Source organism: Acinetobacter brisouisimilis (assembly GCF_000368265.1).
Taxonomy (GTDB): Bacteria; Pseudomonadota; Gammaproteobacteria; order Pseudomonadales; family Moraxellaceae; genus Acinetobacter.
On record NZ_KB851219.1, the window covers coordinates 1,655,403 to 1,713,073 of the forward strand.

Sequence of the window (57,671 nt, forward strand, 5' to 3'; positions counted from 1 at the left end):
CAGGAATCAGGAATCAGGAATCAGGAATCAGGAATCACTTTTACATTCCATGACTTACGCAAGGCAATGAATTCGATTGAAAATGTATTACTGAAGATAAAACAAATTATCTTAAGTCGAGAGTATAGAAAACAATCTACAGCTCTCTCATTATTAACTTAATCTGTACTTCTGTTTTGGACTTTTTGGCTTATCAGGAATTGTTCGTTGAATTAATCCAGTTTCAATTGCAGGGTTAAGGTAATTCTGCTGAAATGTTGCACGATGAGATAAGCCCAAAAATTGCATCAACTCTGCCAAAGTATATTCACCGTCTTCCATTATTAAAATCAAACTCTTAACTTGATCGGTAACTTGTACGTTAGCTTGAGCGGTAGCATGATCGCTAGCTTGAGCGGTTTCATTTGAACTAAGAATTGCATCTAAAATCATTTGCAATATGAATTCAATAAAAGGAGTTGAGTCAACTTGATCCGTACTTGCCTGTAAAGCTTCATAGTAAGCTTTTTGATTCTGATAAATCAGACTTTCTACTGGAATATTAGCAAAGATAGGATTCCATCGACTGAGAATTAAAGTTTGCCATAATCGCCCCATACGCCCATTACCATCTGCAAATGGATGGATGAACTCAAACTCATAATGAAATACAGAGCTTTTAATTAAGGGATGTTCTTCACTGTCATTCAGCCAGTTAAGTAAATCGACCATCAACCGATTAATCTGATTCGCAGGTGGCGCCATGTGTACAACCAGATCACCCGACATCACCCCATATATGGTGAAGGAAGAAAACCTAATACCGAACTAATATTTATGATTCTTCCATAATGCTGTGTTCGCATATAAGATAATATCGCTTGTGTTGTATGAAGAATGCTAAATACATTTGTATTAAATAAAAATTCTGCTTCTCTTATCTAGATCTCTTCTTAAGAACCTTTTTTATAAATTTAATTAATATCAGACCTTTTATCAAAACGTTCATGAGCTTCTGCAATGGCTAATTGCTTATTATCCGCCCAAGACACTAATGCCATTACAGGCACCAGTAATGTTTGGCCCAATTCAGTCAACTCATAATCAACTCGTGGTGGAATTGTTGGATACATTGTTCGGCTAACTAATCCATCACGCTCAAGCCCTCGTAAAGTTAACGTTAACATTCGTTGGGAAATACCATCGATACCACGTCTTAACTCATTGAAACGCATCGTGCCTTTAGCAAGCGATGCAATAATGTAAAGACTCCATTTATCTCCAATTCGATCCAGAATTTCGCGGGTAGCGCGACACCCATTTATATTAGGGTCTGGCATCTCATCAGGAAAATTGGTGTGACTAGGTAACATGAGTGTGCCTTCTTGTGAAGATTGAATAGTGAATATACCATGAATAGTACCAATTAGTAATTCAGTAATTATTAGTTACCTAGTAATTATTTTAACATTAGGAGCTATCATGAGTCATATTCTATTAATCACATCTAGTCCACGCGGCGCCGACAGCCTATCCACCCGCTTCGCAACCAAGATTGCCGAAGGGATTAAAGCTCGTTCTGGCAGCACACTAACGGTATGTGACCTCGCCGCGAATCCACCGCCACACATTACGTCGGCCTACATTCAAGGCCGCGTTATGGCGTCAGATGACCGGACACCCGAGCAAGCTGAAGCAGTAGGAATCGCCCAAGAGTTGGTTGATGAATTAAAGGCTGCTGACGTAGTTGTGCTTGGTTCTGGAATGATTAACTTCGGACCTTCCTCGCAACTCAAAGCTTGGTTTGATCACGTCACTTGGCCTCGCGTTACCTTCGGCTATGGCGATACAGGACCCAAAGGATTGCTGACTGGCAAGAAGGTCTATCTCGTAACCGCCGCGGGTGGTGTGTTCTCAGAAGGTGTTTGGGCACAGTTCGATTTCCAAACCAACTATCTGCTGCACATGCTCAGCTTCATTGGCCTGACCGACGTTGAAGTAGTGCGTGTTGAGGGCACGGTTTCTGGCCCCGACGCAGCAAAAACTGCCATTAAAAACACCGAGAAAGCCGTACAGGCAGTTTTGGCTGGAGCAGTATGAGCATGACGACTATCGCACTGTTCGGTGCGACTGGGCCGACTGGAAGGTACATTATCGAAGAAGCCTTAAAGCAAGGCTACTCACTATCAGTCTATACACGTGACGCCAAGAAACTCGAATCGTTCGCGGGGCGAGTAGAAATTGTTGTCGGCGGCTTGAGTGACCAAGATGCCATTGCAAAGTGCATCAATGGTGCTGATGTGGTGATTAGTGCCCTTGGTCCCAACGGCCTCAAGGTGCAAGGTGATAAACCAGTCATGCACGGTTTAGCCAATATCATCGCCGCGATGCATTATGCAGGCGTGCGCCGTCTTATCCAGATTTCTACCGCTGCCTATCGTGATCCGAAGGATAGCTTTACCTTCAAAGCCCATGCGTTCGCGCTGCTTTTTAAGATTATCGCGCGCAAGGGCTATGAGGACATCAAGGCGACTGGCGAATTGATTGCCAATTCGGACTTGGACTGGACACTGGTACGCATCCCGAACCTTAAAGATGGCCCTACCGATGGCAGTGTGAATGTGGGTTGGTATGGAAAGACCAAACTCAGCACAAAGCTTTCCAGAGGTAACCTTGCGAAGTTCTTGGTTGACCAAGTGACTGACAAGAGGTTTATACGTGCCGCGCCCGGCATCGCCAACATAAGCGTAGGAACATCTCAATAAGGTTCTGAAGGAACACTTCAAGTCAATCTCAGATATAAGGTAATACCGCTTGTGTGGTACGAAGAATGCTAAATACATTTGTGTTAAATAAAAATTCTGCTTCTTTTATTGAGGTCTCCTCTACTGCACCAATTAAGCTTGTGCCAGCATTATTAACTAAAATATCAATATGCCCAGCTTGCTCAATAATAAAGTGAATCCCGAGCTGGACAGAATCTTCATCTGACACATCCATCTCAACAAGCTCAACACCTTCTATAGGTTGAGCTTTTACTTTATTTCTAACTGTTCCAAAAACTTTATGGCCAAGTTTAGCAAATTTTTCTGCCGTAATTTGTCCAATACCGGACGAGACACCTGTAATTACAACCACTTTTGAGTTTGACATATGAACTCCAATAACTTTTTAAATTTGAAAATCTGATCATTAAACTGCTGGTTTAGCCCCAATCTTGAACCAGATCGAATACATTGCCGGTAGGAAAACTAGGGTTAAGATAGTTCCTGCAAGCGTTCCGCCAATGAGTGTGTAAGCTAAGGTTCCCCAAAACACTGAGTGAGTCAGAGGAATGAAAGCCAAAATAGCTGCTAAAGCTGTCAAAATTACAGGTCTGGCGCGTTGTACTGTAGCCTCAACCACTGCATTCAACGGATCTAGCCCCGCTTCTTTGTTTTGCTGAATTTGTCCAATTAAGATGAGCGTGTTACGCATCAAGATTCCAGACAATGCTATCAACCCGACCAATGCATTAATGCCAAAGGGCTGCTGAAATAACAGAAGCGTTGGCACCACGCCGATTAATCCCAACGGGCTGGTTAAAAACACCATAATCATTGCAGCGATAGACCTCACTTGAAGAATGATAATGAGTAGTGTCATTGCCAACATGATCGGAAAAATAGGAAGCATGGCTTTAGTGGCTTTACCTGACTCTTCAATAGAACCTGCCTCTACAATCTGATAACCCTTTGGTAAATCTTTAATGACTGGTTGAAGCTGTTTGGTAATTGCAGTAGATACATCTGGTGGTTGTAATCCTTCAGCAATATCTCCACGAATAGTCATCGTTGGCACCCGATCTCGTCGGCGTATGACAGGTTCTTCCATCCGTACTTCAATCTTGCCAATTTGTGATAAAGGAATACGCTGTCCATTTGCTCCAGTCAGTGTGAAATCACCAATTTTTGCAGGGTCTAGTCTTATATTGCCTGCTGAACGAGCAATCACCTGCACTGTACGAATATCTTCACGTACAGATGTAATCGGAATACCAGTTAATAAAAACTGTAATTGCTGTGCGACTGAACTTGATGTTAAACCCACTGCTTGTAGACGGTCTTGTTGCAATGTGAAATGCAAGGCTGGTACACGAGTTCCCCAATCCATATTTACAGTTCGCATCATTGGGCTAGCATTCATAACTTGCTGAACCTGAGCTGCAATTACACGTAATTTTTCTGGATCTGGGCCTGAAACTCGGTAAGCCACTGGATATGGCGAATAGGGTCCAAACACAAGTTGTGTTACGCGTAGCTGCGCCTCCGAAGCAAGCCCATTGGAAATAGCTTGTCTTAAGCGATGTTTTAATGCTTCACGTTCTTCTTGATTGTCAGTTCGTATCACAATCTTGGCAAAGGATGGATCTGGTAACTCAGGCCCCATCGAAAAATAAAAACGAGGTGCACCTTGACCAATATACGAGGTCACAATCTTTGCTTCATGTTGCTTAGATAACCAAGCCTCAACTTTTGCTGTCGCAGCACTTGTTTGAGTAATCGATGTACCATAAGGCATCTGTACTTCGACTAGTACTTCAGGTCGGTCAGAGATTGGGAAAAATTGTTTTTTCACCAAAGCCATTCCGCCTACGGCTAAAACAAATAACCCGATAACACTGCTAGCAACAATCCATTTACGTGCAATCACACGTTCAAGAATTTGACGAAAATGGTTATATCGTGGTGTGTTATAAATTGCAGTATGGCCACCTTCAACTTTCTTAAAATCAGGCAACATTTTCACACCTAAATAAGGCGTAAAAACTACAGCAACAATCCATGAGGCAATAAGTACAATACCCACAATCCAAAACATATTACTGGTATATTCACCCGCTGTAGATCGAGCAAAGCCATTTGGCATAAATCCTACAGCGGTAACTAATGTTCCTGAAAGCATGGGGGCTGCTGTATGGCTCCATGCATAGGCCGAGGCTGCAACACGACTAAAGCCTTCCTCCATTTTCACAACCATCATTTCAATGGCAATAATGGCATCATCAACCAAAAGCCCTAAAGCAAGAATAAGAGAGCCAAGTGTAATTCGGTCAAAGTTTTTACCCGTTGCTAACATCACTACAAAAACAATGGCTAATGTAAGCGGCACAGCCATAGCAACCACAACGCCAACGCGCCACCCCATGCTAATAAAGCTTACAAACATCACCACAAGTAATGCTGCAAAGAACTTAATCATGAACTCATCTACCGATGAGCTAATATTGACCGCTTGATCAGTTACTTTGTTTAAACTGATGCCCAAAGGTAAATCTTCGTTAATCGATCCGACTTCTTTCTCTAATGATTTGCCAAGATCTAAGCCATTCCATCCTTCGCGCATCACCACGCCCAACAGTAAGGTCGGTTCCCCACCATTACGAATCATGAATGTTGCAGGATCTTCCGTACCACGTTTAACAGTCGCAATATCTGACAATTTCAAGGTACGACCTTGAGCCGTTATAGGGGTATCACGAATTTTTTGTAATTTGTCAAAAGCACCATCTAATCTGACAAAAACTTGAGGACCTTTGGTTTCAATGGAACCCGCTGGAGTAAGTACATTCTGATTATTCAGTGCAGCAAATACATCTTGCGGATTTACGCCTAGTGTTGCCAAACGCTCATGTGAAAATTCAATATAGATACGTTCAGATTGCTCACCAATAATATTGACTTTCTTTACGCCCGGCACATGAAGTAACTGCTGCCGAATTGTTTCTGCATCACGCACTAATAATCTTTGCGCTTCATTTTTGGCTTTTAAAGCATATAAAGCAAAGGTTACATCCGCATATTCATCATTAACGAGTGGGCCAATAACCCCAGCAGGCAAGTTACCCATCTCATCATTTACTTTCTTTCTTGCTTGATAAAATTCCTCCTGAACCTGTGATGGTGGCGTACTATCAAGTAAAGTCAGTGTCGTAAAAGCTAAGCCTGGTCTGGTATAGGTTTCTGTTCGATCGTACCAACGCAGCTCCTGCATCCGTTTTTCGATTTTTTCAGCAACTTGATCTTGCATCTCTTGAGCAGTTGCTCCAGGCCAAGCTGTCACAATGGTCATCACCTTCACTGTAAAAGCTGGATCTTCAGCTCGACCTAATTTAAAAAAAGCAACGATGCCTGCAATTGAAATCAAAAAAATCAGAAATAGCGTGATACCACGTTCACGTACAGCAAGGGCCGATAAGTTAAAACCTTTCTCACTCATGAGTGGTCCCCTTCATTTCCTATTGAAGGATGACTCGCTTGTGATGCAATACGTACCAATTCACCTTCTCGAAGCAAATGCGCACCTAAAGCAACAATTCGATCTCCACTTTGAATATTGCCAGTGACATAGGCATATTCATCATCAAGCTGTTTAACAACAACGGGACGCCATGTTACTTTCTGAGTTTTTACATTAATTACCCATACCCCAGCTCCCTTGCCCTTATCAATTAAGGAACCTACTGGAACTTGTAAAAAATGTTGTGAACTCTGAGTTTGATTGGCAATACGAACAGTAACCGTTGAACCTAAAGGAGCGTTTGCCAAATCGCCTTCTAATACGAAACGCGCTTCAAAAGTACGAGTGAGTTGATCTGCTGTATTCGATAACTGTCTAAGTTTAGCTGGGACACTTATATTTTCTTTACCAAAGAGTGTAGCTTGACCAATAGCCCCTATTGCAGGACGTAATGTCTCTGGAAGCTGAATGATTGCTTCTCTTTGACCAGAATGAGCTAAGCGAATGACTGTTTGACCCGCACTGACAACCTGACCGGGTTCGACCAATGTTTCCATAATCGTACCATCACCATCCGCAATTAAATCGGCATAATGACTTGCGTTTATTGCAACCCTAGCTTGAGCTTGAGTCGAACTGAGCTGCGCTCTTGCTGTATCCGCTGCTGCTTTAATCTGATCATAGGCAGAAGCAGATATAGCCCCGCTTCCACGTAAATCACGATATCTGGCTTCATCTTTCTCTGCTTGTTCTGCACGCGCTCTAGCTGCACCCACAGCTTCTTGCTGGGCTTTGGCAGCAAGTTCTAAATCAACTGGATCAATACGCATCAGTAACTGACCGCGCTTTACTGTCTGCCCTGCTTCAACAAATCGTTTGATGACTTTACCAGAGACACGAAAACCAAGATTACTTTCTACCCGTGCCCCTATCGTGCCTGTGAATGCTCTTGAATCAGAAGTGATTTCGTCTTGTACAGTTGCAACTCGTACTAACGGCGCCGAAGTACGGGGGTCAGATTGCGTATTTTCAGCACAACCGAGCAAGAAAAAAGGAAATATACATATTGCTGTAAACGGAATAAGGCGACGATAAAGCATATTTGAGCCCCCCTTAAGAAATTAATCAGGAGACTCATTTTTAATCAAGTGACCAATTTAGTCAATAGTCACAAGTTTATTATGGCGATAAACTTCTCAGTACAAGGCTAGAAAGCAAGACTGGAGCATCGGTGTTATATGAAATACTATGTTGTAAAAGTAGTGGGTGTAGATAAGGTCTCATGACTAAATAAATAGCCTTAACTGCTTCATCAATTGGCGTTTTTCTTTCAAAATCACCTGTTTGACGACCTTCTTGAATAATGTTTTGTAGTACTTTAAGGATTCGATTTTCATAAGCGACTGTAGCATCCCATTTCTCAGACGCGGCTGAAGCGGCAATTTCATAAAGCTTACGCTCTTGAGAAAATAAACGAAGGCTTGCTTCAACAATCACTTTAAATAACACCCTTAATTTTTCTGCTGGATATTCAGCTTCTTTAATGGCTGTATTAACTTCATTTTCAATTTCACGTAAACAATTGGCACATATCATTTCACCAATCACTTGTTTAGATTCAAAAAATTTATAAATATAAGCTTTAGAAAAACCTATAGATTTTGCGAGATCAGAAACTGTAGTTTTCTCATAACCATAGCGGCTGAAATGCTCTGTAGCAGCACTCAGGATTTGATCTCTTACATCATGATCTTCTGGTCCTCGCTTCGAAACAGGATAACTACTTTTTTCTTTACTCATATTTTCAATTTAAACCTTTATCTGAAAGTGGCAGTTTAACTCTTGTGAACTGATATTGACAATGAGTGACTAAATTGTATTATAGTCACAATTAAACTATTGTTCAAAATCTAGTCTCGGGGGAAATATGTTATCTAGATCTATCGCCCTCCTACCCATCATCGTAAGTACTCTTACTGCGTGTACCGTAGGTCCTAATTATAAACGCCCTAATACCTCTACCCGAGCAATACCTTGACACACCCTTAAACTCATCAAATGACAATAACAAAGCTGATATTGCCGTATGGTGGCAAAGTTTTAACGATCCTCAACTTACTCGATATGTCACATTAGCATTAAAACAAAATCTTGATCTGGCCCAAGCATATACTCGAGTGACTCAAGCTCAAGCAGGATTATCAGCAGCTAATGCCTCTTTACAACCAATAGGTACTGTTGGCGCACAAGCAACTAAAGTTTACCAATCTGTTGAAACACCTTTGGGGCAAGTTTTAAATTCAATGCCAGATTTTGACCGACATGGTAGTTCTTATGATGCAAATTTAAGTGCAACTTGGGAGTTAGATATTTTTGGAGGCCTTCGCAGAGATCGTGAAGCTGCTCTTGCAAATTATCAGGCTTCGAATGCAGGAGCCTCAGCAGTCCGTTTAATGGTCGCAGCTCAAACTGCCAATATCTATATTAATATTCGCGGCTTACAATCTCGATTAGACATTGCCCATCAACAATTACAAACCCAACAACAACTTCTTTCAACCATTAATCTTTTATACAGCAAAGGATTAGCTTCCGAATTTCAGGTCAAGCAAGCTAAAGCGAATGTTGCTCAAGTTCAAGCTGTTATTCCAGTTCTTGGAATAAATTTAGACATTGCCATGAATGCTCTCGATGTCATGCTTGGAACCGTATCTGGAACTCACCGAGCAGAACTAGCAGAAGTAAAACCAATTCCGGTTATTCCTCAGATTGTCCAAACGACAAGAGCAGTTAATGGCTCTCCAAGATGGAGAAAATGCATTAAAGCATGCACAGAAAATCGCTCTAATTGCCTATCAAAAAGGGATTAACAGTCAAATAGAAGTATTACAAGCAGATTCAAGTGCTTTGCAATTTTCAGATAGAAAACTTCAAGCACAAACTGATTCAGCCCTTGCTACTGTAGCAGTTTACAAATCATTAGGTGGCGGCTGGCAACCTCAAAAATTTTAAGACAACTCGATTGCGATCATGAGCAAGTAATTCATAAAGCGAGAATCTGTTATGCGAGAACAATCAGTACATCAGTCGTTAAGTACACACGATTTAAATCATGCGATCTTAAATGGCCCAATAACCCAAGTAATGCTAAAACTGGCATTACCGACCATAGCTGTTCTACTCGTACAAACATTAATTGGATTACTAGAGACATATTCTGTAAGTTCTCTCTGATGTGTCTGGCTGCTGGCATTGCTGAATACGTTGATGCTTAAATTCAGTCTTAAAGGTTCAGCGGGGCTTTTTTAGCATTGGTGTACTGCCTATAACTATCTTTAAATCCATAAACAGGCATCCACTTAAATTTTAGTAGACACTATCGAGGTATTAATGAGTCAGAAAAAGTAGGGTTCAGCAGACGCTTACCGTTTAGGCAAAAAGCATCTTGGATGATAAATTTAGCCGATCTTGCAATATATATTGACTAGCAAACTGCACTTGCCCAACATGGGATTAAAAATAGAATCCCCTCAAGAATTTCTATCGCTAAAATTGGCGAGTTAACTGTCCGTTTTTATGGGGGCTAATACAGGTTATCTGCCCCTATATTTTTTCGACATTCATATCTTTTAAGTATTTTAAAGCAACCTATAAGGTTATTTTATCTGGCAATTTACCTGACATAATAGAATTTCGCATCAAGGAAGGTCAGAAGTACCAAAGGGAAAAAAATGCTTTTAAAATCAAAATTAATTTGTTTCATGACACCACTGCTTTTACTCAGTTCAAATACATTTGCTGACTGGGTGAAAGATGCATCTTTAAAGAATGAAGCCAAAACCATTCAATTAAGACACCAAATTCATGCGCATCCAGAATTGGGAAATATGGAATTTCAAACCTCTGCGCTTGTACAAAAAGAACTCAAATCTTATGGAATTGAAGTTAAAACAGGCTTTGCCAAAACGGGAGTCATTGGAATTTTAAAAGGTGCTCAAGCAGGGCCTGTGATGGCATTGAGAGCAGATATGGATGCGTTACCAATTGAAGAAAAAACAGGGTTGCCATTTGCCAGCAAACAAAAGGGAATCTATCAAGGAAAAGAAGTATCCGTCATGCATGCATGTGGCCATGATGCACACACTGCAATGCTCCTCGGCGCAGCCAAAATATTAGCGAAGAATAAAGATAAAATTAAAGGAACCGTTGTTTTTGTTTTTCAACCTGCTGAGGAAGGCGGTGCAGATATTGATAATTTTAGCCAAGGAGATCAAATTGGTTCCAGAAAAATGATCTCAGATGGAGCACTGTCCAATCCGAAACCAGAGGTTATTTTTGGAATGCATGTGATATCAGGTCTGCAAAGTGGACATATTTATTACAAAGATGGCGCTATCTTGAATAGTGCAGATAATTTAAGTATTCAAGTTACAGGAAAACAGGCGCATGGTTCTATGCCTTGGCTCAGTAATGACCCGATTGTAAGCTCCGCTCAAATTATCAATAACTTACAGACGATGATCAGTCGCCGTACAAATTTAACCGAAGGAATGGGTGTCATTAGTATCGGTAGTATCCAGTCTGGAAATGCTGGAAATATTATTCCTGAAAAAGTTGATATGTTGGGAACAATTCGCTCTAACAATGAAAATATTAGACAAAATATTATTCAACAACTCCCTGAGATGATCAAATACACTGCTCTAGCCAATCATGTCAACGCAGATGTCAAAATATCAGCTTATGCGCCTGTGACTACCAATAATAAGGCTCTGACAGAGTTAATGATCCCGACATTTAAAGAAGTTGTTGGAGCTGAAAAAACACATTATTTAAAAAATAATGCAAGTGCCAGTGAAGACTTTGCTTATTATGGTCAATTGATGCCCTCTTTATTTGTATTTATTGGGGCAACTCCAACAAACCAAGATATGAGTAAAGCTGCACCTAATCATAGCCCGAATTTTATTGTTGATGACGCCACACTAAAAACAGGCGTTGAATTACATGTGCGATTTATACTCGATTATCCTGATAGACGTGCAAATCAGTTAAAAACTAATACCCAAAACAATTCGCTTTTATGAAAACTATCTCTCTAGCGGTGAATAATCTTCATTAAATCAAGGTCAGTCACCATTTTCTGTTCTATATCAACAACTAGAGTTTGAGAATGGTGGCAGTCCCAAAAGATGGCTATGTGTATCTAAAATTTTAGGGTTATTCGCATTATGAAGTTTTTTCAAACTTCACAATGTAAATGTTTGGGCTTCTAGTGGCATTTTGATAGATTCATCTACATTCAGCTTTTGATTTGCACCACCAATTCACTTATACCCATTCTTGCCAGTTTTGCATCGCTTGCCAAACCTTAATCGCATCAGCTGTTGCCTTGACATCATGTACACGCACCATGCAAGCACCTTGCTGAATCGAAAGCAGATGCCCTGCTACACTTCCTACAGCTCGAGCTTTTGCATCAGTTTTCTCAACTACAGCACCAATAAACCGTTTTCGGGATAATGCAGATAAAATTGGATAACCCAGTTCATGCAATTGCCATAACTCATTTAACAAATGTAAATTATGTGCTGTATTTTTAGCAAAACCAAAACCAGGATCAATCATAATATTTTCAGGTGCAACACCGACCTGAATTGCTAAATCAATCTTTTGTTTTAGCTCAGCAATCACTTCTGCTGTCACATCTCGATAATCTGCCAACTGATTCATGGTGGTTGGCTCACCCCGCATATGCATTAAAATTACAGGGATATTCAGCTCTGCTGCCATTTCTAGTGCATTCGGGCGAGTAAGTGCACGTACATCATTCCAGATATGTGCACCAGCTTCTACAGCTTGTCGCATGACCTCTGGTTGACTGGTATCAATCGATAAAATCACATCTTCTTTTGCCAAAACTTCAACAACAGGAATCACGCGTGCCAACTCTTCCTCTACACTAACAACTGCTGCCCCTGGGCGCGTAGACTCACCACCAATATCAATCACTGTTGCACCATCAGCGATCATTTGTAGCGCATGTTCAATTGCCTGTTGCTTTGAATTATGTAACCCACCATCGCTAAATGAATCGGGCGTAACATTTAAAATGCCCATAACATGTGGCTGAGATAAATCTAAAAGTTTTATGCCACATCTCAACTGGCGCTGAGACAAAGGTACATAGTGCATAGTTCAAACTCAAAATTAATTCGTGCTAAGTTTAAAATAAAAAAGAGCCACCGAAGTGACTCTTTTTAATCATTAACTCAACACAGGTAATGGAGGTGGAGTTGATGGACCATCTTTTGGTGGTTCAAGATCTGATACAGGATTCTCTGCAACATATACTTTTGGTGGTCGTGGTTCACGACCTTCCATAATATCAAGCACCTGATCACGATCAATGGTTTCCCATTCCATCAATGCTTTCACCATGGTATGGGCTTTATCTTTATTATTCTCAAGAATATCCCAAGCCACTTTATATTGTTCATCTAAAATACGACGAACTTCTGCATCGACCTGTTGCTGTGTTGCTTCCGAAATTGTACGGCTACCAATATTACCAAAGAAAGACTGCTGGCTATCATCTTCATAGACCATAACACCCATCTTGTCAGACATACCATACTTGGTCACCATTGAACGGGCAATTTTTGTTGCACGTTCAAAGTCATTTGATGCACCAGTAGACTGTTGATGAATAAAGATTTCCTCAGCAATACGACCGCCAAACAAGATTGAAATCTCATTGAGCATTTTGTCTTTATAATTGCTAATTTGGTCTTGTTCAGGTAACTGCCAAGTAACACCTAATGCCCAACCACGCGGCATAATGGTTACTTTATGCACAGGATCTGTACCAGGTAGAACTTCCGCCACAATCGCATGTCCAGATTCATGATAAGCCGTTGCACGACGTTCTTCATCACGAATAATCATCGATTTACGCTCAGGCCCCATATAAATCTTGTCTTTAGCATCTTCAAAATCATGCATGTCGACCGTATTTTTATTGCGGCGCGCAGCAAATAATGCAGCTTCATTCACAAGATTTGCCAGTTGAGCACCTGAGAAGCCAGGAGTACCACGTGCCAAGATTTTTACATCTACACCTGTAACCGATGGTAACTTTCTTAAATGCACATGCAGAATCTGCTCACGACCTTTAATATCAGGCAGGCCAACCATTACTTGGCGGTCAAAACGTCCTGGACGAAGTAAAGCTTTATCTAGAACGTCTGCACGGTTCGTTGCAGCAATGACAATAATGCCTTCATTGCCTTCAAAACCATCCATTTCAACCAGCATCTGGTTCAAGGTTTGCTCACGCTCATCATGACCACCACCTGTACCTGAACCACGATGACGACCGACTGCATCAATTTCATCAATAAAGATGATACATGGAGCATGTCGTTTTGCCTGTTCAAACATATCACGTACACGTGATGCGCCTACACCCACAAACATTTCAACAAAATCTGAACCTGAGATGCTAAAGAATGGTACTTTCGCTTCACCAGCAATCGCCTTGGCAAGTAAAGTTTTACCTGTACCTGGCGGGCCTACCATCAATACACCTTTTGGAATAGATGCACCTAAACGTTTGAATTTTGCAGGGTCTTTAAGAAAGTCAACAATCTCAACAACTTCCTGCTTCGCTTCATCACATCCAGCAACATCAGCAAAAGTCACTTTGATTTGATCTTCGGCAAGCATTTTTGCTTTTGATTTACCAAAACTCATTGGACCATTTTTGCCGCCTGCACCACCACCCATGTTACGCATAAAGAACATGAATAACAAAATAATCAAAAGCACAGGGAAACTTGCGATGAGTAGTTGCATCAAAACACCTTGACGCTGTGGTGCAGTACCTTCAACCACAACATTGTTTTTGATCAAACTTGGCATAAGTTCAGGGTCTTGAACCGCAGGGCGAATACTTTCAAAATCTGAACCATTCTTTTTTTCGCCAGTGATTTTTTCGCCATCTATAGTGACTTGTTTAATTTGGCCTGCGTTTACCGCAGCAACAAACTCAGAATAGTTCATTTCTGACGGTTTCTTGTGATCACTGATATTGCTGAAAATTAATATCAGTGCTCCAAGTATCACTAGCCACAACACGGCGTTTTTGAAGAGATCGCTCAAAGCTTTATTCCCATATCATCAATCTAATTTAATCATGCCCTATATAATTCAGGGTGATTTATTCTCAAATAAGCGAGTCACACACTCAAGCTACCTTGAATTGTACAACATGCACAATTTTTATCGACTTGGCAAGTCAACTTTATTGCGATGTTTTTTTGCGTCCCTGCCCAATCAGAAAAACTTCTTTTGAACGTGCGCGGGATGCTTCTGGCTTCGCTGTTTTCAACACATCAAAGCTATCGACTACTTGTTTACGAAACTCGTCAAATCCCGTACCTTGGAAAACTTTGACTACAAATTGCCCTTTTGATCCTAAAACCTTTTGAGCAAAATCGAGTGCAAGCTCACACAAATAAATCTGACGGGGTTGATCAACAGCTCTATTACCTGATGTATTGGGGGCCATATCTGAAATTACAACGTCAACTTGACGTCCATTTAAAATATTTAACAATTTTTCGAAAACTTCCTCTTCCCGAAAGTCACCTTGCAAGAAAGTTACATCTGGGAGTGCATCCATTTCCAAAATATCAGAAGCAACCACCAAACCTTTATTACCAACGAGTTTGCCCGCAATTTGCGACCAGCTACCAGGAGCAGCCCCCAAATCAACGACGGTCATACCTGGTTTGATGATTTTATATTTCTCTTGGATTTCAAGAAGCTTATAGGCGGCGCGTGCGCGATAACCCTCCTTTTGTGCTTTTTTCACAAAAGGATCGTCTAAATGCTCTCTCATCCACGCACGACTACTTTTAGATAACTTTTGGTTGGTAATGCGTGTTGCCATAATCATCTATATTTAAAAACATTAAGTATGCATTGTACGAAAAAAATGTTCTACTTGCAGTATGCATCTGCATCGAAACACATGACTTTTTTTGATGCTGTTTATCGTTAATTTAAAAAATTTAAAACTTTTGCTGTTTTAAATTCGGTCTTAATAAAAAACACTTGTGCTCCTCGGTTGAGGACTAAGCGACTAAGCCCGCCAATTTAACATACTTTTTCAAGAAATTAATCATCAAAAAATATGTATTTATGTGATTAGACCCAAGTTTTTTATACGGTTCGGATTACAATTTGCTATACTACTGCGCTTTTCAAAAACTAGGTTTATTTCATGGCAATACTATCAATTCAAGAACGAAAACGCTTACGTCAAATTGGTCACGCTTTAAATCCTGTGGTCATGATTGGTGGACAAGGTTTAACCGACAGCGTTATTGAAGAAACTGTTCGTGCATTAACTGATCATGAATTAATTAAGGTAAAAATTGCTGGTGAAGACCGCGATGCACGTGCCGAAGTTACTGAAGCACTTGCTCAGGCAACACAAGCTGAAGTGATACAAAAAATTGGTAAAATTGTACTACTTTACAAAAAAGCTGCGAAACAAAATCCAAAGCTGTCGAATCTCGTTCGTCACGCACATTTAGCTAACTAAATCAGAGTTTGGTATGGCCAGTTACGAGCTACAAGCTTTTCAACGTTTTCATGAGATTTCTTTGGTTGGTGCACTTGAGTATCAGGCACCTTACACTTTAAATCTTGGCTTTTGGCTACGTGACCCCTTACAACTGATCAACTGGCCAAGCCTAGAAACAGCACATCCTCGACAAGATTTTCTTTGGGAGAAGACTTGTTTTGAGCTGTTTATTGGGGTTCAAAATGAAGATTATTATCGTGAAATAAACCTATCTCCATCCCAAGCTTGGCAATGTTATCAATTTGAAGAATATCGCTATCCAGAAGATATGCCGCCGCAAATGGCACACGATATTGAGCTTATCGGGTTACAGCGCACACATTATGGGCTGAGCGCCACACTTGATTTAACTCAGTTTATGCAAAAACATCAACTGAAATGGCATGACTTATTTATTGGTTTAACTGCGATACTCGATACAAAACAAGGCATGCATTTTTACGCTATGCAGCACAGCAGTCCGCAGCCTGACTTTCACAATAAACATGACTGGATTCATACTTTTTAAATAGAACAACGGGCATTTTTACCCGTTGTTCCTTTCAGATTTTATTTCACGTCTTCTGTTGCTTTCTCTTTTTTTACAGGCTCTTCTTCAGTCGTTTTTTTCTCATCAACTTCTTTCACCTTATGCCATGCTTCTACTGCATTGTTTTTTGTACGTTGCAAAGTTTCAGTTACATGATCTTTGTGTTTTGTAGAAAGCTGTGAAACATCGTCTTTAACTTCTTTTGAAAGTTTAGAAAATTCTTCCACAATAGATGCAAATTCAATTTTTATCACTTCTTTTAGTTCGATAAGATCGTCTTGTGACAAAGTGAATTTATCCCGAAAATCATTAAAACGAACAAGGAAGTCCTCTTTCAATTGTTTAACTTGCTCCTGAAATGATGCTCCAGCCTCTTTAGCTTCTGCTTCAAGCTGGGCAGCCTGTTCAGCAGCCTTTTCTTTCACTGCCTCAAATTTTACTTCGACAGCTTCAGCCTTACTCTCAACTTTGGCTTTAACATCTTCAACCTTACTCTCAACCTTGACTTTAACGTCTTCAACCTTATCCTCAACCTTGGCTTTAACCTCTTGAACTTTGCCTTCGACTTTGGTTTTGACATCTGTTACGGCTTGTTCCAGCTGTTCTGTTTTTTCTTGTAGCGGTGTTTTTGTCGCCATGAGTTAACTCCTTTTCACAAAGATATTTATTTGTTGATATTTTTCAATCTAACAAACTGTCGTTTTTTTCACCACAAAATTGTCTAACAATTCACGAATTCTCACATAATGACATTGCTTTTTTTGCCATACAATGTGATTGTTTAGCACAATGCTTGCGCCTGATTGATTATTTATAAATACGTGGACTTTATCTACTTAGATGCGTACAATATGTTTTTAAGTTACAAGCGAGCAGACCAAAGGAGGGCGTGTTTTTAGGCAGCCATCTTTTTTTATGTCTACTCGCTTTTTTACAGCTTAAAATTCAGGAGCTTTGGTTTGAGCACCCCCGCCATTTTAGCCCTCGCAGATGGAACTATCTTTAAAGGTACCTCTATCGGCGCTACGGGATGTACGACTGGTGAAGTCGTTTTTAATACAGCCATGACTGGCTATCAAGAAATTCTTACTGACCCGAGTTATGCACAGCAACTTGTGACTTTAACTTATCCACATATCGGAAACACGGGTTGTAACGCAGAAGATTCTGAATCGGGTCGTATCCATAAGGTATGGGCGAACGGTTTGATTATTCGCGATCTCCCATTATTACATAGCAATTTCCGTGCTGAACAATCTTTGGCTGAGTACTTAAAACAGCACAATGTTGTTGCAATTGCAGATATTGATACCCGTAAATTAACACGTATTTTAAGGGACAAAGGTGCACAAAACGGTTGCATCCTTGCTGGTGAAAATATTACTGAAGAACAAGCTTTGGCAAAAGCACGTGAATTTGGCGGTTTAAATGGATTAGACCTTGCCAAAGAATGTTGCGATCCAACTGGCTTTGAATGGACTGAAGGTTCATGGGCTTTGGGTCAAGGCTTTTCACAACCTGAATTAAAATATCATGTCGTTGCATATGACTACGGTGTCAAAACCAACATCTTACGTATGCTTGCAGACCGCGGTTGTAAATTGACCGTTGTACCTGCACAGACTCCTGCAGAAAAAGTTCTGGCATTAAATCCTGATGGCGTATTTTTGTCGAATGGTCCTGGCGACCCAGCGGCATGTGATTACGCAATTGAAGCTGTAAAAACTATTGTTGAAACGACAAATTTACCCGTGTTTGGTATTTGTTTAGGTCATCAAATTCTTGCCCTCGCTTCTGGTGCAAAAACCATCAAAATGGGTCATGGTCACCACGGTGCAAACCATCCTGTACAAAACCTTGAAAAGGGTACAGTGATGATTACTTCGCAAAACCACGGTTTCGCAGTCGATGCAGACACCTTACCAGCCAACTTAAGAGCAACGCATAAATCGTTGTTTGATGGTACGTTGCAAGGTATCCACCGCACAGACAAACCAGCGTTCAGCTTCCAGGGTCACCCTGAAGCTAGCCCAGGTCCACATGACTGTGCTCCACTGTTCGACCATTTTATCGAACTTATCGAAGCCGCTAAGAAGTAATTAAGGAGCGAATAATGCCTAAGCGTACGGATATTAAAAGCATCTTAATTATTGGTGCTGGTCCAATTGTGATTGGTCAAGCCTGCGAGTTTGACTACTCTGGTGCACAAGCCTGTAAAGCACTTCGTGAAGAAGGCTACCGCGTTATTTTGGTGAACTCTAACCCAGCCACCATTATGACTGACCCTTCAATGGCAGATGCAACTTACATCGAGCCAATCACTTGGCAAACTGTTGCACAAATCATTGAGAAAGAGCGCCCAGATGCTGTTCTCCCTACAATGGGTGGTCAGACAGCATTGAACTGCGCACTTGCACTTGATGAACATGGTATTTTAGAAAAATACAATGTTGAATTGATTGGTGCGAGCAAAGAAGCGATTGAAAAAGCCGAAGACCGCAAATTGTTTGATATTGCGATGCGCAAAATCGGACTTGAATGTCCTCGTGCCGATGTTGCAGAAAGCATGGAACATGCCTTAGAAATTCAATCACGTTTTGGCTTCCCTGTGATCATTCGTCCATCATTCACGATGGGTGGTTCAGGTGGTGGTATCGCGTACAACAAAGATGAATTTATTGAAATTTGTGAACGCGGTTTCGACCTTTCTCCAACTAAACAATTATTGATTGATGAATCTTTGATTGGTTGGAAAGAGTACGAAATGGAAGTTGTTCGTGACAAAAACGACAACTGTATCATTGTCTGTGCGATTGAAAACTTCGACCCAATGGGCGTACACACGGGTGACTCAATCACCGTTGCACCTGCACAAACACTCACTGACAAAGAATATCAAATCATGCGTAACGCATCGATTGCAGTTCTTCGTGAGATCGGCGTTGAAACAGGTGGCTCAAACGTTCAATTCGGTATTAACCCGAAAGATGGTCGTATGGTTGTGATCGAGATGAACCCTCGTGTTTCTCGTTCATCTGCACTTGCATCTAAAGCAACTGGTTTCCCGATTGCAAAAATTGCTGCGAAATTGGCGGTTGGTTATACCCTTGATGAGCTTAAAAATGACATCACTGGCGGTGTAACACCTGCGTCATTTGAACCTGCGATCGACTATGTCGTGACCAAAATTCCACGTTTCAACTTTGAGAAATTCCCTCAAGCTGAACCTGTATTGACTACACAGATGAAATCTGTGGGCGAAGTGATGGCGATTGGTCGTAACTTCCAAGAATCAGTACAAAAAGCACTTCGTGGTCTTGAAGTTGGCGTTTGTGGTTTTGATGAGCAAATTGCTATTGGTGCTGAAGGCGCGAAAGATAAAATTCTTAAAGAGCTTAAAGTCCCAGGCCCTGAGCGTATTTGGTATATTGCAGATGCCTTCCGTCATGGTTTTACTCTTGATGACGTGTTTGAAGCAACCAAGATTGACCGTTGGTTCCTGATTCAAATCGAAGACATCATTAAAACTGAAGCTCAAGTGAAATCTTTAGGCTTTGGTGACTTAACTGCTGACAATATCCGTTCATTCAAACGTAAAGGTTTATCTGACTTACGTATTGCAAACTTGATGGGTATTTCACAAAAACAATTCCGCAAGCAGCGTTGGAATCTGGGTGTTTATCCAGTTTACAAACGTGTGGATACGTGTGCAGCCGAGTTTGAATCAGGCACAGCTTACATGTATTCAACTTACGATGAAGAATGTGAAGCCAACCCATCAAACCGTGACAAAATCATGGTGATTGGTGGCGGTCCAAACCGTATTGGTCAAGGTATCGAGTTTGACTACTGTTGTGTACACGCGGCGCTTGCAATGCGTGATGACGGTTATGAAACCATCATGGTGAACTGTAACCCTGAAACAGTTTCTACTGACTATGACACATCAGATCGCTTGTACTTCGAACCGATCACTTTGGAAGATGTCCTTGAAATCGTACGTACTGAAAAGCCAAAAGGTATTATCGTACAGTACGGTGGTCAAACTCCGCTTAAATTGGCTCGTGCTTTAGAAGAAGCTGGTGCGCCAATTATCGGTACATCTCCTGACGCAATTGACCGTGCAGAAGACCGTGAACGTTTCCAACAAATGATTCAACGTCTACAACTTCGTCAACCAAGTAACAGCATTGTAAAATCTGCTGAACAAGGTATTTCTGAAGCTGCAAAAGTGGGTTATCCACTGGTTGTTCGTCCATCTTATGTACTTGGTGGCCGTGCGATGGAAATCGTGTACAACGAAGATGAGTTGAAACGTTACTTACGTGAAGCAGTTCAGGCCTCTAATGAAGCGCCTGTTTTGCTTGACCACTTCCTAGATTCAGCAATCGAAGTTGACGTTGACTGCGTATCTGACGGTAAAGATGTCGTGATTGGAGGTATCATGCAGCATATCGAACAAGCGGGTATTCACTCTGGTGACTCTGCATGCTCGATTCCGCCATACTCGCTTTCTCAAGAAATCCAAGATGAAATGCGCCGTCAAACTGTTGCAATGGCAAAAGAACTTGGTGTTATCGGCTTGATGAACGTCCAGTTTGCAGTCAAAGGCAACGACATTTATATCCTTGAAGTGAACCCTCGTGCATCACGTACCGTTCCTTTCGTATCTAAATGTATTGGCGAATCTTTAGCGAAAGTTGCTGCTCGTTGTATGGCTGGTCAGTCTTTAGAATCTCAAGGTTTTACCAAAGAGATTATTCCGACTCACTTTGCTGTCAAAGAAGCGGTATTCCCATTTGCTAAATTCCCTGGTGTTGACCCAATGCTTGGACCTGAGATGAAATCTACAGGTGAAGTGATGGGCGTTGGTAAATCTTTTGGTGAAGCATTCTATAAAGCTGTTTTAGGCTCAAATGAACGCTTACCAGGCTTACCTACCGAAGGCGAAGTTAAACATGCATTCTTGTCTGTTCGTGATTCAGACAAAGAACACGTGGTTGATATTGCAAAACGCTTTGTTGAATATGGCTTCAAACTGGTTGCAACCTCTGGTACATATAAAGTACTCAGCGAGGCTGGTCTTGAGTGTGAGCGTGTAAACAAAGTCACTGAAGGTCGTCCACATATTGTTGACCGCTTGAAAAATGGTGAAATACACCTTATTGTCAATACCACTGAAGGCAAACGTGCGCAGTATGACTCTGCTGCAATTCGCCGTGCGGCATTACAAGGTAAAGTGTACTACACCACAACGATTAGCGGTGCAGAAGCAGTTTGCCAAGCCTTTGCGATCCAATTACCAATGGATGTATATCGCTTGCAAGATTTACAAAAGTTAAGTTAATTCCTGATCCGATAAGTCCCGTCACCTAATCGGTGGCGGGATTTTTCTTTTTTTAAACGGTATTATCCCATTTCATTTAGAGGGACTAAAATGCAACGTTATCCAATGACGCCTGAGGGCAAAGCAGCTTTAGAGAAAGAATTACAGCATTTAAAAACTGTTGAGCGTCCACGTATTATTCAAGCAATTGCTGAAGCGCGCGAACATGGCGATTTAAAAGAAAATGCAGAATATCATGCTGCTCGTGAACAACAAGGTTTCTGTGAAGGTCGTATTCAGGACATCGAAGGTAAACTCGGCGCTTGCCAAGTGATTGATGTGAATGATCTTGAGCAAAATGGTCGCGTTGTGTTTGGGGTAACGGTCACCATTGAAAACCTAGATACAGAAGAACGTAAAACCTATAAAATCGTAGGTGATGACGAAGCAGATTTTAAAATCAATAAAATTTCAGTGAATTCACCGATTGCCCGTGGTCTTCTAGGCAAAAATGAAGGCGATGAAGTCAAAATCGTTACACCTCAGGGTGAAGTAGAATACGAAATTGTTAACGTAGAATATCTATAAAAAATCAAGGAAGTACAAAGTACTTCCTTTTTTTAACTTATTACTTCAGCATAAACTTCAAAAGAACCCTGTAAGGATTGCTGGTATCTACCAGCGAGAATAAACACGAAAGGAATATGATTGCGCTTGGTTTATGGTAAACCCATCTGAATCAAAACAATTATTTTAATGACCGCCCTTCTAGCCTGATAAACAGTCAAATCTGCCCGTATGTTAACGGCTGCTTAAACTAGCTGAATGATGTATATATTGATCAAATGACTCTTGTTTTCCCATATTTTTATATTGCTTAAAAGCATTTTAGATTACACTCAATCTCAATTTCCCCACTGATATATTTTTAATTTAATTCGACCATCCATAACAACTACCCCTTCATCAATCAAGCGTATGGCTTGCAGATTTTCTCCTTGAGCATTGGTCTGACTCAGACTAATTTTACCTTGTGCATTCACAACACGATGCCAGGGAATATCGCTGTGTTCCTCAAGACTCTGCAAAACTTTCCCGACCAATCGGGCATGTCGTGGCAAACCTGCCATTTTAGCCACCTGTCCATAACTGGCCACTTTTCCTTGTGGAATACGCGCAACCACTTCTAGAATCTGGCGATACAACTCGACTTGCATAAGAAGTCTCTCCGATAAAAAAAGCCATCTTAAAGATGGCTTTAACACTTAGAAATTGTGAGGGTTTTCTAGCAGGTTGCGCTCTGTCATCTTGCTTGGATCATATAAAGCAGCCACACCATCATCCGCTTTCACATCAGCAATCTGTTCAGGGTTATACACAGTAATGGTTTCATTGCCATTGGCATCTTCCCCGACAATATACTTCATACCCTTGCGATTCATTTTATGACACAAACGCTGATACCAGCCCTTAAACCCTTCCGTTTCTTCATGCGGATTATAATAAAATGCATTCATTACCGCAGGCAATCCTAAACCACAGACCACACCTGACAGTAGCACCGCAATAAAAGTATAGCCAATCAGAATACTACTATAAGGACTAAGAGTAGGATGGTTTGCCACTGCCAAAATCAAAGCCAGTGATAGACCACCACGTACCCCACCCCAGCTTAAAATTGTCAGACTGCCGTTATAACTATTCCTACGAAAACTTGGGAAGCAGGCAAAAGATAAAAAATTGGCAGCAAAACGGGAAATATGCAGCACAATAAACGCAATTATCCCACCCAGAATCATGCTGGCATTCAAATCCAAAATAAATAATTCCAGACCAATTAAAGTAAACAGGAATGAATTAATAATTCCCTCTACCGTATGCCAAAAATGATTAATTTCGCGAGTTGCGGTTTCAGATAGAATTTCCTGCCAGCGATTACCAACAATCAACCCACCAATCACACAGGCAATCGGCGCTGAAGCATGGGCAAATAACGCCACCAAGTATGAACCACATGCCAACAGTGCCGTAGTCAAAATGAGAGACTCTGGTTCATGTTTACCACGCAGTAAACGTAAAATTCCTTGCCCAAACGCCCAACCGATCAAGACCGCGACAACAATTTCATACAGCAAGGTTTCTAATGTGCCAATCAGCGTAAAGTTTTTACCCTGAATCACATTCAACAAAGTCATGAATACAGCAATACACATCGCGTCATTAAACAGTGATTCACCTTCAAGTTTTACAATCAGATGATGCGGTGCACGTACTGAACTGAGTACACTTTTAATCCCGATCGGGTCAGTTGCCCCCAAAGCCGAGCCTAACAATAATAGTATGGCAATTGGCACAGGATGTCCGATCAACGCCTGAAAACCAAATAGCATGCCACCAAAAAAGACCGCACACAGTACTAGTGAAATGCTGGCCAAAATGCTGATCGGTTTCCAGTGATTACGCAAATCAGAAATTTTAAACTTTAATGCTGACGACGTTAAAATAAAACAAATCACGCCATTAATTAAAAAATCATAAAAATCGATGTGGCGAACTGCATTTTCAATATTATGAATATTAATGGTAATAAAATGATTACCACTCAGCAGGCTTGCACCCCACTGTAAAATAAAGACAAGAATTGCCGATACGATAGGCACACCAATCGCTTGAGGAAAACCTAAAATACGTTTGTTGAAAATTGTGGTTGCAATAGATAGGGCAAAAATAACTGTAAAGACCTGTAAAATAAAATAACTACCCATAAGCCCCCTATATCACTAGACTGATTTTGTTTTTACATAAATAAAAGCTCTGCGACGAAAAAAGACGTCTGAATCATTTTACATATTTTTTGTTATTTTTGGGGAAAATACCACACAATCACACATATAAATGGAAATTTTTACACCTTTTTAGACTAAAAATGAAATAAAAAAACTACGCCACAAAATCAAAAAAATTTTTGATAAATAAAATATTTTTATATTTCAAATAATTAATTCATTAGTGATGATGCTGCTTTAAAAAATCCCAAATAACTTGAGTCGTGTCAATACCATCTGCATCTTCTACTGTTGACCACGTATGTCCCTTAGATTTCAGTAAATACACCTGTAAATCTGCTTTACAAGCATGGTACTGCCAAAATTCAAATGCTACTGTATTTGATTTTAGGTCTTTTGCCTGACATTGGTTGGTCTTCTTCCAGATATCAATGGTTTGATTGAGTGGTAAAAAGGCTTGCGTCTGGGCACGTGCCACAAAACGGACTTGACTCATTCCACCTATCATTGGAACAACTTGATCCTGCATGCCATGTACAATCAATAGAGGTAATGGAGTCTTAGGTTGTGGCTGCTGAGCAAACATCGCAGCAGAAACCACAGCCGCAGCTGCAAAAGGTGCTCGCTGCTGTGCGATCAATTGATAAGTCAGCATACCGCCATTTGAAAAACCAACCACATAAATACGATGTTGATCAACCGAAGTTCGTTGCTCAACTTCTTTCAGCATCGCCTGAATAAACGCCACATCAGCACTTTGCTGCTGTTGGGCATCACCACAACAACCTAGTGCATTCCATGTCGCTTTCTCTGCATTTGGTGCAACCACAATCAAGCCTTCACGTTGAGCAACTGACTGCCAGCGCTGCAACATTCGTGATGCATTGCCACCGCCACCATGCAACACCATTACCAGCGGCGCAGGTTTCTGGCGATGTGCATCAAGTACAAGGTACTGGCGTTGTATACCTTGCACCAAGATCTGCTGCTCAATCGGTTGCTGTGCAACAGCGTAAACCGACAATACCCAACTTAAACACCCAACAAACAAACTGAGCCAACGCATAGGATTTACTCACTATAAAGCATGTTGAAAAGTATCGCAGGCTGACAGGTCTTGTGTATGCAAGCCATGATCGAACCACTCCATAACAACATCCCGTTCCTTAACTGGCTTTTGTGAAAATTTTACTCAATACGGTAACTCCAGCAAGAACGATTGCCCCAGCAATGATGCCCAAACCCATGTTTAACATTATCGGAGTGATGCTTCCCATAATCTGCCCAACAGTTGGAATAACTTCTGCCTGATTGGTCGCATGCTCAGTCAAATGATGTGCAAACGGAACAGCATGATTAATAATGCCGCCACCCACCAAAAACATCGCGATGGTTCCTATAATAGACAAGGCTTTCATCAGTTTAGGAGCAAATGCCAACAGCAAATTGCCAACACGTGTTTGCCATGCCTTACCTTGCTGAGTCAGATACAAACCCATATCATCAATTTTGACAATCAGACCAACCAGTCCATATACACCCAGCGTCATCACCACCGCAATCAGACTCATGACAATGACTTTATTCATCAGAGTTGCTGTTGCCACTGTGCCTAAGGTAATCACCACAATCTCAGCTGATAAAATAAAATCGGTACGGATTGCTCCTTTAATTTTATCTTTTTCATAGGCCACCAGATCATCCGGCATTTCAGGGATTTCACTGACGTCGGTATGTTTCTTGGTATGTAGGCTATGCAGCACCTTTTCCATACCCTCATAACACAGAAACAACCCACCTATCACCAATAAAGGGTTAATTAACCAAGCAGCAAAAATACTGACAATCAGTGCCACGGGCACCAAAATACATTTATTTAATAATGAGCCTTTCGCTACAGCCCAAACCACAGGTAATTCACGCTCGGCTTTAACACCTGTAACCTGTTGAGCATTCAACGCAAGGTCATCCCCTAAAACACCTGCGGTTTTTTGTGCTGCAGTTTTACTCATTAAGGCAACATCATCGAGTAACGTTGCAATATCATCTAATAACAGCAGTAGGCTACTTGCCATATATTATCCAGTATGAAGGTTTTCCAATATTGTAAAGTGTTTTTGTATTTTTCAGCATGTTGATGCATGAAAACCAACAATCTTAAGCAATTGCTTAGTTTTGTCATAAGACATCGTTCCGCTTATGCCTTACAATAAATGCATTTTTAAAAAACGATCAAAGCACAGCGTTTAGGATATCTCATGACAACAGCAGATCAACGCCCAATTATTTTGACAGGTGACCGACCAACTGGACAACTGCATTTAGGTCACTTTGTTGGCTCACTACGTTCACGCGTGGGCTTACAAGACACGCATCATCAGCACATTTTACTTGCCGATGCACAAGCCCTAACTGACAATGCCGATAACTTTGAAAAAGTCCGTCGCAATGTCATCGAAGTTGCTACAGATTACTTGGCTGTTGGTATTGACCCAAGTAAAACCACGATTTGCGTTCAGTCACATCTGCCAGCATTAAATGAACTCACCATGCTGTATTTGAACTTCGTGACTGTGGCACGTTTAGAGCGTAACCCAACCATTAAATCAGAAATTCAAATGCGTGGTTTCGAGCGCGATATTCCTGCAGGTTTCTTATGCTATCCAGTTGCTCAAGCTGCTGATATTACTGCATTTAAAGCAACTGTTGTGCCTGTTGGTGAAGATCAGATTCCAATGATCGAACAAACTAACGAAATTGTACGTCGTGTTAACCGCCAGATCGGACGTGATTTACTACCAGAATGTAAAGCACTGTTATCCAATGTAGGACGCTTGCCTGGCTTCGATGGTAAAGCCAAAATGTCCAAGTCTTTGGGCAACACGATTGTGTTAAATGCCACAGACAAAGACATCAAAAAAGCAGTGAATGCAATGTATACAGACCCAAATCACTTGCGCATTGAAGACCCAGGTCAAGTTGAAGGCAATGTGGTGTTTACTTATTTAGATGCCTTCGATCCAAATAAAGAAGAACTTGAAGAATTGAAAGCTCACTACCGTCGTGGTGGTTTAGGCGATGGCACAGTGAAAAAACGCCTTGAAGGTATTTTAAAAGAACTGATTGCACCAATCCGTGAACGTCGTAATGAACTTTCTAAAGATCCTGACTATATTATGGATGTTTTGAAAGCGGGTACACAAAAGTGTCAGGTCATTACTCAAACGACACTAGATGAAGTAAAAGATGGGCTTGGAATGTTCCGTTTTTGAGCATTACGACAAAAAATCGTGACCAAAAGTGACCATTTTTGTTAAAAATGTGCAAAACATGCAACAAAAAGCGTCATTTTTTTACGTTATTTAACAGTTAAATTGCGTAAAAGCCTATTATTTTAGTCAGCTTTTTTATATACTGCTCTTATAGCGTTTAGTTGTTACAGCTAAATGACATTTCTCCATTTTACGGAACTGTTTTCAGTTTTTCGTTGTTCTACGCAGTGGTCACCCCAACCATTGCGTATTTTTTTATCTAAATTTTGGTTTTGCATAAAAAAATTCAAGTTTCTAACCCGTAAAAACTTGAATTTTAAAATCAGTCTAAAATTTTAATTTAAATCAGTTTTTGATCTTTTAAAACTTCGAGCATGGTTGTACCAATTTCCGCAGGGCTACGAGTATAAGCGATTCCAGCTTTTTCAAATGCCATAAATTTCTCTTCGGCAGTACCTTTCCCGCCAGAAATAATCGCACCTGCATGCCCCATGCGTTTGCCTTTTGGCGCAGTAACCCCTGCAATATAGCCAACCACAGGTTTAGTCACATTAGACTGAATATACTCCGCTGCTTCTTCTTCAGCAGTCCCTCCAATCTCACCAATCATAATGATTGCATCGGTATCTGGATCATCCTGAAATAGTTTTAAAGCGTCAATCTGATTCATACCAGGAATCGGGTCTCCACCAATCCCTATACAAGTTGACTGACCTAAACCGAGTTTTGTGGTCTGAGAAACCGCTTCATAAGTCAAAGTTCCTGAACGGGAAATAATTCCAATACGTCCCGCCCGATGAATATGCCCTGGCATAATGCCGATCTTACATTGTTCAGGTGTAATGATACCTGGGCAGTTTGGCCCTATCAGACGCGTATTTTGCCCACAAGTTTCCAAATAACGTTTGGCTTTGAGCATATCTAAAGTTGGCACACCTTCCGTAATAACGACAATCAAACCCACTCCAGCATCAATTGCTTCTACAACTGAATCCAGTACATAGGGTGCAGGCACATAAATCACTGAAGCATCTGCATGTGTTTCACGCATGGCATCTTGCATGGTATTAAATACAGGTAAATCAAGATGCGTCTGACCGCCCTTGCCTGGCGTTACCCCACCCACAACTTTTGTGCCGTAATTTAATGCCTGTACGGAGTGAAATGTCCCATTTTTACCTGTAAAGCCCTGAACCAAAACCTTTGTATTTTTATTAATTAACACGCTCATAGCAATATTCCTTCAGTGATTCTGATCTTGTTGTAATGTTGCAACCACTTTCTGTGCTGCATCGGCTAAACCATTAGCCGAAATGAGGGTTAACCCCGATTCATCCAGAATTTTTGCACCAAGCTCAGCATTGTTACCTTCTAAGCGAACCACCACTGGAATACTGACATTTACTTCTTGAACTGCTGCAATAATCGCTTCAGCAATCATGTCACAACGTACAATCCCACCAAAAATATTGATTAATACAGCTTCAACAGAATGATCTGCCAAAATAATTTTAAACGCTTCAATCACGCGTTCTTTGGTTGCACCACCACCAACATCTAGAAAGTTGGCAGGCTTTCCACCATAAAGCTGAATAATGTCCATGGTTGCCATCGCTAACCCTGCACCATTGACCATACAGCCAATATTGCCTTCAAGTGCAACATAGTTCAGATCATGTTCAGATGCTTTGAGTTCACGCTCATTTTCCTGAGTTTTATCACGTAGTGCCGCAACTTCAGGGATTCGATATACAGCATTAGAATCAATGCCAATTTTGGCATCAACACACAAAATCTCACCATTCTCACATATAGATAGTGGGTTGATTTCAAACAATGCAAAATCATTTTCAACGAATGCACGATACGCGCCTTGCATCAGTTTAGTGAAACTATCAATCTGTTCATCTTTTAACTGTAATGCATAACCGACCTGACGCGCTTGAAATGGCAATAAACCAGTTAAAGGATCAATACTGATTTTAATGATTTTTTCAGGGGTTTCTTCAGCCACTTTCTCAATTTCGACACCACCCTCAGTAGATGCCATAAAGGTGACACGACGTGATGAACGGTCAACAACTGCTCCCAAATACAATTCACGCTCTACAGGATAAACATCTTCACAAACCAGTACGCTATTGACAGGCTGACCTAAAGCATCAGTTTGGTAAGTGACTAAACGTGTGCCTAAAATTTGCCCTGCATATTCGGCAGCTTCATCTTTGGATTTAACAACTTTTACACCGCCTGCTTTACCACGCCCACCCGCATGTACTTGTGCTTTAATGACTGCAAATTTGCCAGCCAGTTTTTTATAGGCTGCAACGGCTTCATCGGGAGATGTTGCTAAGATACCTTCTTGAACAGGTAAACCATATTTCTTAAGTAACGCCTTGGCTTGGTATTCATGTAAATTCATTTGTGTACCTTTTATATTTATTGCATGTACTTTTTTTTAAAATACATCTCGATAAGCGAGCTACGACAGCATCATGCTGAAGTCTAATTCTAGTTGTAGTGGAAATTTTCAGGGAACTCAACTCTTTACTACAAATTAAGCATCATTTTCAAAAATATTATAAAGTTTAGGTATTTTATTGATAAATAATAAGTAATTTTTATTCTATTAAATTTATATATTTCAATATTTTGAAATAAAAAATGGCGGTTATATTAACCGCCATTTTCCAATTAGATTATTTAATTCATCTAATTATTTACGTTTACGCTGAATCGCGTGAATTGCACGACCATCTACAGCAAGTGCAGCTTCATGAACAACTTCAGAGAATGTTGGGTGACCAAATGTCATTAACTGAAGATCTTCAACAGAAGATACAAACTCAAGTGCGATCATACCTTGGTGAACGATATCAGATGCTGCAGGTCCAATAACATGCATACCCAATAAACGGTCAGTTTTTGCATCAGCAACGAATTTAACGAAACCAGCACCTTCACCCGCAGCTAAAGCACGACCATTTACAGCAAAACCGAATTGACCAGTTTTTACTTCATGACCTTTTTCTTTCGCTTGTTCTTCAGTTAAACCAACCCATGCCGCTTCTGGATGTGTATAGATTACTGAGATGATTGTGTCATAGTTCACTTGTGCAGCATGGCCATGAATACGCTCAACCGCCATTACACCTTCTTCCATTGCTTTGTGTGCAAGCATTGGACCACGAACCAAGTCACCAATCGCGTATACACCTTCAACAGAAGTTGCACACCAGTCATTCACTTCAACCAAGCCACGCTCAGTTAATTTGATGCCCGAATCTTCAGCCAACAAACCTTCTGCATAAGCTTTACGACCTACACAAACGATCAATTTGTCAAAAGTTTCAGTTTTCTCTTCGCCACCTTGGGTGTACTTAACAGTCACTTCGCGACCGTTAATTTCAGTACCAGCAACTTTAGCGCCAACACGGATATCTAAACCTTGTTTAGTCAAGATTTTTTGATATTCCTTAGCTACTGCTTTGTCAGCCATTGGTAAGAATGCATCCATTGCTTCAAACACAACAACTTCAGCACCAAGACGACGCCATACTGAACCAAGTTCTAAACCGATTACACCAGCACCAATTACACCTAAACGTTTAGGTACTTCAGGGAAGTTTAGTGCACCTGTTGAATCCACGATCAAGTCTTGATCTACAGGAGCTACAGGAATATTTACAGGCACAGAACCAGAAGCAAGAATCACATATTTTGGTTCTAAAACTTGAGTTTCACCTTCGTGTGAAACAAACTCAACTTTTTTACCAGCAAGTAATTTACCTGTACCTTTTAACCACTCAATACCATTGCCTTTAAGCAATTGATCAATACCGCCAGTCAATTGGTCAACAATTTTGTCTTTGCGAGCAAGAAGTTTTGCAAGGTCAAAATTTACTTCACCAGTAGTAATACCGTGATCAGCCAAATGATGCACTGTATCTTCATAACGATGTGAAGAATCAAGTAATGCTTTAGAAGGGATACAACCTACGTTCAAGCAAGTACCGCCTAAAGATGGCTTACCGTTATGAATACGTTTTTCGATACAAGCGACTTTAAAACCCAGTTGAGCAGCACGAATTGCAGCTTCATAACCACCAGGACCGCCGCCAATAACAACAAGATCAAATTGCTGAGACATGTTTATCTCCATGCACCAAGACAAAGGATCGCTCTGCCTTGGTTTATATTATTCGTAAAAATTAAAGGTCTAGGATAAGTTTAGCTGGTTCTTCTAACAATTCTTTGATTGTTACCAAGAAGCCTACAGCTTCTTTACCATCGATCATACGGTGGTCATAAGAAAGCGCTAAATACATCATTGGCAAGATTTCAACTTGACCATTAACCGCCATAGGACGTTCTTGGATTTTATGCATACCCAAGATACCTGTTTGCGGTTGGTTCAAAATTGGAGTTGAAAGCAATGAACCGAATGTACCACCATTGGTAATGGTGAACGTACCGCCAGTCATGTCTTCGATTGCCAATTTACCATCACGTGCCTTGTAAGCAAAATCACGGATACCATTTTCAACTTCAGCATAGCTCATGCGATCAGTATCACGTAGTACAGGAACAACTAGACCACGCTCTGAAGATACAGCAACACCAATGTCGTAGAAACCATGATAAACAATATCATCACCGTCAATAGACGCATTGACTGCTGGATAACGTTTAAGTGCTTCAGTAACTGCTTTAACAAAGAAAGACATAAAGCCTAAACGTGCACCATGACGTTTTTCAAAGATGTCTTTGTATTGTTTACGCATTTCCATCACTGGCTTCATGTTCACTTCGTTAAACGTTGTCAACATTGCAGTTTGCTGAGTTGCTGCAAGTAAGCGTTCTGCAACACGCTTACGTAAGCGAGTCATTGGAACACGTTTTTCAATACGCTCACCCACTGCAACGCTTAACGGTGTTACGCTAGCAGCAGCTGGTTTTGCTTGATGATTTGCAACATCTTCTTTGGTAATGCGACCACCGCGACCTGTACCTTGTACGTCAGTAGCAGCAATACCTGTTTCATTTAATGCTTTACGCACTGCAGGTGCTTGGTCTTGAACAGATGCAGCACTTGTAGCAGCTGCTGGTGCAGCTTTTTCTTCGCTTTGTACAGCTTCAGGTGCTGCAGCTACAGCGCCAGAAACTGCGCCTGCTTCAAATTGAGCAATTACTTCACTAGAAAGAACTGTATCGCCTTCACCTTTCACAATTGCAACTAAGCTACCATCAGCAGGTGCAACAACTTCCAATACAACTTTATCAGTTTCAATATCACAGATCACTTCGTCACGTGATACAGGTTCACCAACTTTTTTGTGCCAAGTTGCAATTGTTCCGTCTGCTACAGACTCTGGAAATACTGGTGCCTTAATTTCGGTTGCCATTCTTTAGTCTCTCCTGATGATTAGGCTTCAATCGCAAGCGCGTCTTGAATTAATTTAGCTTGTTGTTTTGCATGTAAATATGGTGAACCACATGCTGGGGCTGCAGAAGCATCACGACCTGCGAAGCTAATGCGTGCTTGTTTGCCAACATTTGATACTGTTTCGTATAAGAATGGGGCAATAAAGTGCCATGCACCTTGGTTCTTCGGTTCTTCCTGACACCAAACAACTTCTGTTGCATCTGGATAAGCATTAAGAACTTCAGCAATACGTTGCTCTGGGTATGGATACAACTGTTCTACACGAACAATCGCAACATTACCTAGCGCAGCTTCACGACGTTTTTCAAGCAAGTCGTAATACACTTTACCGCCACAGAATACGATACGGGTTACGTCTGCTTTGTTGATTTGATCAACTTCATCAATCACAGTTTGGAATTGACCATTTGCCAATTCATCTAGGTTAGATACTGCAAGTTTATGACGAAGCAATGACTTAGGTGACATCACAATCAATGGTTTACGGATTGGACGAACAGCCTGACGACGCAATGCATGGTAAATTTGTGCAGGCGTTGTCGGTGTGATCACTTGCATGTTGTCTTCTGCACAAAGCTGCAAATAACGCTCTAGACGTGCAGATGAATGCTCAGGACCTTGACCTTCAAAGCCGTGTGGTAACAACATGGTTAAACCACAAACACGTTCCCACTTGGTTTCACCAGATGCGATGAACTGGTCAATCACCACTTGCGCACAGTTGGCGAAGTCACCAAACTGAGCTTCCCAAACGATCAAGCTGTTTGGCAATGTAGTTGCATAACCATATTCAAATGCCAAAACTGCTTCTTCAGAAAGCAATGAATCCCAAAGCGCAAAGCGTGGTTGGTTTTCTTTAACATTACAAAGCGGAATATAAACTGAACCATCTTTTTGGTTATGTAGTTTAGCGTGACGGTGTGAGAATGTACCACGACCAACGTCTTCACCACTGATACGAACCAAATAGCCTTCATCAAGCAAAGTTGCATACGCTAAAGTTTCAGCAGCACCCCAGTTTAAAGGCGTTTCACCAGTTTGCATTTTCAAGCGTTCGTCAATTACTTTTGAAACTTGACGTTGCATTTCAAAGCCTTCTGGAAGCTGACGCATTTTTGTACCAATCGCTTTTAGACGTTCGATATCAAAAGATGTATCCCAGTTGTCTGTGTAGTCATGACCCAAGTAAGGTGTCCAGTCCACAAACATTTTTGTATTTGGCTCAAGTACCAATGCGTTGGCAACATGTTTACCTGCTTCCAAATCAGCGCGGTAGTCTTCAACCATCTTGTCTGCTTCAGCACGATCCAAGATTTTTTGTTGTACTAGTTGATCAGCATAAAGCGTACGTGTAGTCGCTTTCTTGTTAATCACCTGATACATCACAGGTTGAGTTGCAGATGGCTCATCTGCTTCGTTGTGACCACGACGACGGTAACAGAACAAGTCAATTACAACATCTTTGCGGAATGTATGACGGAAGTCATGTGCAAGTTGAGCAATAAATACAACTGCCTCAGGATCATCACCATTCACATGGAAGATTGGTGACTGAACCATTTTCGCAATGTCAGTACAGTATTCGGTAGAACGTGCATCACGCGGATCAGATGTTGTAAAACCAACTTGGTTATTCACAACAATATGAACAGTACCACCAACGGTATAGCCGCGGGTTTGTGACATTTGGAAAGTTTCCATGTTCACACCCTGACCTGCAAATGCAGCATCACCGTGAACAATCACAGGTAACACATCATCACCACCAATGTCTTTACGACGAACTTGGCGTGCACGAACAGAACCTTCAACTACAGGCCCAACAATTTCTAAGTGTGATGGGTTAAACGCCAATGCCAAGTGAACTTCGCCACCTGGTGTCATCACATTTGATGAGAAACCTTGGTGATATTTTACGTCACCAGAACCTTTCTTGGTCAGTGCTTTACCTTCAAACTCACCAAATAGGTCAGCAGGGTTTTTACCCATAATATTCACAAGCAAGTTCAAGCGACCGCGGTGTGGCATACCAATAACCACTTCCTTACAGCCCACTGTACCTGCACGTTGAATAATTTCATTGACCATTGGAATGAAGGTTTCACCACCTTCCAAACCAAAGCGTTTTGCACCTACAAATTTATTACCGAGATATTTTTCCAAACCTTCAGCGGCAGTCAAACGCTCCAAGAAATGTTTCTTTTGCTCAGCTGTAAAGCTAAATTGACCGCGTGCACCTTCAAGGCGCTGTTGAATCCAGCGTTTTTCTACTGTATCTACGATGTGCATATATTCTGCACCAATAGACCCACAGTAAATCGACTGCATGGTTTCAACCATTTCACCAAGAGTTGCCTCATCTTTACCAATCGCAAGATTACCGGTGTTAAATACGGTATCTAGATCAGATTTAGTCAACCCATGTGCATTTAATTCTAAATCAGGAACGTCTTCACGCTTTGCTAAACCGAGAGGGTCCAACTTCGCTTTTTGGTGTCCGCGGTTGCGATAAGCAGAAATAAGCTGTAAAACACCAATTTGGCGTTTTTCATGCTCAGTGCTTACGGTACTTTGCACAACAGACTGTACGCGATTTGAATTACGACCAAGTAATAAAAATTGTTCACGCACAGTTCCGTGTGGTTGGTCGCCTTTTGGGAATTTATCGAAATATTGACGCCAGTCTTCACTGACAGATGATGGAGAAGTTAGGTACTGCTCGTATAGTTCTTCGATATACGCTGCACTATCAGCGGAAAGTTCAGTATCAAGACGCAATGCGTCAGCAACTTCTTGCATTTTTGGACCCATTTCCTATTGCAAAAATATTACAGATTACTCAGTGAAGCAATCCATGATCGATAATGTCAGATTGGTAACCATGACACCATGCCCGATGACTTTCATCATCAGGAATATTCGTGCTTATAAAATAAGCATAACCTACCTTATAGGCACAATGAATTATAACGCCCATACCTGGCATCATCACTCATCTTATACCCGACCAAAAGCCGAGCAATTTTTTGCAAATCGTCTTAGATAAAGATAAATACACGATTTAGCTTTTCTAAAACGTTTTCCTGTTACTTTTTAACAATGCTATTTTCTCACATTACGAAAATAATAGCTCTTTTTTTTCACTATTTTTTTTAATATAGTGACTTGCTAAATGCTAACATGTTATCCCAATTGATTTAATTTTTTTCCCACATACCTCTCATCACGCATCAAAATATATAAATACAAAACAGAGATATATGTTGATCGATCCATCAAAAACATGCAATTACAAGGCAACTCAACTTAACACTCCCACTACAAATAAAAAAAAGCGCACATCATTCAATGTGCGCTTTTTTGTACATCTAATTAGCCCGCTTGGTCTAACAACATACTACGGATATGACCGATTGCTTTTGTTGGGTTTAAACCTTTAGGACAAACTGATACACAGTTCATGATTCCTTTACAACGGAATAGACTGAATGGGTCATCTAAACGAGCCAAACGATCTTGAGTCGCTGTATCACGTGAATCAATAATGAAACGGTATGCATTTAATAATGCTGAAGGACCCAAGAATTTATCTGGGTTCCACCAGAATGATGGGCATGAAGTTGAACAACATGCACACAAAATACATTCATACAAACCATTTAAGTGTTCACGCTCTTCAGGAGATTGCAAACGCTCTTTTGGTGGTGCTGGCTGGTTATTAATCAGGAATGGCTGAATCTTGTTGTATTGATCATAGAACTGATTCATATCAACAACCAAATCCTTGATTACTGGCAAACCAGGTAAAGGACGGATCACAATCTTCTCAGGAAGATCATTCAGGTTTTGCAAGCAAGCCAAACCATTTTTACCGTTGATGTTCACACCATCTGAACCACAAATCCCTTCACGACAAGAACGACGGAAAGTCAGTGTTTCATCTTGCACTTTCAAAGCTAGTAAAGCATCAAGCAACATACGGTGCTTATCTGTCAACTCAAGCTTGAAAGTTTGCATGTACGGCGCTTTATCCTTATCAGGATCATAGCGGTAGATTTCGAATGTACGAGTACCTCTACTCATCTTTATACTCCCGATTAGAATGTACGTGGTTTTGGTGGAATCGCATCAACAGTCAGCGGCTTATAACGCACTGGCTTGTATTCTAGATGATTGTCAGATGAATACCACAAAGTATGTTTCATCCAGTCATCATCACGACGACCGTATGGATACTCTGGGTGATCTGGTGGTAACTCATAATCAACAACCGTATGCGCACCACGACATTCTTTACGTGCAGCAGCAGAAATCAGTGTCGCTTTTGCAACTTCATACAAGTTTTCAACTTCAAGTGCTTCAACACGTGCTGTGTTAAATACTTTTGATTTGTCTTTCAAATGAATGTTACGCACACGTGGTCCTAACGCAAGGATTTGTTTTACACCTTCATCAAGCAATGCTTGAGTACGGAATACACCTGCGTGATCTTGAACGATGTCACGAATTGCATCAGCAACGTCTTGAGCATTTTCACCACTGGTTGACTCATCCAATTTACGGACGCGAGCCAAAGTACTCACAAGAACATCTGTTGGAAGTGGCGCGTATTCATCACCATGATGCTTGGTTACATAATCAATAATATGTTCACCAGCAGCCTTACCAAACACAACCAAGTCAAGCAATGAGTTTGTACCTAAACGGTTTGCACCATGTACAGACACACAAGAACACTCACCGATCGCATAGAAACCTTTTACTGGCTTCACGAAGTTACGCTGATTGTTGGCATGATAAGTATCAGTAGCCTTGTCGTATCCAGCATTCAATTCTTCAGCAGTTGCTGCTTCAGGAAGTACAACCTGACCATGAATATTGGTTGGAATACCACCCATTTGATAATGGATTGTTGGTACAACTGGAATTGGCTCTTTAGTGATATCAACGTTCGCGAATTTCTTACCAATCTCAAATACAGATGGCAAGCGTTTCATGATGGTATCAGCACCTAAGTGAGTCATATCTAGCAAGATATAGTCACCTTTAGGACCACAACCACGACCTTCTTTAATTTCTTGGTCCATAGAACGTGAAACGAAGTCACGTGGCGCCAAGTCTTTTAAAGTTGGTGCATAGCGTTCCATGAATGGTTCGCCATCTTTGTTACGAAGAATCGCACCTTCACCACGGCAACCTTCAGTAAGAAGTACGCCTGCGCCTGCAACACCTGTTGGGTGGAATTGCCAGAATTCCATATCTTGCAATGGAATACCCGCACGTGCAGCCATACCAAGACCGTCACCAGTATTAATATATGCATTTGTTGATGCACGATACACGCGACCAGCACCACCAGTAGCAAACAAAGTTGCTTTTGCTTGGAATACTGCAATGTTACCTGTTTCTTGGTCAATTGCTGTTACACCAAGAACATCACCTTCTTCATTGCGGATTAAATCAAGTGCAATCCATTCAACAAAGAATTGAGTACCCATTTTCACGTTGCTTTGATAAAGCGTATGCAAAAGCGCGTGGCCAGTACGGTCAGCTGCTGCACATGCACGTGGAACTGGTTTCTCACCATAGTTTGCAGAGTGACCACCAAATGGACGCTGATAGATCGTACCATCTTTGTTACGGTCAAATGGCATACCCATGTGTTCAAGTTCATAAACAACTTTCGGCGCTTCACGACACATAAACTCGATTGCGTCTTGATCACCTAACCAGTCTGAACCTTTTACAGTGTCATAAAAGTGATAGTGCCAGTTATCTTCTTGCATGTTACCAAGAGATGCACCAATACCACCTTGCGCTGCAACAGTGTGCGAACGTGTTGGGAATACTTTAGTCAATACTGCAACTTTCAAACCAGCTTGAGCTAGCTGATAAGCAGCACGCATACCAGAACCACCACCACCAACGATAACAGTATCGAAAGTCAGGTTTTGGATATTTGAATAATCTTCTTTAGGGGTTATCGCGCCCATGATTTTTTCCTATCAATTCGCCCAGAAAATCTGGATACCCCAGATCGCATACACAAACACAGCAATAATCACTGCAGTCGTTAATACTAGGCGCAAACCTTTAGCAGATGGACCCATTTGACGAGTAGTTACATAGTCAGTAAAGACTTGCCACATACCAATCCAAGCGTGTACAACCAATGATAAAATTGACAGCAATGAAAGAATTTTCATTGGCAAAGTCATCATAAAGCCAGACCATTGTTCAAAGCCAAAGCCGCCGTGGAATAAAATCCATCCAAAAATCACGACTGTATAAACTGCTAGAACAACTGCGCTCACACGTTGGAGATACCAATCACGAGAACCTGAACCTGTTAAACCTGTAGCACTTTTCATTAGAATACGATCCATATAAAAGCTGCGATAATTGCTACCACAGATAGAACCAATGAAATTGTAGCTGCAACTCGACCACTTTGTAGTTCTTCATTAAAACCAAGGTCTGCGAGTAAATGCTTAATACCACCAATAAAATGGTAGATTAAACCTGCTACAAAAACCCAAACAATGAATCGTACTAAGAAATTCCCAAATATTTGTTCTTTCACATAAGTAAAGCCTTCTGGCGAAGACAGTGACTTATCTAATATCCATAAAAGTACTGGAACCAACAAAAATACGATGACACCAGATAAACGGTGCAAGATTGATGCAATAGCCACGGGAGAGCGTAAGTTAACCGCTAACACCTGCCCCATGGACAAATTGACAGGTCTGTTGCTTTTCACAGCGGGCATCCTGTAAGTAGAAACTCCATCCGGAGTTTGTTTGATTAATTCGAAGGAAAGCTGGCATCGTTAGGCTAGCAAATGCCTAAACTTTTAAACGACACTTGATTATAGAACGCAAACTAACAAAATTCAAACAACCTAAATGCCTACAATTTTAATTTATATTATAAATAAGAATCATTTACATAGTTTATTCTTCACAAATTCCTTGTATTTTTCCACTATTTATTTGCTATGTTATTATTTTTATAAGTGAATTTTAAAATTCAGCATCACTTCCAGAAAATTTTTCCAAATTTCACCCTACAACCAAAGACCAATATTATAAAAAAGAATAAGGAACATTTATCTGAGGAGATACACAACCAACTTTTTGCATACCTTTTCGCCATTTTTAAGTTTTTCACCCAATTTGAAGATCACTCACTCAAAGAACAACCATTTTTAAAATAAATACTGCTCATGAATAAACTTTACTAAGTTGTCGCTTTTTATCATTGTTTTTTTCTATGAGAGTACGTACATTCATCTATATTGAGCTAAATATGTGATCTAGCGCATAGCTTCGTGAAAATTGATTATGACTTTTTACCAATAAATGTTTTACCAAATATTTCGACAGCAAATAACCGTGTTTTATAGACTTTAGGTATTTTCATGATTATTTTTTAGACACTTTTAAGCCTTTTTGGCTCTTTTTCCACATAATAATTGCAATATGTACTGTATTTTTCGCCGCTGCTTGCTGTACATTTATGTCGGACAAAAGAACGCTACTACAAATTTGGATGTATACAGCATGGAGGCTATTAACATAGAGGTTAAAAGTTAATCCAAAGTATTATTGACAATTTTTTAGTAAGGCATAAGCTTTGTCCGTGTTTATCCCCCTGATTACGTTCATTAAAATACAATTAATACGTATCAGATCAACATTCACCAGGACAGGAGATCTATTGAATGTCTGAAGCAACTGGCAAGAAAGCCGTTTTAAAACTTGATGGAAAAGAAATTGAACTGCCAATTTATAGCGGCACATTAGGTCCAGACGTTATTGACGTTAAAGACGTATTAGCCGCAGGTCATTTCACTTTCGATCCTGGTTTTATGGCTACCGCTTCTTGTGAATCTAAAATCACATTCATCGATGGTAACAAAGGCGTTTTATTACACCGTGGCTACCCAATCGATCAATTAGCGACTAAAGCTGACTATTTAGAAACTTGCTACTTGCTTTTAAATGGTGAATTACCAACGCCAGAACAAAAAGCAGAATTTGATGCAAAAGTTCGTAACCACACTATGGTTCATGACCAAGTAAGTCGTTTCTATAATGGTTTCCGCCGTGACGCTCACCCTATGGCAATCATGGTTGGTGTAGTGGGTGCATTGTCTGCGTTCTATCACAATAATTTAAACATCGAAGATGTTAATCATCGTGAAATTACTGCAGTTCGCCTAATTGCGAAAATCCCTACGCTAGCAGCGTGGAGCTACAAGTACACAGTGGGTCAACCATTTATGTACCCTCGCAATGACTTGAGCTATGCGGAAAACTTCTTGTACATGATGTTTGCCACTCCTGCAGACCGTGATTACAAAGTAAACCCTATTCTTGCTAAAGCAATGGATCGTATCTTTACGCTTCATGCTGACCATGAGCAAAATGCATCTACGTCTACAGTACGTTTAGCTGGTTCTACTGGTGCAAACCCATATGCATGTATCGCTGCTGGTATCTCTGCACTTTGGGGACCTGCTCACGGTGGTGCAAACGAAGCTGTTCTTAAGATGCTTGACGAAATCGGCACTGTAGAAAACGTTGCTGGCTTCATGGAAAAAGTGAAAACTAAAGAAGTTAAACTCATGGGCTTCGGTCACCGTGTTTACAAAAACTTCGACCCTCGCGCGAAAGTGATGAAAGAAACTTGTGACGAAGTTCTTGCTGCTCTTGGCATCAACGATCCACAACTTGCACTTGCGATGGAGCTTGAACGTATTGCGCTTTCTGACGAATACTTCATTAAACGTAACTTGTATCCAAACGTAGACTTCTACTCAGGTATCATCCTTAAAGCGATTGGTATCCCAACAGAAATGTTTACAGTAATCTTCGCTCTTGCACGTACAGTAGGCTGGATCAGCCACTGGTTAGAAATGCACAGCGGACCTTACAAGATTGGTCGCCCTCGTCAGCTTTACACTGGCGAAACTCAACGCGACATCAAGCGCTAATTTCCTCAAGGAAAGCAGCAAACGACAAAAAAGACCGCATTTTGCGGTCTTTTTTATACTGAATTAATATGTCAAATAACGAACAACAAAACTCGGATTATGAATAAAGAGTTTTAATAACGTCTGTGCGGCACTCGATGGTTTTCGTGTTCCACGCTCCCAACTTTCCAGTGTTCTGACAGAAACTCCCAAGATTTGTGCCAGTTGTAACTGAGTAATTTGAATACGCTTACGTGCCAATACAATTTGCTGTGCCAATCGCAAATCCTGTGTCTGATGAATGGATTGATTTTTTATGTCCATTATCCTCACCCAATTTTTTATCACGTGATAAACAGCGCATAGCTGCGCGAAGCTAGCTCAACATTGCAGAAGAAACCTGCTTTAGTGGCAGTAAAATCCGCCGTATAAAACAGCTCAATCAACCAGATTATTGAATGGCAACATCGGTTAAGAGACTGTAATTTGACTTAATACAAGCTACAAACTGCTCTAAATACACTAAAAACAAGTTTCTATACCTCTGACTTAAGGTTGTTTTGCTGAACTTGCAGGCGCATCATGCTGCATATTTGCCATATCATGCTCGCTCATTTTCGACATATCCATATCTTTCATATTGGACATATCATGTTGTGCAGATGCTGAAGATTCATCACCCGTAGAGCGCCATTGCTGAGAGTAGCGATTGATATCATTGCTATCGGATGCAACGCTATAATATAAAAATCCCAAAAAGGTCATACCTAAAATCACAGCAATAATGACACCACGCCAAACCTTTGAAGTGCTTTTACCTTGTGAATTTTCCATACAATTTACCTTGTTACAAGTTGAAAAAATTTTGCGTTAGAATTTAAAGCTCATTCGCGCCCAATAATTACGGCCGATATTGTCAAACTGCGTATTTGCGGCATAACCAAAAGCACTCGCCCCCGCTTTATTTAAGTGTTCAGCATAGGCTTTATTCAAGAGATTATCGACACCCAAAGACAGGTCAACACCTTGAGTCAAATGATAGGTTGCGTTGAGCGCAATGGTGGTAAAGGCTTTACTTTCCCCCATGTCATAACCAACAATATTTCCCTGATACAAACTATAACGATTCTGCTTGGCAACCGAACGTACCAATAAACCCAATGTGTAATGGTCTTGTACATAGCGTAGATTAAGGCGAGCTTCCAGAGGTGCAATTTGTGGTAACGGCGTATGATCGGAAGTATTTTCACCCCATGCATACATAACACTCAAATCAGTTTGAATATGCGGGGTAAATTGATATCCCAGCCCTGTTTCTGCCCCTGCAATCGTTGCATCAACATTACGCACAGTCGGATAAGACTGTGAAATGCTCGGATTGGCATACTGGATCAGGATAAAATCTTTCACAATACCCGCATAGACCGATGCCCAAGCATTCCATTTTCCTTGCTGCCATTGTGAACCAATATCTAGCTGTGTCGTTTTCTCTGTTTTTACAGCATCCATGTTATTAATACTGTAAGCCCCAGAAGAGAGTTTAGTGCTAAACAATTCCCAAAAATCAGGAACTCGTTCAACATAACCTAAACCAACATAATTTTTAATGCCAGAATCTGGCAAACTATTTTCTAAGCGAATAAAAGCACTTGGAACGGTTTCAGTGCGTTCACTTGGATTGGTGATGATATTGGTTTTTGATGTGGTCATTGCCACGCGATCCAGACGTGCCCCTGTCACCAACTGATTACTGTTGTTCAAATGATAGGTCAGTTCACTAAATGCGCCATAGGATTGATATTTCATATTACGCATATAAGGCTTATTCATCATCATCATGGTGCTTTTCATATCTCCACCATGATTCCAATGTTGCGAATCCACACCACTCACGACACTCAATCTCCCCCACTCGGTGGTCATCGCTAAGCGTGAATTGAGTGTTTGGCGAGCCAGTTCCATTGAACTTCGTACTCCCGCATTGCTACGGTAACTGTAGTTGTCCATGACATGGTCATTGTCGGTATAGTCGATTTGCGCTTCTATTTTTTTAATATGTTCGCTGATATTTTTCTTTTCCGCATGAAAACCTAAACTTTGCCGCTTGAATTGCACCCCATCCATGGAACGCCCTGCATATTCAGAGTAACCATCTCCTGTACCCGCATTGAGTTCCAGCCATGTATCGTCATCGGGTGTCCATCCCATCGCTATGTCTGCTGTCCAACGCTCCCATGCCGATGGGACTTTATTGCGATTACCATCTTTATAACTGTTTGAGGTTGAACGACTGGTGGTTAGGCGCAAATATTTGGTTTCATCACCTAATGTTCCATCAAAATTTTGATCTAAACGACCATAGGAACCAACTAGCACACTAGCCGTTCCCTGATACGGTTTTTCACTACTCAGTTTTGGTGGAGTGCGTTCAAAAAGTACGGTTGCGGCTGAACCTGGGGTTGGATACAGTACCGTTTCTGGGCCCTTCACCACCGTAATTTTATCGTAGGTTTCAGGCGAAATATAAGAGGTTGGCGCATCCATACGTGCAGGGCACGCACCAAGTTTTTCAGTCCCATTGGTGAGCATTTTAATGCGTGAACCAAACATTCCTCGGAATGTGACATCGCCATTGGTTCCACCGCTGCTAATGGCATTAAATCCTACAATGCTTTTGAGATAATCCGCACCATCGGTCGCTGGAACAGGTTGAATTGGCTGTTTAGGATCAGCAACTACCACCAAACCATTAGCCTTCTTGCCTTTTGTTGCTGTGACTACAATTGGAGCAAGTTGAATTTCATCTGTCGTTATCGATGATTGATCTGTGGTTTCTTCCGCTTGAGCAAAATTTGAAGCAAGTGCGACTGCAACCGCAAGCGATTGTAAAATAAATTTCGGCTGTGACATGAATTTTCTCTTTTATGTCATAAACAAAATTCTTGAGGGTTTCCTCAAGAACAAATACCTTGTATTGAATATTTTGTTTAAGCAAAAAGAGGGGGCGCTCGCCCTTGTGGAATAAGAAAGAGTCGTTGTAAAACGAAATAGATATGCTTAAAAGCTTTTTGAAAAGCAATCAGGCGAACTTGCAGACGTTCGAAGACTTCTTTAATTTCCAGATCAAGAAAGGCAACCATGTGCCCATAAACTTTACAATAAAGACATTCATGGTTTGGGTCGTGCTGATGCTTGTCATGCACCGAGGCGTGGGACGACATATGCATACCCTGCATATGCGACATATCAGCCATCGACATATCCATTTGGGTGGCATTGCTATGATTTGTAAGGGCTAATGCATCGGAAACAGTGGCACATACCGGAGAAATCTGAAAATTTTCCGGAAGCAGCGCCTGTAAAAATACGGCGATTTGCAGCAACATTGCACTCAGTGCAAGTACAAATCCAGTTCTTAGCAAACTTAACCTTCTCTGCTTAGCAACCCCAATATGGCTGTTAAAATGATCAGCCTTTTAAACTCGCGCCAGTCTACTATATTTATTTTGTTTTGGCTAAAAATTTGCGAGTCTGGATTTTTTAAAGATAAGGCTTTGACATAGAAAAATTTATTCTATATTCACTAGGGTCGATTTTTTATTAAAACTGAGCAAAAATGTTGGTTTTTCTGTATTTCTGGCAGAATTTTTTTAGATTTAAGATCAATCTAAGCTGTGTTTCGTATATAGTATAACTACCTGAACGCCACTGTATATCCCTGTTATACTTTACATTACGCTGAACAATTAAATTTATAAATCAGCCTGATGTAAGCCCTATAGGAATAGGATTTTATTTGAATGAAAAATTTTAAAATTGCCCTTGCTCAATTCTCTCCACATATTGGCAATATTGAAAACAACACCCAGAAAATGATCGAACAGGCAAACCAAGCCAAACAACAGCATGCTGACATTATTTTATTTCCTGAACTCAGCATGATTGGTTACCCTGCAGAAGATTTATTTTTGCGCCCTAGTCTAAAAAAACGCACTGAAGCTGCGTTGGCTGAACTGAGCAAAGTCAAAGATATCGTGATGGTGTTTGGCTTTGTTCATCATACTGAAGATGGACAACGTTTTAACTCAGCAGCCGTGATGAAAGATGGTGAAATTCTGGGGATTTATAACAAACAGAATTTGCCGAACTATAGTGTATTTGATGAAAAACGCTACTTTGCCGCAGGTCAGCAACACCTGATTTTTGAATATTTAGGACATAAATTTGGTGTACTGATTTGTGAAGATATTTGGAGTCTTAACACCGTACAGCAATTGAGCCAACTCAATGTCGACAGTGTACTTGTACTCAACTCATCACCTTACGAAGTGGGTAAACCACAGCACCGTTTAACCACCATGGCTAAAGTGGCTAATGAGCTAAATATCAACCTGATTTATAGCAACCAGGTGGGTGGTCAGGATGATTTGATTTTTGATGGCTCAAGTTTTGCAATTAACCGCAATGGTGATGTCGTTTTACGTGCTGCAAGCTTCAAAGAAGAACTCTACTATGTAGACTTCGATACAGAACAGGCTGCTTACACTAAGCAAACTCTTGTTCCTGAACTCGACACCATGGCTGAGATTTATCAAAGCCTAGTCATGGCAACCCGTGACTATGTTCAACGTTCAGGTTTTCCTGGTGTTATTTTAGGTTTATCTGGCGGGATTGACTCTGCTTTAACCTTAGCGATTGCAGTTGATGCTTTGGGCGCAGATAAAGTTCAAGCTGTGATGATGCCATATACTTACACTTCGCAAATTAGTGTTGAAGATGCAGCGGAACAAGCAAAAACTTTAGGGATTACATTCGGGATTGCAGAAATCCACCCGATTGTGAATAGCTTTATGCAAACTCTGTATCCTTTCTTTGGTGATCGCCCTGCCGATGCGACCGAAGAAAATCTTCAGGCACGTGCACGCGGCACTTTACTCATGGGTTTGTCGAACAAGTTTGGTAATTTAGTCCTGTCTACAGGCAATAAATCTGAGCTTGCTGTAGGTTACTGCACACTGTATGGCGATATGGTCGGCGGTTTTGCGGTTCTTAAAGATGTGTACAAAACCATTGTATTTGAATTGGCAAAATACCGTAACAGTATCAGTGAAACTCCAGTGATTCCTGAGCGTGTCATTACTCGCCCACCTTCAGCAGAACTTCGTCCAGACCAAAAAGATCAAGACTCATTACCTGCATACGATGTGCTTGATGCCATTTTATATGCTTACATTGAAGAAGACAGCAGCCAAGCGGACATTATTGCTCGCGGTTTTGATCAGGCAACTGTAGAAAAAGTCATTCAGTTGGTTGATCGCAATGAATACAAACGCCGTCAGGGTGCAATTGGTCCACGTATTAGCTCACGCGCGTTTAGCCGTGAACGCCGCTACCCAATTGTAAATGGCTGGAAAGCTGGTATCTAATTAAAAAAATACAAAAAGCCCGAATTTATGTTCGGGCTTTTTTATATCTTAGGCATACGTCAGGCACAAAAAAAGAAACCATGCAGTGATGCATGGTTTATAAAAATGGTGGCTATGACGAGACTTGAACTTGTGACCCCCGCATTATGAGTGCGGTGCTCTAACCAACTGAGCTACATAGCCGTAAACTGTGCGTGCATTATCTACAGTTCTTTAAATCACGTCAACAAGTTTCAACACCATCTGTTCAGCAAATATGCAAAATTTAATGTTTTGACTATAAATTAACTATTTTTCTGTAGTTTGCAACTAAAAAAGTGGCTTAATGCATAAGTTTTCATAGAAAATACTGAATGACTATAAGTGCCATCAGCGCAATAAGTAGAATATATTCACACGTTAACTCATCATGTATTTTGCCCAACTCAAGGTTGAGCAAAATTATAGAAACCTTATGATAGATATCATTAGGATATCGTTATATTGCCGTTTAATTGGCTACAGGCAGAGCTTCTGAAAAGTTAGCCAATTTAATGCGATCCTTATGAAGCTTTCTGGCAATTTCCCTCGGCAAACAACTGCTGTAAATGCTCAACTTCACATGGTAAACCCACGTAGTTTTCTGCCAGTGTTGCCTGCCCTGCTTCAGAGCCTAAAACATAGTTCAATTCAGCCTGTTTCAGCTTTTTCTCAAAGGCAGTATCATCTTCAAAATCATGCAGTAGATTCGTCATCCACCAAGAAAAACGTTCCGCTTTCCATACGCGCTGTAAACATTTCTCCGAATACTGCTCAATACCTTGCTCTGAACCGTGCTGATAATATTCAATTAAAGCACTGGCCAAATATGCAATATCTGAAGCCGCAAGGTTTAAACCTTTTGCTCCTGTTGGCGGCACAATATGTGCGGCATCTCCAGCCAAGAATAACTTACCAAAACGCATTGGCTCGGTGACAAAACTCCGTAACGGCGCAATACTTTTTTCCAATGAAGCACCTGTCACCAGTTTTTCTCGGCTTTCAGGGTCTAAACGGCGTTTTAACTCTTCCCAAAATTGTTCATCTGACCAGTTTTTCACTTTATCGGTCAAAGGTACTTGCAAGTAATAACGACTACGGGTATTTGAGCGCATACTGCATAATGCAAAACCACGTTCTGACTGGACATAAATCAGCTCATCTGCAACAGGTGGCACATCTGCCAGTAAACCCAACCAGCCAAAAGGATACACTTTTTCAAAGGTTTGAATACGCTCTTGTGGGATGCTGGCGCGAGAAACACCATGGTAACCATCACAGCCCGCAATAAACTCACAATCAATCTGGTACTGCTCCCCCTGATAGTCAAAAGTGACTTTTGGTGCATTATCGAAATCATGAATTTGCACATTCTGTGCTTCATAAAATGAACTGAGCTGTTCCTGTTGGCGCGCTTGCATCAGATCTTTAGTCACTTCTGTTTGACCATATACCGTCACCTGTTTGCCTTGTGTTAATCCTGACAGGTCAATACGATACTTTGTACCATGACTCAAAATCTCAATACCTGAATGTGGCAAACCTTGCTGTTTGAGATGCTGATCAACACCTGCCAAATGTAAAAGGTCAACAGAAACCTGTTCTAAAATACCTGCACGAATACGCGCTGCCACATATTCAGCACTGCGCTGTTCCAGCAAAATATGCTCAATTCCAGCTTTATATAGCAACTGCCCAAGTAACAAACCCGCAGGCCCTGAACCAATAATCACAACCTGAGTGTTGAGATTTTTCATGATGATATCCCTATCAAATTAATATTCTGCAAGTAAATTAAGCTGTTTTTTCAGATCACTCTATGTCTAGAATAGGAAAATGCCCGATATACAATACAGTTGTCCGAATATCGGACAATTTTCAAATAGGATATACTTGCCATGGAACAACAGGCATATCTCCAAGCAGTAAATGGGGAACAGATTGCTCAGGAAGACTATATTGCAGGCTTGGCTAAAGGGCTGATCGTACTTGAAACCTTTGGTATAGAAAGACAACGCCTGAATATCACCCAGATTTCCCAACGCACGGGTATTAGCCGCACAGCGGCACGGCGCTATGCCAAGACCTTAAAATTTTTAGGGTTTTTAGATAGTGATCAGCATTATTTCTGGTTAACGCCACGTGTGCTTCGTTTCTCAAGCGCCTATCTGAGTTCTGCACACCTACCTAAAATCGCGCAACCTTTGCTCAACTTGCTGAGCGTGCAGACCAATCAGACTTTTTCGATCGTAGTGCTGGATGAACATGAAGTCGTACCGATTGCCCGCAGCTTTCTACCACAACCTGATAGCTTGCGCCTTAACCCTTACGGCATGCATTTGGGGCATCGCCTGCCTGCTCATGCCACCTCAACAGGTAAGTTACTCTTGGCACAACTTAGCCAAAGTGAACGCCAAGCATGGGTACAGCGCTATGGTTTAAAACGTCTCACACCATTTAGTATGACCAATGAAAGTGAATTTTTACAGGAACTCGAGAAGATTGCCCAACAGGACTATTGTATTTCACAAGAGGAGCATGAGCTTGGGATTATTGCAATTGCGGTTCCTATTTTTGATGCTCAGGGACAAGCCATTGCCGCGCTAAACTGCATTGGGCAACAACAACGGATTGATGAAAACTATTTGATCAAGAGTATTTTGCCATTACTCAGACATTGCGCTCAGGAAATTCGCAATATGCTATAAACAAAAAAAGCCAGTGATAACACTGGCTTTTTCGACTGGATCTTACCAAATATCGGTATCAATCTTTTTCTTATATTCTGGATGGCTGTCCAGTTTAAATACTGGTTCTTTCACACCACGACCAAGCTGTGCACGATAATCTTTCAGCATCATACGCAAGAATGGCATGAGGAGTAAGATCGCAATTAAGTTGATGGTTGCCATGATACCCATCGACAAGTCTGCCATTGACCAAACTAAAGGTACGCTGGTAATCGCGCCGAAGTACACCATAAACAGTACCATTAGGCGGAAAATAAACATCACCACAGGGCTGTTATTAATGAACTGCACATTACTTTCTGCATAAGCATAGTTGCCTAAAATTGCAGAGTAGCAGAACAGGAACAGGATAAAGGCAAGAAAGTCACCGCCATAGTGCCCAATCTGGGTTTCCAAAGCATGCTGAGTCAATTCAACACCTTGCAAACCTGAATTAGTGTAAACGCCTGAAATCAGAATGATCAACGCAGTACTGGTACACACCACAAAAGTATCGACAAACACACCAAGCATTTGTACCAACCCTTGGTTGACTGGATGTTGTACATCCGATGCCGCTGCCGCGTTTGGCGCCGACCCCATCCCCGCTTCATTCGAGAATAGACCGCGTTTGATGCCTTGCATCATCGCCATAGACACCATGCTACCGAAGAAACCACCCGCAGCAGCATCGAACTGAAATGCTTTACTAAAAATCAGGTAGAAAATGTGCGGAATCAGGTCGTAATTGCTAATACAGATATAAAAAGCCAGCGCCAAATACAGACCTGCTTTCAACGGTACAAACATTTCGGCGAAATGTGCAATCCGTTTAATCCCACCAAAAATAGCCAGTGCAGTAATCGCAACCAAAGCCAAACCGACCCAAGAAATAGTCAGGTTAAGACCACCAAGTGGAAGAATAATATTGGCTTTGTCCCAGCCCCAAGCATGCGAAGAAGCATCAATCATGGCATTGGCTTGCACCGAGTTAAATACAAAACCGTATGCCAGAATCATTGCTAGCGCAAAAATAATCCCGAACGGCTTGCTCTTTAAGCCCTTGGTAATGTAATAGGCAGGACCACCACGAAACTGTGCATTGTGTTCATCACGGATTTTAAACAACTGTGCTAAAGAGGACTCAACAAATGCTGAACTCATGCCCACCAATGCAGTAACCCACATCCAAAATACCGCACCTGGCCCACCAATTGCGATTGCCATAGCAACCCCACCGATGTTCCCCACACCAACGCGACTCGCCAAACCTGTAACAAAAGCCTGAAATGGAGTAATCCCATGTTCATCCTGTCCTGGTTGACGGCTTTCTTTCATGACCCGAATACTTTGTAAAAACATTCGAATCTGTACACCGCCTGTTACAACGGTATAAATTAAGCCAACTGCAAGTAGCAAAATTACCAAGAAATTCCATAATGGGTCATTAAAGTATGCAACCCAACGCATGAGAAATGCATTTAATTCCGAATTCATTCAGACGTCCTTCTAGATCATACGGGCATCACTCGTTGGAGAATTCAATACTCTTTCTGCATAGGTTGGCAATATATCATTGGCTGATATTCGCTCGCGATTATGTATTGTCCATGAAAGAGTTTACTAATTTCCCTTACAAAAGTCTGAGTGATAGTCAGCATTATTATTGAGCCATATATGCTCATCATAAAGCGCCGCATCTAAGCCGTGCTACACAATAAAATTGCTTAGCCATCAACAAAAAATTTTTGACTGGCACAAGTCAAAATCAATAAAATCTTTAGAAAAGATTAAGAATAAAACAGTATGAAGAATTTCCCACCCTGCAAAAACTGCACCAAAAAAATCTCTTGCACCAAAAAAAGACGCAATTATACCGATATGAAACTTAAAACCAACTTATTTTTAGGATTTCGCACCATTTTAGTGATTATTTTTCAAACTATTTTTTACTATTATTTATACAAGCAATCTCATTATTTAGTATAAATAAACAACAAATATTCTATATTTTTTCAATTTAAATCAAAATTTCCTTCGTAACAACAGTCAGTTAAACCTGACCATTTATTCAAAAAAAACAGATGATAGTTTTTCGACAATCATCCGCATAATTCCTTACGGGTTTCTCTAGCCACTGCCTAATGCTATCGTTTATAGTGCTAAAAAAATCATTAACTCATGAGATTACAGGAGTACTTATGAACTTGGAGCAAGTTCGCTACGTCGATGATGCCATTACTTCACGCCATTCAGTACGTGCTTTTTTAAACACCCCTGTTGAACCACAGCTTATTCAAGATATTTTAGCCGTTGCAAGCCGCGCACCCTCGGGTACCAATACTCAACCATGGAAAGTCTATGTCGTCACAGGTAAAAAACGTGATGCAATCGTTGAGCGTGTATGTCAGGCTCAAATTGAAGTGAACCAGCATCCTGAGCTTGCTGAAAAATATAAAGAAACTTTCGCTTATTATCCTGAGCAATGGATTTCACCATTTATTGACCGCCGTCGTGCCAATGGCTGGGGCTTATATGGTTTGCTTAATATTCAGCGCGGCGAAAAAGAAAAAATGGCTGCACAGCAATTACGTAATTTTAAATTGTTTGATGCACCTGTGGGTTTATATTTTACCGTCAACAAAGCGATGGGCATTGGCTCAAAAATGGATATTGCCATGATGATTCAAAATGTTATGGTAGCAGCGAAATCCCGTGGTCTAGACACTTGCCCACAAGCAGCATGGAACCACTTTCACCCGATTGTACTAGAAGAACTGGGCGCACCTGAAGACGAAGAGCTGGTCTGTACCGTTGCGCTTGGCTACGCTGACCCAAATGAAATCGTGAATACTTTTATTACTCCACGCGAGCCAGTCGAAAGCTTTACCGTTTTTCTAGAAGAATAAACCCTGAAATACTGAATCATAGTCAGTCTACTGGCTATGATTCATTTAAAAACTCGCGCTCTGCACCATCCCCTGAAAATTCAAACAATCCCGCACCCGTTTTTGTTGCATCGCATTTAATTCATCCAGATTAAACCACTGATATGCTGAATGCTCATCACTCAACTGAATATGTACCTGCTCAGGCAAATAACAACGAAAAATAAAGGCATGTGAATTGACGGCACTGTGATAATACACACCACTCAAATAGGCAATTTCAACCGTACAACCCAGCTCTTCCTGACATTCACGTATTAAAGCCTGATGAATGGTTTCTCCAACATCCAGACCACCGCCTGGTAAGCCCCATGCCTGATTAGCATATGTCGCTTTCAGTAGTAATACTTGTTGCTGATGATTAGTAATCACAGCATGTGAACTCATACGGTAGAAGTCATGAAAACCCATTAAGATGCCTGCTGTGTACCCAAGCCCAGATCAATATCAGTCATTTTCCAATGCCAGCCATCACGGGTAAAAATAAACTGGGTGTCTGCACCCTGTAAATGCACCACATGAATCACAAAATGGTTTAAATCGCGATAGCCTGCATGATATTGCAACTCGCTGCTGCTCGCTGTCGATACAGAATCAGATGCTGTATGACTCATATTTGCTTCTATGATATTTGAGCTATTGTCTTCAGTCTTGTGATGAATGGATAGGGATTGTGCCAACTGCTTACCTTGTAATAATAAAATCAGGGTCTTCGGCGTAACGACACGATCAAGCACAGCATCGGTAATCGGTTCACCCAGATATTGCTCCACCAAATGCTTCCAGGATGGGTGCTGCCCTTGATTTAAATCTGCAGCGAACCATTGTGCATTCATTTGTGGTTTAAGGCTTTCTTTTACCGCCTCATAATCAATATATGCAGAAATTCGTTCAGGCTGATTGTTTTCATAAGCTTGCTTGAGCTGATACAGCATCCAGTAAGGCGATGCCAACCATGCCGCTATGAACAATGCAACCGCGACACTAAGAGTAACAATGAGCTTTTTCACCGCAACTTTGCCCTATTTTTTTACCACCAAAGAAAGTGCGTTAATGTAACCGATTCGCTATTTAGATGCTGTAAAAGCTTTGCTGATTTATGTAGTAATTGCTTTATTTCTCGACACAACAATGACTGTATTCAAACGGCTCAGCATGTATTTTGTCTATTTTTCGGCTTTGCGCAGAAACATAACAATCTACGGCTGAATTTTCCCAGAAAATCCGCCACAATAGCTCCTATAGTCAAAACCTAATTTTGAGAACAAGATGAGTGATTTAGCTTTTATTCAATATCAACTCAACGGCGTAGATGCGCAAAAATTTCTGCAAGGTCAAGTCACGTTGCATGTTGAACGCCTCCCAGAACAAACACCTCGCTATACGGCTATCTGTGATTTAAAAGGTCGTATCCAGTTTGGGTTATGGCTCACTAAACTTGATGCTGAACATTTTGAAATTGTTGTCATTGAAGATCAAAGTGAAGAATTTGCCAAACATATTAAAAAATATGGTGCTTTTTCTAAAATGACGTTAAGCACTGTAGGTGAGGTTTTCCCTACCCTCACTGCGACCAGCACAAGCTTTGCTACACAACCTACAGATATCACAACATGGCAACAACACGCGATTGCACAAGGACAAGCCTATATTTGCCAAGCCACTGCACATAAGTTTCAACCGCAAGAACTACGTTTGCATCAACGTGAAGGTGTCGATTATGACAAGGGCTGCTATTTAGGTCAGGAAATCGTGGCGCGTTTATGGTTTAAAGCCAAACCTAAACACTGGCTACACTTAGTTGCAGGAACAGGAGATGTTCCTGCTATTGCAAGCCAATTACATAGTGATGTTGAAGTGGTCAATAGCATTGCAACTGCAACAGGTTTTCAGGCACTCGTGGTTGCTAAACCTGCTGCACTGTCCGAACTGAATTTGACGGTGCTTGACTTGCCTGCACAGTTCAGTGCCGATGTCGCTCGTCCACAGTAGAATACGTCCTAGGCTTTGGGTGAAACAAAAACTTTTACTCAAAGCCGCACACTCAAAAATTGTGTAAATTGCATTCGTTTTCTTCCACCCGTATTCCTCATAACATCCTTCAGAGTCACTTTATGAAAAAACTCCTTGCCGCGCTCGGACTTAGTCTTATGACAATCGGTATGGCACATGCAGATATTGCGACACTAAAAGCCAACCTGCAAAAAAATTATCCAGACGTTATACCAGAATCGATTCAACCGACACCAATTAAAGACATCTATGAAGTCTATATGGATGGTGAAATCGTCTATACCAATGATGAAGGACGTTATTTCTTTATCGGCAATTTGGTTGATCTAAAAAACCAAGTCAGCCTGACCGAACAGCGCCAACAAGAATTAACCAAAATCGATGTGAAAACTTTACCGCTCAATCAGGCAATTAAACATGTCAAAGGCAATGGTAAACGCGTACTGTATATTTTCAGCGACCCTGATTGTCCATACTGCCATGCACTAGAAGAAGAACTCAAACAAGTCGATAACGTCACGGTTTATTTATTCTTGTATCCATTGACGAACTTGCATCCCAATGCAGAAGCTATGGCACAGAAAATCTGGTGCTCAAAAGACAAATATGCAGCATGGGAAGGCTACGTTCTGGATCGCAAACAACCAAACGATAAAGCGAGCTGCGCAACACCGATACAGAAAAACCTAGAATTTGGTAAAAAACTCCGTATTGATGGTACACCAACCTTCTTCCTAAAAGATGGTCAGCGTATTTCTGGTGCACGCAGTGCAGATGAGATCAATAAATTACTGGATTCAGTACAGTAACTGAAACAACCTCAGCCTTCGTGGCTGAGGTACTTTTTATTTGTCATCCAAAGATTCATCGCGCTGCGCAAAACGGCTGGCAATAATACCGCAAACAATCAACTGAATTTGATGAAACAGCATCAGCGGTAACAGTATTAAACCAATCGGCTGACCTGCAAAAATAATCTTCGCCATCGGCACGCCACTGGCTAAAGTCTTTTTCGAACCACAAAATAAAATCGCAATCTGATCTTTTTGATTAAAGCCTAGAGCACGGCTGGAAAAATGGATGAGTAGCATTGCGATTGCCAGCAACACACCACACACCACAAACAAGCCCACCAGCGTTTGAGCTGACACCTGATGCCAAATTCCTTCAATCACGGCTTCACTAAATGCAGCATAGACCACCATCAAAATCGAGCCCTGATCAACACATTTGACCACAACACCATGTTGCTTAATGAATGGGAAAAGTTTTGAGCGACAAATTTGTCCCAATACAAAGGGAACCAATAGCAGTGACACAATATTCAGCACAGCATTGGATGAGCCTGTGTCATGATGTGACAAGGACTGACCAATGAACAGACTCACTAAAAACGGAGTAATAAACATCCCGAAAATATTGGATGCCGATGCACTACACAATGCAGCAGGCACATTGCCTTTAGCAATTGAAGTAAAGGCAATCGATGACTGTACCGTTGACGGTAACAGCGCCAAGTACAAAATACCCAGATACAGCTCATGCCCCAGTAATGGTTCAATCACGGGTTTCAGCAACAAGCCCAAAATTGGGAACATGACAAAAGTGGCAGTAAAAATACACAAATGCAGGCGCCAATGCGTCAAACCATCCATAACCGCCTGACGAGACAGTTTTGCCCCATGCAAAAAGAATAATAATGCAATGGCAAAATTGGTGAGTTGCCCAAAGATACTGGCAGCATGACCATGAATCGGTGCAAAGCTAGCTAAGACCACCATACCAATGATCATCAGACTAAAATTATCGGGTAAAAAACGTGGTCGAGCCATTACACTTCCTTTTGGTTAATTCGTCTCTGTCGCTCTTGGATTAGATCATGAGAATTTTCAAATGACTTTTCACAGACTTAAAAGCAGCTTTTTGATCGCAAAGCACATCATCATGATTGAAGTTTCTGAAAAAATAGAACGAAAAATCGCTTGCTGCATAGTAACCGCAGACAATTTAATGGGTCAACCCATCTACCACCAACAGGCAATCAGCAAGCTAATCCCGATAAAACCTAAAAGGGTACTGAGCATTAGTGCAGCAACGGCGCGCTGCTCCAGTCCATAAATTTGCCCTAAAATACCAAATACGATTGGCATCGGCAAAGCTGCAATCAAGGTCGCGGCATGTTGCATTTCTATAGAAGCATTAGGCAAAAGAAAAAATAGACAGGAAATAACACTCGGCATCAACACTACTTTCAGCAACACCAACGTAATCGTTTGCGTATCGAG

47 protein-coding genes, 1 tRNA gene and 4 pseudogenes (1 of these 52 only partly in view) are annotated in these 57,671 nt (G+C 41.1%); 16 read left to right on the forward strand and 36 right to left on the reverse strand.

Features of this window, described 5'->3' with window-relative positions; genetic code table 11:
- Positions 1-153: 153 nt before the first annotated feature.
- From F975_RS11590 to F975_RS11595, 3 genes and pseudogenes are all read right to left on the reverse strand, one after another.
- Positions 154-774: pseudogene (locus F975_RS11590) on the reverse strand (Fic family protein); the annotation flags it as partial.
- A pseudogene (locus F975_RS15545) lies at positions 771-920 on the reverse strand (SDR family NAD(P)-dependent oxidoreductase); the annotation flags it as partial. The pseudogenes F975_RS15545 and F975_RS11590, both read right to left, overlap by 4 nt.
- A 33-nt stretch (positions 921-953) precedes the next feature.
- A complete protein-coding gene (locus F975_RS11595; RefSeq protein ID WP_004753489.1) occupies positions 954-1,352 on the reverse strand; it encodes a winged helix-turn-helix transcriptional regulator in 399 nt (132 codons plus the stop codon).
- Positions 1,353-1,461: 109 nt separating this feature from the next.
- Between F975_RS11595 and F975_RS11600 the strand changes: the two genes are divergently transcribed.
- Both F975_RS11600 and F975_RS11605 read left to right on the forward strand, forming a co-directional pair.
- On the forward strand, positions 1,462-2,079 hold the full coding sequence (locus F975_RS11600) for an FMN-dependent NADH-azoreductase (protein ID WP_004753491.1): 618 nt from the start codon (positions 1,462-1,464) through the stop codon (positions 2,077-2,079).
- Between the two features lie 2 nt (positions 2,080-2,081).
- A complete protein-coding gene (locus F975_RS11605; RefSeq protein WP_004753492.1) occupies positions 2,082-2,744 on the forward strand; it encodes an NAD(P)-dependent oxidoreductase in 663 nt (220 codons plus the stop codon).
- A 31-nt stretch (positions 2,745-2,775) separates the two neighbouring features.
- Here the strand turns inward: F975_RS11605 and F975_RS11610 are convergent.
- The 4 genes and pseudogenes from F975_RS11610 to F975_RS11625 all read right to left on the reverse strand — a co-directional run.
- Positions 2,776-3,132 (reverse strand): annotated as a pseudogene (locus tag F975_RS11610) (SDR family NAD(P)-dependent oxidoreductase); the annotation flags it as partial.
- A gap of 39 nt (positions 3,133-3,171) precedes the next feature.
- Positions 3,172-6,237, reverse strand: a complete 3,066-nt coding sequence (locus F975_RS11615) for an efflux RND transporter permease subunit (RefSeq protein ID WP_004753495.1) — start codon at positions 6,235-6,237, stop codon at positions 3,172-3,174.
- Entirely contained in the window at positions 6,234-7,358 is a 1,125-nt protein-coding gene (locus F975_RS11620) for an efflux RND transporter periplasmic adaptor subunit (RefSeq protein WP_004753497.1), read from the reverse strand. Before F975_RS11620 ends, F975_RS11615 begins: the two co-directional genes overlap by 4 nt.
- 79 nt (positions 7,359-7,437) lie before the next feature.
- Positions 7,438-8,058 carry a TetR/AcrR family transcriptional regulator gene (locus tag F975_RS11625; protein ID WP_004753499.1) on the reverse strand — a complete coding sequence of 207 codons (621 nt, stop codon included), beginning with the start codon at positions 8,056-8,058 and terminating at the stop codon, positions 7,438-7,440.
- 127 nt (positions 8,059-8,185) lie between these two features.
- On the opposite strand from F975_RS11625, the pseudogene F975_RS16140 reads away from it, so the two are divergent.
- Positions 8,186-9,270 (forward strand): annotated as a pseudogene (locus tag F975_RS16140) (TolC family protein).
- 49 nt (positions 9,271-9,319) lie between these two features.
- Here the strand turns inward: F975_RS16140 and F975_RS16220 are convergent.
- Positions 9,320-9,472, reverse strand: a complete 153-nt coding sequence (locus tag F975_RS16220) for a hypothetical protein (protein WP_171063148.1) — start codon at positions 9,470-9,472, stop codon at positions 9,320-9,322.
- Between the two features lie 517 nt (positions 9,473-9,989).
- Here F975_RS16220 and F975_RS11635 point away from each other — a divergent pair.
- Positions 9,990-11,345, forward strand: coding sequence for an amidohydrolase (locus F975_RS11635; RefSeq protein ID WP_004753507.1), 1,356 nt, complete (start codon positions 9,990-9,992; stop codon positions 11,343-11,345).
- Between the two features lie 244 nt (positions 11,346-11,589).
- Here the strand turns inward: F975_RS11635 and folP are convergent, their stop codons facing one another.
- The 3 genes from folP to rlmE form a co-directional block, all read right to left on the reverse strand.
- The gene (folP, locus tag F975_RS11640) at positions 11,590-12,453 is read right to left on the reverse strand and encodes a dihydropteroate synthase (protein ID WP_004753513.1); all 864 of its coding nucleotides are present in this window, start codon (positions 12,451-12,453) and stop codon (positions 11,590-11,592) included.
- A gap of 72 nt (positions 12,454-12,525) precedes the next feature.
- Entirely contained in the window at positions 12,526-14,421 is a 1,896-nt protein-coding gene (ftsH, locus tag F975_RS11645) for an ATP-dependent zinc metalloprotease FtsH (protein WP_034426006.1), read from the reverse strand.
- Positions 14,422-14,563: 142 nt separating this feature from the next.
- A complete protein-coding gene (rlmE, locus tag F975_RS11650) occupies positions 14,564-15,214 on the reverse strand; it encodes a 23S rRNA (uridine(2552)-2'-O)-methyltransferase RlmE (RefSeq protein WP_034426343.1) in 651 nt (216 codons plus the stop codon).
- 333 nt (positions 15,215-15,547) lie between these two features.
- Here rlmE and yhbY point away from each other — a divergent pair, with 333 nt between their 5' ends.
- Positions 15,548-15,871, forward strand: a complete 324-nt coding sequence (gene yhbY, locus F975_RS11655) for a ribosome assembly RNA-binding protein YhbY (protein WP_004753519.1) — start codon at positions 15,548-15,550, stop codon at positions 15,869-15,871.
- 13 nt (positions 15,872-15,884) lie between these two features.
- A complete protein-coding gene (locus F975_RS11660; RefSeq protein WP_004753521.1) occupies positions 15,885-16,421 on the forward strand; it encodes a DOMON-like domain-containing protein in 537 nt (178 codons plus the stop codon).
- A gap of 41 nt (positions 16,422-16,462) precedes the next feature.
- Here F975_RS11660 and F975_RS11665 read toward each other — a convergent pair whose 3' ends face one another.
- Positions 16,463-17,080 carry a hypothetical protein gene (locus tag F975_RS11665; protein ID WP_004753523.1) on the reverse strand — a complete coding sequence of 206 codons (618 nt, stop codon included), beginning with the start codon at positions 17,078-17,080 and terminating at the stop codon, positions 16,463-16,465.
- A 321-nt stretch (positions 17,081-17,401) separates the two neighbouring features.
- Here F975_RS11665 and carA point away from each other — a divergent pair, with 321 nt between their 5' ends.
- The 3 genes from carA (at position 17,402) to greA (ending at position 22,356) form a co-directional block, all read left to right on the forward strand.
- Positions 17,402-18,541, forward strand: a complete 1,140-nt coding sequence (gene carA, locus F975_RS11670) for a glutamine-hydrolyzing carbamoyl-phosphate synthase small subunit (RefSeq protein WP_004753524.1) — start codon at positions 17,402-17,404, stop codon at positions 18,539-18,541.
- A gap of 14 nt (positions 18,542-18,555) precedes the next feature.
- Positions 18,556-21,789, forward strand: a complete 3,234-nt coding sequence (gene carB / locus F975_RS11675; protein WP_004753526.1) for a carbamoyl-phosphate synthase large subunit — start codon at positions 18,556-18,558, stop codon at positions 21,787-21,789.
- Between the two features lie 90 nt (positions 21,790-21,879).
- A complete protein-coding gene (gene greA, locus F975_RS11680) occupies positions 21,880-22,356 on the forward strand; it encodes a transcription elongation factor GreA (protein WP_004753529.1) in 477 nt (158 codons plus the stop codon).
- Positions 22,357-22,673: 317 nt separating this feature from the next.
- Here the strand turns inward: greA and F975_RS11685 are convergent, their stop codons facing one another.
- From F975_RS11685 to F975_RS11700, 4 genes are all read right to left on the reverse strand, one after another.
- Positions 22,674-22,985 carry an MGMT family protein gene (locus tag F975_RS11685; protein ID WP_004753531.1) on the reverse strand — a complete coding sequence of 104 codons (312 nt, stop codon included), beginning with the start codon at positions 22,983-22,985 and terminating at the stop codon, positions 22,674-22,676.
- Positions 22,986-23,033: 48 nt separating this feature from the next.
- Positions 23,034-24,533 carry a cation:proton antiporter gene (locus F975_RS11690; RefSeq protein ID WP_004753533.1) on the reverse strand — a complete coding sequence of 500 codons (1,500 nt, stop codon included), beginning with the start codon at positions 24,531-24,533 and terminating at the stop codon, positions 23,034-23,036.
- A gap of 241 nt (positions 24,534-24,774) precedes the next feature.
- Positions 24,775-25,620: a CE1 family esterase gene (locus F975_RS11695; RefSeq protein WP_004753535.1), complete on the reverse strand. Its 846-nt coding sequence runs from the start codon at positions 25,618-25,620 to the stop codon at positions 24,775-24,777.
- A gap of 100 nt (positions 25,621-25,720) precedes the next feature.
- Positions 25,721-26,629 (reverse strand): DUF808 domain-containing protein, encoded by a 909-nt coding sequence (locus F975_RS11700; RefSeq protein WP_004753537.1) that lies wholly within the window; start codon positions 26,627-26,629, stop codon positions 25,721-25,723.
- A 183-nt stretch (positions 26,630-26,812) separates the two neighbouring features.
- On the opposite strand from F975_RS11700, the gene trpS reads away from it, so the two are divergent.
- On the forward strand, positions 26,813-27,826 hold the full coding sequence (gene trpS, locus F975_RS11705; protein ID WP_004753538.1) for a tryptophan--tRNA ligase: 1,014 nt from the start codon (positions 26,813-26,815) through the stop codon (positions 27,824-27,826).
- 340 nt (positions 27,827-28,166) lie between these two features.
- Here trpS and sucD read toward each other — a convergent pair whose 3' ends face one another.
- The 9 genes from sucD to sdhC form a co-directional block, all read right to left on the reverse strand.
- Entirely contained in the window at positions 28,167-29,057 is an 891-nt protein-coding gene (gene sucD, locus F975_RS11710; protein ID WP_004753540.1) for a succinate--CoA ligase subunit alpha, read from the reverse strand.
- A 12-nt stretch (positions 29,058-29,069) separates the two neighbouring features.
- Complete coding sequence (gene sucC, locus F975_RS11715) at positions 29,070-30,248, reverse strand: ADP-forming succinate--CoA ligase subunit beta (RefSeq protein WP_004753545.1); 1,179 nt, start codon at positions 30,246-30,248, stop codon at positions 29,070-29,072.
- A gap of 294 nt (positions 30,249-30,542) precedes the next feature.
- On the reverse strand, positions 30,543-31,976 hold the full coding sequence (gene lpdA / locus F975_RS11720; RefSeq protein WP_004753547.1) for a dihydrolipoyl dehydrogenase: 1,434 nt from the start codon (positions 31,974-31,976) through the stop codon (positions 30,543-30,545).
- 61 nt (positions 31,977-32,037) lie between these two features.
- A complete protein-coding gene (gene odhB / locus F975_RS11725; protein WP_004753548.1) occupies positions 32,038-33,231 on the reverse strand; it encodes a 2-oxoglutarate dehydrogenase complex dihydrolipoyllysine-residue succinyltransferase in 1,194 nt (397 codons plus the stop codon).
- A 20-nt stretch (positions 33,232-33,251) separates the two neighbouring features.
- Positions 33,252-36,071, reverse strand: a complete 2,820-nt coding sequence (locus tag F975_RS11730; RefSeq protein WP_004753550.1) for a 2-oxoglutarate dehydrogenase E1 component — start codon at positions 36,069-36,071, stop codon at positions 33,252-33,254.
- A 573-nt stretch (positions 36,072-36,644) separates the two neighbouring features.
- Complete coding sequence (locus F975_RS11735; protein WP_004753553.1) at positions 36,645-37,355, reverse strand: succinate dehydrogenase iron-sulfur subunit; 711 nt, start codon at positions 37,353-37,355, stop codon at positions 36,645-36,647.
- A gap of 14 nt (positions 37,356-37,369) precedes the next feature.
- On the reverse strand, positions 37,370-39,265 hold the full coding sequence (gene sdhA / locus F975_RS11740; protein ID WP_004753554.1) for a succinate dehydrogenase flavoprotein subunit: 1,896 nt from the start codon (positions 39,263-39,265) through the stop codon (positions 37,370-37,372).
- 12 nt (positions 39,266-39,277) lie between these two features.
- On the reverse strand, positions 39,278-39,643 hold the full coding sequence (gene sdhD / locus F975_RS11745) for a succinate dehydrogenase, hydrophobic membrane anchor protein (RefSeq protein WP_004753557.1): 366 nt from the start codon (positions 39,641-39,643) through the stop codon (positions 39,278-39,280).
- Positions 39,643-40,035 carry a succinate dehydrogenase, cytochrome b556 subunit gene (sdhC, locus tag F975_RS11750; protein ID WP_004753559.1) on the reverse strand — a complete coding sequence of 131 codons (393 nt, stop codon included), beginning with the start codon at positions 40,033-40,035 and terminating at the stop codon, positions 39,643-39,645. Before sdhC ends, sdhD begins: the two co-directional genes overlap by 1 nt.
- A 963-nt stretch (positions 40,036-40,998) precedes the next feature.
- On the opposite strand from sdhC, the gene gltA reads away from it, so the two are divergent.
- Positions 40,999-42,273 (forward strand): citrate synthase, encoded by a 1,275-nt coding sequence (gene gltA / locus F975_RS11760; protein WP_004753560.1) that lies wholly within the window; start codon positions 40,999-41,001, stop codon positions 42,271-42,273.
- 63 nt (positions 42,274-42,336) lie between these two features.
- Here the strand turns inward: gltA and F975_RS11765 are convergent, their stop codons facing one another.
- The 4 genes from F975_RS11765 to F975_RS11780 form a co-directional block, all read right to left on the reverse strand.
- Positions 42,337-42,576: a helix-turn-helix domain-containing protein gene (locus F975_RS11765; protein ID WP_004753562.1), complete on the reverse strand. Its 240-nt coding sequence runs from the start codon at positions 42,574-42,576 to the stop codon at positions 42,337-42,339.
- Between the two features lie 225 nt (positions 42,577-42,801).
- Positions 42,802-43,086, reverse strand: a complete 285-nt coding sequence (locus F975_RS11770; protein WP_004753564.1) for a hypothetical protein — start codon at positions 43,084-43,086, stop codon at positions 42,802-42,804.
- Between the two features lie 36 nt (positions 43,087-43,122).
- Positions 43,123-45,162, reverse strand: a complete 2,040-nt coding sequence (locus F975_RS11775; protein ID WP_004753567.1) for a TonB-dependent copper receptor — start codon at positions 45,160-45,162, stop codon at positions 43,123-43,125.
- Positions 45,163-45,239: 77 nt separating this feature from the next.
- Positions 45,240-45,638, reverse strand: coding sequence for a DUF2946 family protein (locus F975_RS11780; protein WP_004753569.1), 399 nt, complete (start codon positions 45,636-45,638; stop codon positions 45,240-45,242).
- Between the two features lie 414 nt (positions 45,639-46,052).
- On the opposite strand from F975_RS11780, the gene F975_RS11785 reads away from it, so the two are divergent.
- The gene (locus F975_RS11785) at positions 46,053-47,678 is read left to right on the forward strand and encodes an NAD+ synthase (RefSeq protein ID WP_004753571.1); all 1,626 of its coding nucleotides are present in this window, start codon (positions 46,053-46,055) and stop codon (positions 47,676-47,678) included.
- Positions 47,679-47,784: 106 nt separating this feature from the next.
- Here the strand turns inward: F975_RS11785 and F975_RS11790 are convergent.
- Both F975_RS11790 and pobA read right to left on the reverse strand, forming a co-directional pair.
- Positions 47,785-47,861, reverse strand: a tRNA-Met gene (locus F975_RS11790).
- Between the two features lie 359 nt (positions 47,862-48,220).
- Positions 48,221-49,453 carry a 4-hydroxybenzoate 3-monooxygenase gene (gene pobA, locus F975_RS11795; protein ID WP_004753572.1) on the reverse strand — a complete coding sequence of 411 codons (1,233 nt, stop codon included), beginning with the start codon at positions 49,451-49,453 and terminating at the stop codon, positions 48,221-48,223.
- 141 nt (positions 49,454-49,594) lie between these two features.
- On the opposite strand from pobA, the gene F975_RS11800 reads away from it, so the two are divergent.
- On the forward strand, positions 49,595-50,404 hold the full coding sequence (locus F975_RS11800; protein WP_004753575.1) for an IclR family transcriptional regulator domain-containing protein: 810 nt from the start codon (positions 49,595-49,597) through the stop codon (positions 50,402-50,404).
- 42 nt (positions 50,405-50,446) lie between these two features.
- On the opposite strand, the gene F975_RS11805 is transcribed toward F975_RS11800, so the two are convergent.
- Positions 50,447-51,922: an alanine/glycine:cation symporter family protein gene (locus F975_RS11805; protein ID WP_004753576.1), complete on the reverse strand. Its 1,476-nt coding sequence runs from the start codon at positions 51,920-51,922 to the stop codon at positions 50,447-50,449.
- 704 nt (positions 51,923-52,626) lie between these two features.
- On the opposite strand from F975_RS11805, the gene F975_RS11810 reads away from it, so the two are divergent.
- Positions 52,627-53,334: a nitroreductase gene (locus tag F975_RS11810; protein ID WP_004753578.1), complete on the forward strand. Its 708-nt coding sequence runs from the start codon at positions 52,627-52,629 to the stop codon at positions 53,332-53,334.
- Positions 53,335-53,379: 45 nt separating this feature from the next.
- Here the strand turns inward: F975_RS11810 and F975_RS11815 are convergent, their stop codons facing one another.
- Together F975_RS11815 and F975_RS11820 are read right to left on the reverse strand one after the other, a co-directional pair.
- Entirely contained in the window at positions 53,380-53,784 is a 405-nt protein-coding gene (locus F975_RS11815) for an NUDIX hydrolase (RefSeq protein ID WP_004753579.1), read from the reverse strand.
- The gene (locus F975_RS11820) at positions 53,784-54,383 is read right to left on the reverse strand and encodes a DUF2939 domain-containing protein (protein ID WP_004753580.1); all 600 of its coding nucleotides are present in this window, start codon (positions 54,381-54,383) and stop codon (positions 53,784-53,786) included. Before F975_RS11820 ends, F975_RS11815 begins: the two co-directional genes overlap by 1 nt.
- 259 nt (positions 54,384-54,642) lie before the next feature.
- Between F975_RS11820 and ygfZ the strand changes: the two genes are divergently transcribed.
- Positions 54,643-55,365: a CAF17-like 4Fe-4S cluster assembly/insertion protein YgfZ gene (ygfZ, locus tag F975_RS11825; RefSeq protein ID WP_004753581.1), complete on the forward strand. Its 723-nt coding sequence runs from the start codon at positions 54,643-54,645 to the stop codon at positions 55,363-55,365.
- 122 nt (positions 55,366-55,487) lie between these two features.
- Positions 55,488-56,195 carry a DsbC family protein gene (locus F975_RS11830; RefSeq protein ID WP_004753582.1) on the forward strand — a complete coding sequence of 236 codons (708 nt, stop codon included), beginning with the start codon at positions 55,488-55,490 and terminating at the stop codon, positions 56,193-56,195.
- Positions 56,196-56,231: 36 nt separating this feature from the next.
- On the opposite strand, the gene F975_RS11835 is transcribed toward F975_RS11830, so the two are convergent.
- A complete protein-coding gene (locus F975_RS11835) occupies positions 56,232-57,218 on the reverse strand; it encodes a bile acid:sodium symporter family protein (RefSeq protein ID WP_004753584.1) in 987 nt (328 codons plus the stop codon).
- Between the two features lie 192 nt (positions 57,219-57,410).
- Positions 57,411-57,671 carry the 3' end of an AEC family transporter gene (locus F975_RS11840; RefSeq protein WP_034426016.1) on the reverse strand. 663 nt of this gene lie beyond the right edge of the window, so the window shows 261 of its 924 coding nt (coding positions 664-924); its start codon lies beyond the right edge, outside the window; its stop codon occupies positions 57,411-57,413.

Excerpts from the sequence above, each read along its gene's own strand:
- F975_RS11595 (WP_004753489.1), bottom strand. The coding sequence starts at position 1,352 with ATGTTACCTAGTCACACCAATTTTCCTGATGAGATGCCAGACCCTAAT.
- F975_RS11600 (WP_004753491.1), top strand. The coding sequence starts at position 1,462 with ATGAGTCATATTCTATTAATCACATCTAGTCCACGCGGCGCCGACAGC.
- F975_RS11605 (WP_004753492.1), top strand. The coding sequence starts at position 2,082 with ATGACGACTATCGCACTGTTCGGTGCGACTGGGCCGACTGGAAGGTAC.
- F975_RS11615 (WP_004753495.1), bottom strand. The coding sequence starts at position 6,237 with ATGAGTGAGAAAGGTTTTAACTTATCGGCCCTTGCTGTACGTGAACGT.
- F975_RS11620 (WP_004753497.1), bottom strand. The coding sequence starts at position 7,358 with ATGCTTTATCGTCGCCTTATTCCGTTTACAGCAATATGTATATTTCCT.
- F975_RS11625 (WP_004753499.1), bottom strand. The coding sequence starts at position 8,058 with ATGAGTAAAGAAAAAAGTAGTTATCCTGTTTCGAAGCGAGGACCAGAA.
- F975_RS16220 (WP_171063148.1), bottom strand. The coding sequence starts at position 9,472 with ATGTCTCTAGTAATCCAATTAATGTTTGTACGAGTAGAACAGCTATGG.
- F975_RS11635 (WP_004753507.1), top strand. The coding sequence starts at position 9,990 with ATGCTTTTAAAATCAAAATTAATTTGTTTCATGACACCACTGCTTTTA.
- folP (WP_004753513.1), bottom strand. The coding sequence starts at position 12,453 with ATGCACTATGTACCTTTGTCTCAGCGCCAGTTGAGATGTGGCATAAAA.
- rlmE (WP_034426343.1), bottom strand. The coding sequence starts at position 15,214 with ATGGCAACACGCATTACCAACCAAAAGTTATCTAAAAGTAGTCGTGCG.
- yhbY (WP_004753519.1), top strand. The coding sequence starts at position 15,548 with ATGGCAATACTATCAATTCAAGAACGAAAACGCTTACGTCAAATTGGT.
- F975_RS11660 (WP_004753521.1), top strand. The coding sequence starts at position 15,885 with ATGGCCAGTTACGAGCTACAAGCTTTTCAACGTTTTCATGAGATTTCT.
- F975_RS11665 (WP_004753523.1), bottom strand. The coding sequence starts at position 17,080 with ATGGCGACAAAAACACCGCTACAAGAAAAAACAGAACAGCTGGAACAA.
- carB (WP_004753526.1), top strand. The coding sequence starts at position 18,556 with ATGCCTAAGCGTACGGATATTAAAAGCATCTTAATTATTGGTGCTGGT.
- greA (WP_004753529.1), top strand. The coding sequence starts at position 21,880 with ATGCAACGTTATCCAATGACGCCTGAGGGCAAAGCAGCTTTAGAGAAA.
- F975_RS11685 (WP_004753531.1), bottom strand. The coding sequence starts at position 22,985 with ATGCAAGTCGAGTTGTATCGCCAGATTCTAGAAGTGGTTGCGCGTATT.
- F975_RS11690 (WP_004753533.1), bottom strand. The coding sequence starts at position 24,533 with ATGGGTAGTTATTTTATTTTACAGGTCTTTACAGTTATTTTTGCCCTA.
- F975_RS11695 (WP_004753535.1), bottom strand. The coding sequence starts at position 25,620 with ATGCGTTGGCTCAGTTTGTTTGTTGGGTGTTTAAGTTGGGTATTGTCG.
- F975_RS11700 (WP_004753537.1), bottom strand. The coding sequence starts at position 26,629 with ATGGCAAGTAGCCTACTGCTGTTATTAGATGATATTGCAACGTTACTC.
- trpS (WP_004753538.1), top strand. The coding sequence starts at position 26,813 with ATGACAACAGCAGATCAACGCCCAATTATTTTGACAGGTGACCGACCA.
- sucD (WP_004753540.1), bottom strand. The coding sequence starts at position 29,057 with ATGAGCGTGTTAATTAATAAAAATACAAAGGTTTTGGTTCAGGGCTTT.
- sucC (WP_004753545.1), bottom strand. The coding sequence starts at position 30,248 with ATGAATTTACATGAATACCAAGCCAAGGCGTTACTTAAGAAATATGGT.
- lpdA (WP_004753547.1), bottom strand. The coding sequence starts at position 31,976 with ATGTCTCAGCAATTTGATCTTGTTGTTATTGGCGGCGGTCCTGGTGGT.
- odhB (WP_004753548.1), bottom strand. The coding sequence starts at position 33,231 with ATGGCAACCGAAATTAAGGCACCAGTATTTCCAGAGTCTGTAGCAGAC.
- F975_RS11730 (WP_004753550.1), bottom strand. The coding sequence starts at position 36,071 with ATGCAAGAAGTTGCTGACGCATTGCGTCTTGATACTGAACTTTCCGCT.
- F975_RS11735 (WP_004753553.1), bottom strand. The coding sequence starts at position 37,355 with ATGAGTAGAGGTACTCGTACATTCGAAATCTACCGCTATGATCCTGAT.
- sdhA (WP_004753554.1), bottom strand. The coding sequence starts at position 39,265 with ATGGGCGCGATAACCCCTAAAGAAGATTATTCAAATATCCAAAACCTG.
- sdhD (WP_004753557.1), bottom strand. The coding sequence starts at position 39,643 with ATGAAAAGTGCTACAGGTTTAACAGGTTCAGGTTCTCGTGATTGGTAT.
- gltA (WP_004753560.1), top strand. The coding sequence starts at position 40,999 with ATGTCTGAAGCAACTGGCAAGAAAGCCGTTTTAAAACTTGATGGAAAA.
- F975_RS11765 (WP_004753562.1), bottom strand. The coding sequence starts at position 42,576 with ATGGACATAAAAAATCAATCCATTCATCAGACACAGGATTTGCGATTG.
- F975_RS11770 (WP_004753564.1), bottom strand. The coding sequence starts at position 43,086 with ATGGAAAATTCACAAGGTAAAAGCACTTCAAAGGTTTGGCGTGGTGTC.
- F975_RS11775 (WP_004753567.1), bottom strand. The coding sequence starts at position 45,162 with ATGTCACAGCCGAAATTTATTTTACAATCGCTTGCGGTTGCAGTCGCA.
- F975_RS11780 (WP_004753569.1), bottom strand. The coding sequence starts at position 45,638 with ATGTTGCTGCAAATCGCCGTATTTTTACAGGCGCTGCTTCCGGAAAAT.
- F975_RS11785 (WP_004753571.1), top strand. The coding sequence starts at position 46,053 with ATGAAAAATTTTAAAATTGCCCTTGCTCAATTCTCTCCACATATTGGC.
- pobA (WP_004753572.1), bottom strand. The coding sequence starts at position 49,453 with ATGAAAAATCTCAACACTCAGGTTGTGATTATTGGTTCAGGGCCTGCG.
- F975_RS11800 (WP_004753575.1), top strand. The coding sequence starts at position 49,595 with ATGGAACAACAGGCATATCTCCAAGCAGTAAATGGGGAACAGATTGCT.
- F975_RS11805 (WP_004753576.1), bottom strand. The coding sequence starts at position 51,922 with ATGAATTCGGAATTAAATGCATTTCTCATGCGTTGGGTTGCATACTTT.
- F975_RS11810 (WP_004753578.1), top strand. The coding sequence starts at position 52,627 with ATGAACTTGGAGCAAGTTCGCTACGTCGATGATGCCATTACTTCACGC.
- F975_RS11815 (WP_004753579.1), bottom strand. The coding sequence starts at position 53,784 with ATGGGTTTTCATGACTTCTACCGTATGAGTTCACATGCTGTGATTACT.
- ygfZ (WP_004753581.1), top strand. The coding sequence starts at position 54,643 with ATGAGTGATTTAGCTTTTATTCAATATCAACTCAACGGCGTAGATGCG.
- F975_RS11830 (WP_004753582.1), top strand. The coding sequence starts at position 55,488 with ATGAAAAAACTCCTTGCCGCGCTCGGACTTAGTCTTATGACAATCGGT.
- F975_RS11835 (WP_004753584.1), bottom strand. The coding sequence starts at position 57,218 with ATGGCTCGACCACGTTTTTTACCCGATAATTTTAGTCTGATGATCATT.